Here is a 52,415-nt window from a genome sequence, read left to right as displayed (position 1 = left end):
TAGCAAGGTGGTCCCACACCTTCCCATCCCGAACAGGACTGTGAAACGCCTTTGCGCCGATGATAGTGGACGGACGTCTGTGAAAGTAGGTCATCGTCAAGCTCTTATTCCTCAAAACCCCCGCAAGTATCCCTTGCGGGGGTTTTGTTTTAGGCGGCGACAAAAGCGCAGGCTACCGGCCTGTCTCGGATTGCTCGAAGGCCTGACCCTGGACCGCCCGGTTCAGGTGTGCCGCCACCCCTCCTGGCCCGTTCCGGGCTGCGTGTATTCCGTGTTCTTACCGACGCCGATTGGCCTAAGCCTAGTAGGTCGGTTCTGCCATCTTGCCCCTGCACAAGAAAATTGACGTTCAATCCGTCGCTGCTTACCTGTAGGCTGGTCGGTCGTTCTACTCTTGCTGTACTGACGGTTTGTTGTTGAGACGTTGCGACAGACCACCTCTTCTTCTTCTTCTTCTTCTTCTTCTTCTTCTTCTTCTTCTTCTTCTTCTTCTGCTGCTGTTTATGCTGCCGATTGCCAGGGGTAGTGACTCTAATCGGCATGCGCGGTGCCTGCTCTATGACCGGCGCGCATAACGTTTATTGCTTCAGTAACTGCATAGAACGTGACTGGATCATAGAAGCGGCGTCTCACACGCCGCTTCTTCTGCCTGGATGGTGGTAGCTCTGCCACTGTCATACGGTTAATGCTCAAAGTATGGGTAAAATAGTTCGGTATAGTTATTGTTAATGCTTGTTTCAGGAGAACCGAATGAATCAGCCCATTAGCCCCGAGCTTGAACCAGGCTTGTCGCTGCGCAAGATTACGCACATCTGCTATGGCTTGTTTTCTTTGGCTATGATCAGTGCAGGTATCTTCGGTGCTGCAGCTGTAGCAGCTGTGATTCTGGCTTACGTCAAACGCGGTGATGCATCGGGCACTATTTATGCCAGCCATCTGGATTGGGTCATCAAGACTTTCTGGTGGGGACTGTTGTGGGTGGTGTTGAGCGCTTTGCTGACGACCATCTTTATTGGTTGGGTAACCGCTCTGGTAGCCATGGTATGGATCATCCACCGTCTGATTAAAGGCTGGTTGGCTTTGGCAGGTGGTCAGGCTCTGGGCCACGACTACTAACGCGATCCCATTTCAGTAGTGTTCTGGCGTAGCCCAGAAAGAAATATTTAAAAGGTGCTCATCTGAGCACCTTTTTTTATTTGATGTTGCTTTGCTTGGGCTTGCTCAGATTTGGCCAGCATCTGCTTGGCTATACACCCCGGTTCAGGCCCTTGGTCGGTGCGTTTCGCTTATCCCTGTTGAGGAAGACTTTAAGGGGCCAGCAAGTGAATCTGTTCGATATGCATATGGTGCAGGCACTCACGCAGCAGCAAGAGGTAAATACCCAGGTTTTGATTATTGACCAGCTGATGGATATTTTCCAAAGAGCCCGCGTTGATCATTTTCAGGCTGACCGCTCCTTGGCTGGCTGCTGCATACAGGGTGAACAGGTCGTCAATCATGTCCCGATTAAGAGTGTGCTGCTCGCTGCCTTGGGCTTCTGTGAGCCAGACGCCAAGCTCTTCAGCAAACTCCCCAGCGGCAAACACCATGAACTGACGCAGATCCAGGCTGGCTGGCATGATCGCGTCTTCCACGACCTCGATAGCATGTTCCAACTGCGCTGCGCGCGAGCTGGAGTCTGTGAAACAGCTTGCCAAGAGCTGGACCCCACTAAGTTCCGGGAAGTGCTCGGTATGAACAGGGACACCTTTATGAGCCATGCTTATTTCGGCGTGATCGGAGCCGAAATCAAGGATAGCCACTTGTGCTTGAGGATGAGCGGTTTGCAGGTTTTGCAGTAATACCGGGGTACTGGCTGGAGGTGGTGGTCGGGAGCTGTCTGACATAAATATCCTTAAGGTATTTCAATCCGTTTGCTCTTGCTCTCCTGCTTGCTTGAATAGCGCCAAAGCAAGATGCCGTTGTGTGTCGTGATCCACGATGGGGGCCGGGTAATCCTGTCCCAGCCTGAATTCGATAGGAAGCTGCTTGGCCTGCCAGGGGGCATGCACGGCCTGCTTGTCCAGGGACGCCAGCTCAGGGACATAGCGTCGTATGAATTGCCCCTCTGGATCAAATTTACGCGATTGGGTGATGGGATTAAAGATGCGAAAGTAAGGCTGCGCATCACATCCGGTAGAAGCGGCCCATTGCCAGCCTCCCACATTGGAAGCCATATCGTAATCAAGCAGCTTTTGAGCGAAATATTGTTCACCCCAACGCCAGTCTATCAGCAAGTCTTTCACCAGAAAGGAAGCGCTGATCATACGGAGCCGGTTGTGCATATAGCCTGACTGGTTCAATTGACGCATGGCGGCATCCACAATCGGGTAGCCGGTCTGGCCTTCTTTCCAGGCCTGGAACCAGTCTTCGCGGTTAGGGAAGGGCAGATCCTTGTAGGCGGGCTTGAAGCTCTCTGAGGCCGTTTCAGGGTGGTGCCACAGGAACTGCTGATAGAACTCTCGCCAGATCAATTCGCTCAGCCATGTTGCTGCGCCCTCGGAGTCGCTGGGCCAAGCTAAAGATACCGCCTGGCGGATAGAGAGGGTTCCAAAGCGTAGATGGGGGGCCAGATAGGACACCCCTCGTTTGGCTGGAAAGTCTCGGCGCTCCTGGTAAGCGTGGATTCTGGGTTCGAATTCTTCCAGCAAGGTTTGGGCGCCTTGCCAACCGGCGGGGTTCAGCAGTTTTGCGCGAGACTCGTCTTGAAAGCCTAATTGCTCCAAGCCAGGCAAGGCTTGCTCGGGCAGCGCGGCCCATTGGCCTTGCGAGCAGTCGTATGCTTGCACATTTTCAGATTGGATACGCGCCAGCCAATTGCGCTTGTAGGGCGTAAAAACCGTGTAGGGCTGCTTCTGTTGGGTCAGGATTTCATCCTGCGCAAAGATCACCTGGTCCTTGAATAGCTGCAGTTCCATGCCTTGTGAGGATAGAGCATGGCTGACAGCCCGATCCCGCGTGATGGCCGCAGGCTCGTAGTCCTCGTTTGTATAGACGGTTTTTGCATTCAGGCTGATCGCCAATTCTGGAATTTTCTGTACGGGGTCCCCATAAACCGTGATCAGTTCACTGCCATTTTGACGCAGCTGCTCCTGAACCTGTAGCAGGCTGTCGTAGATAAAAGCCAGTCGGACATCATTGGCGGGTAAGGATTGCAGGATGGTGCTGTCAAAGACAAACACACAGGCCACAGGCAAACCACTTTTCAAGGCATGGTGCAAGGCAGCATGATCGTGCAAACGTAGGTCACGGCGTAGCCAGCACAAGGCGCGTGGGATTTGAGCGGGTGGGGTAGAGAATGAAATCGACATGAAGACGAGAAAGCAGCGGACTTGATGCCGCCAAATGAAAAAAGGGCCGCGGCTGAAAGCTCAGCGGCGCGGCCCGATATTGCCAGAGGTGCCTGGGCACCCCGTGCTTATTTCAGGTGAGCGCTGACCAGCTTGGTCAGTTCAAACATGGAGACCTGGTCCTTGCCGAACAAGGGGCGCAGCTTGGCGTCGGCATTGATGTTGCGACGGTTCTTGGGATCCTGGAGATCGTGTTTCTTGATGTATTCCCAGATTTTCTTCGTAACTTCAGTACGCGGCAGCGCGCCAGAGCCAATCACCGCAGCCAGTGTTGGGCTAGGAGTGAGTGGTTTCATGAAGGCTGCATTGGGTTTGCGGGTAGCAGGCTTTTTTTCAGTGCTGGCCATGAACGGAACTCCTGAGAAACGAGTTGAAGGGGCGGGTTATGCGCTAGGGCACGACTTGTCTGTCAGCATACCGTGATACTCCCGATACGTCCAAGTCCTTTGTGAGCAAGAGCTTTGCGGGTCTGTAAGCAGATTTTCCAGTGTTTACAGGCTGCTGCAACGCACTATGGATTTGGGTTCGGGATTCCTGTGCCAATCATGCGCAGCACAGGTAGCTGTAGCATAATGATGGATTCGGCCTGCTGAAAGGCAATTGTGGCACCTGTTGCTTTATTGACGGTTCAAAGCACGGGCCTTTGTTTGATATTGAGTAAAGATATGAGCCCTACTGTGGATACCCTGGTCATTCGTCGTCCTGATGATTGGCATTTGCACCTGCGCGATGGCGCTGTGTTGGAATCGGTCTTGGGCCATACCGCGGCACAATTTGACCGGGCTATCGTCATGCCCAACCTGACGCCGCCCGTTACCGCAACGGCACAGGCTCTGGCCTACCGCGAGCGTATCCTGACCGCTTTGGCCAAAACTGAGTACGCTGGCAAGTTTGAGCCTTTGATGACCTTGTACCTGACCGACAATACTCAGCCGGAGGAAATTGTCCGCGCCAAGGAAAGCGGAGTTGTGCATGGCGTCAAGCTGTATCCTGCCGGTGCCACCACCAACTCCGACGCGGGCGTGACAGATTTGTTGAAGAACTGTTCCAAGGTGCTGGCCCAGATGCAGGAATCGGGTATGCCTTTGCTGATGCACGGAGAGGTCACAGACCCCAGCATCGACTTGTTCGACCGGGAAGCCGTATTCATCGAGCGTGTGATGATCCCCATGCGCAAGGCCTTCCCCGAACTGAAAGTGGTGTTTGAGCACCTGACCACGGCAGAGGGCGCTGCCTATGTGAGCCAGGCGGAAGGCCCGGTTGCCGCAACCATCACCGCCCATCACTTGCTCTATAACCGTAATGCTTTGTTCCAAGGCGGTTTGCAGCCACACTGGTACTGTTTGCCTGTCTTGAAGCGCGAGAAGCATCGCCAGGCCCTGGTTGATGCTGCCACCAGCGACAGCAATCGTTTCTTCCTGGGTACAGACAGTGCACCACACTCGCGTAGCCGCAAAGAACAAAGTTGTGGCTGTGCGGGCTGTTATACCGCACTGCACGCGATGGAGCTGTACGCATCGGCTTTTGACAAGGCTGGCCGTCTGGATCGCCTGGAAGCCTTTGCCAGCTTGAATGGCCCTGCTTTCTACGGCCTGCCCGTCAATGAAGGAACAATGACCTTGCAGCGCAGCCAGTTCACGATCCCCGAGTCTGTGGAGATGGCCGGTGAGCCATTGATTCCTCTGGCTGCCGGTCAAGCCCTGGACTGGAGTGTGGTGAGCTAAGGATGACAGAAGCCGCCTGACTCCAGCGTCTTTACTAGCGCTGAGTCAGGCTGCTCTGGATACCTGGTTTCACCGCGAGATACCGTCGTGGAAACTGCTTTTCTTGATGTGGCGTGGTCTGCCTTGGCAGTCCGCATGGCCGCCACCGCTTTGGTTGTTGTTCTGGTGTCGTGGTCAGTGGGCGCATTTGGCCCATTGATTGGTGGTGCTCTGGCGGGTTTGCCCATGGTGTTGGGCCCCGGCTTCTATTTTCTGTCCCAGCAGTTCCCCGCCGATTATGTGCAGCAGGCGGCAACCTATGCCGTGTATTCGCTTAGTGCGACTCAGCTGTTTTTGCTGCTCATCATTCTTTGTGCTCCCACCTTGTCGCCTTGGCGCACCTTATTGTGTGCGGTCGCTGGTTGGGCGGTGGCCGCCTTGCTCTTGTCCTTCATGCCCGTGCAACCTGTGTTGGGGCTGGCTTTGTTTATTGCTGTGACTGCGTTCAGTTTGCGCGTGTCGCGTCGTCTGGCCGGCATGAAAGGGACCAGCAAAGCAAAAGCGGGCTGGGGCTTGCTGATATTCAGAGGGGCCTTGGCAGGACTTCTGGTTGCTATCGTGACCACCAGCAGCTCTTTGCTGGGGCCGAGCTTGTCGGGGCTGATCATGGCTTTCCCCATTGGCTATACCGTGGTCGCCGTGACCATTCACCAAACCTTGGGTGCAGCCAGCTTGGTCGCGACTTTGCGTTCGGCCTTGTGGGGAACAGGCAGTCTGGCGGGGTTTTGCACCACGCTGGCGTTGACCTTCACGCATTTACACTGGCTGACAGCCTTGCTGCTGGCTGCCGCCGTGTCGATTGCGTTTACCTTGCTGTTGGTGTTCCGCCCCTGGGCTCGCCGGGGCTAAGCGCTTATTCTGCGTCGAACAGATCCTGACCCTGCGTGTTGCGTGGCGGCGTGAGCCCCAGGTGACGCCAGGTGTTCAGGGTAGCAATGCGGCCTCTTGGGGTGCGTTGCAAAAAGCCATGCTGGATCAGATAGGGTTCGATCACATCTTCGATCGTGTCGCGTTCTTCACCAATGGCAGCCGCCAAGCTGTCTACCCCAACCGGGCCACCGTCGAATTTATGCACGATGGCCTCCAGCAATTTTCTGTCCATCAAATCCAGGCCTTGTGGGTCCACTTCCAGCATGGACAGGGCGGCCTGTGCGCATTCGGTATGGATGATGCCGCCGGTTTTGACTTCGGCGTAATCGCGTACTCGGCGCAGAAGTCGGTTGGCAATACGCGGGGTGCCACGCGAGCGGCGGGCAATTTCGTAGGTGCCTTCATCCGTCGTGCTGACATTCAGTAACCCGGCACTGCGCGCCACGATATGCGTCAGGTCTTTGACGTCATAAAACTCCAGACGGGACACAATGCCAAAACGGTCACGCAAGGGGTTGGTCAACATGCCGGCACGAGTCGTGGCACCGACCAGGGTGAAGGGCTGCAAATCCAGTTTGACGCTGCGTGCTGCCGGGCCTTCGCCAATCAGGATGTCAATTTGAAAGTCTTCCAGTGCCGGATACAGAATTTCTTCGACGACGGGAGACAGGCGATGGATCTCGTCAATAAACAGGACGTCGTTAGGTTCCAGGTTTGTCAGCAAGGCGGCCAGATCACCGGGGCGCTCCAGCACGGGGCCGGAAGTCTGGCGCAGGTTCACGCCCATTTCATGGGCAATGATGTGGGCCAGCGTGGTTTTACCCAAACCGGGAGGGCCAAACAGCAAGACGTGGTCCAGCGCTTCCTGGCGTTGGCGAGCAGCCGCAATAAAGATTTCCAGCTGTTCGCGCGCCCGAGCTTGCCCGACATAGTCCTCCAGCATCTTGGGTCGCAAGGCGCGTTCGATGGACTCTTCGTTGGGTGACAAGGGTTTGGGCGTAATGATGCGCTGTTCAGAAGGCAGGCTGGAGAGCGAATCGGAATGTATGGCCATGATGACTACGCTGATTGAATATACAGTATGGTACACCAAGCACCCACCGCCTGAGTATCAGGGCACATGGCAGTGTGCATGGAATGCGTGGGCAAATCGGTCATCCGTAGCAGCCAGGCTGGATTTGTCCGGCCAGCGCTAGGCTGCTTCGCACGGCATCGCGCATAATGTGGGTTGGAGTTTTTAATCGAGATTTTAGCCATGTCCCTGGAATTACCTGATTTTGCTGATGTTGTAGCCGCCGCTGAACGCTTGGCGCCTGTGGCACACCGCACACCGGTCTTGACTTCCGCAACCTTGAACGAGCGCCTGAATGGCGAAGTCTACTTCAAGTGCGAGAACTTTCAGCGTATTGGTGCTTTCAAGTTTCGCGGTGGGTTCAATGCGCTGGCGCAGTTGAACGAGCAGCAGAAAAAAGCAGGGGTCGTCGCTTTTTCCTCGGGCAATCATGCGCAAGCTGTGGCCCTGTCGGCCAAGCTCTTGGGGATACCGGCCACCATCATCATGAATTCGGATGCTCCGGCTGCCAAATTGGCGGCAACGCGTGGCTACGGTGCCAAAGTGATCGAGTACGATCGCTTGACCCAAGATCGTGCCCAAATTGCACAAGAGCTGGTCGAGCGTGAAGGGCTGACCTTGATTCCTCCCTTTGCGCATCCTGATGTGATCGCGGGGCAGGGGACGGCGGCACTGGAGCTGTTTCAGGACGTGCCGGACTTGCAGCAGTTCTATGTTCCATTAGGGGGCGGTGGCTTGCTGTCGGGCTGCTTGTTGGCCGCCAAGGCTATGGCACCGGCTTGTGAAGTCTTTGGTGTTGAGCCGCAGGCTGGGGATGATGCCCAGCAGTCCCTGCGTAGTGGAGAGATCGTCAAGATTGCCCCACCTGCATCGATTGCGGATGGGGCGCTGACCCAAGCTTTGGCACCGATGACATTTGAGTTGATTCGCAGCATGGTGACGGACATTTTGACGGTGCCTGATACCGAACTGGTTCAGGCCATGCGTTTCTTTGCGGAACGCATGAAGATGGTTGTGGAGCCTACAGGTTGCTTGGGTGCCGCGGCGGTAATGCGTCAGGGTGATTTGCAAGGCCGCAAGGTTGGCGTACTGATCAGTGGTGGGAATGTGGATGTATCCGCCTTGGGGCGTCTGCTTGCTTGATGAATTGAGTAGTTCGTAAACATAGGCATTTATCTTGCCTATGTTCCAAAGCGCAGGTCAAACTGGATTGGCAAACGAGCAAACGAGCAAACGAGCAAACGAGCAAACGAGCAAACGAGCAAACGAGCAAACGAGCAAACGAGCAAACCAGTAAGTCGGCAAATCATTGCATCAATAAGAAGCTCAGCCACCGCGCGGTTGCGCGAACAGAAAAAAGCCGGGCCGTTCATATGAACGGCCCGACTTTTTATACATAGCAGTGTCGTCTCAAGCGCGTGACAGCGATTTCAGCGCTTGCTTGATCCCTTCTGACACATCAATATCATCTGGCAAGGCTTTGACAGCAACACTGGCTTCCTTGTTGGAGTAGCCCAATGCTTCCAATGCGTGCAGCACATCATCACGGCTATTGGGAACGGCGCTGACTGTACCGCTGCTGCCCAGGTCTGCACCCAGCTTGCCACGCAGTTCCAGTAAAAGACGCTCGGCGGTTTTCTTGCCTATGCCTGGAATCTTCACTAGACGGGAAGTCTCCTGGCGGGTAATAGCATCGGCCAGTTCTTCAGCACTCATGCCCGAAAGCAAGGACAGGGCGGTGCGGGCACCAATGCCCGTGACTTTGATCAGGGCCTTGAAGGTGCTGCGCTCGTTCAGGCTGGAAAAGCCAAACAGCACGTGAGCATCTTCACGAATAGCCAGATGGGTGAACAGATTGACCTGTGCGCCCAGCTCTGGCATTTGGTAGAGCGTACTCATAGGTACATCGATTTCATAACCGACCCCCCCCACATCCACACAGATGGTAGGCGGCTGTTTTTCGATCAAGGTACCCCGGATGCGACCTATCATGACATTCCTTCTGGAGAGTTAACCCAAGATCCGGCCAGCGCGAATGCGACGGCGCGGCCCGGTGGTGATGGCTCCGCTTTTTTGCAGGCCGCCCACCACACTGCTGTGATGAGCATGACTGATGGCGCAGGCCAGAGCGTCGGCCGAGTCCGGTGCGGGCAGGCCGTTCAGCTGCAAGAGCCGCTGGACCATCAGCTGGATTTGTTCTTTGGCAGCGTGGCCGCTGCCGGTGACGGTTTTCTTGATCTGCAACGCTGTGTATTCATGTACATCCAGGCCGCCTACGGCCAACGCACACAAAGCGGCGCCCCGTGCCTGCCCCAGCAAAAGGGTAGAGGCAGGGTTGCTGTTTACAAAGACTTTTTCGATGGCAGAGGTATCGGGCTTGCTTTGCTCAATCACCTCGGTGATGTGAGTCAGAATCAGCTTTAGCCGCTCAGCAAGAGGCAGATCAGGCGGGACCACGATGGTCCCGCTGGCCACATAGCGCAAGCTGGGCCCCTGGGCGTCGATCACTCCGAAACCAGTGCGACGCAAGCCAGGGTCTATGCCCAGGATTCGCATATTAGTGACGGAAGTGGCGTGTGCCGGTCAAGACCATGGCAATACCACGCTCGTTGGCGGCGGCAATGACTTCGTCATCACGCACGCTGCCGCCGGGTTGAATCACGCAGGTGGCGCCTGCTTCGGCAACTACATCCAGACCATCACGGAAGGGGAAGAAAGCGTCGGACGCAACCGCCGAACCCTGCAGGGTCAAGCCAGCGTTTTCAGCCTTGATGGAGGCGATGCGGGCAGAGTCCACACGGCTCATCTGGCCAGCGCCTACACCCAGGGTCATGCCTTGACCGCAGAACACGATGGCGTTCGATTTCACGTACTTGGCCACGTTCCAGGCAAACAGCATGTCTTGCATTTGCTGGGCGGTGGGCTGTACTTGTGTCACGACCTTGAAGGCTTCGGTGTTGTCGCGGAAGGTGTCGGGCGTTTGCACCAACCAGCCGCCGCCGACACGTTTCACGTCGAAAGCGTTGTGAGCCTGACCGGGCTGAATGCTCAGCACGCGCACGTTCTTTTTCGCGGCAAACACGTCCAGAGCACCTTGCGTGTAGGATGGTGCCAGCAGCACTTCTACAAACTGGCTGCTGATCGCCTGGGCAGCGGCTTCGTCCACTTCACGGTTGAAGGCAATAATGCCGCCAAAGGCCGACGTTGGGTCAGTTTGGAACGCTTTGCGATAGGACTCCTCGGCGGTTTCGCCCAGAGCTACACCGCAAGGATTGGCGTGCTTGACGATGACGCAAGCGCCCGCGTCAAAGCTGCGTACACATTCCCACGCGGCATCGGCGTCAGCAATATTGTTGTAGGACAGTTCCTTGCCCTGCAGCTGCTTGTAGCGACCCAGCAGACCTTCGCCAATGGTGCCGTCTGTGTAGAAAGCCGCGCTTTGGTGCGGATTCTCGCCGTAGCGCAGAGTCTGTTCCTGTTTGAGCTGAATGGTCAGCACATTGGGCCAGGTGTTCACTTCGGGGGCGCTGTCCTGGGCAGGCTCGGCCTGAGCCAGGCTGGTGAGGTAAGCCGCAATAGCACCGTCGTAAGCGGCGGTGTGGGCGTAAACCTTGGCGGCCAGTTCCAGGCGCAGGCCGTAAGAAGGGTGGCCAGCAGGGCTATCCATATCAGCCAGCACGCGTTCGTAATCGACAGGGTCAATTACCACACAGGCGCCGCCTTCAGGCGTACCGTGGTTCTTGGCAGCAGCGCGCAACATGGCGGGGCCACCAATATCAATGTTCTCTACCGCATCGGCAAAGGTGCAACCCGGCTTGGCAATGGTTTCACGGAAAGGGTAGAGGTTGACGACCAGCAGATCGATACGGTCAATGCCGTGCTCTTCCAGAGTCTTCAAATGTTCGGCGCTGTCGCGACGCGCCAGCAGGCCACCGTGAATTTTTGGATGCAGTGTTTTGACACGGCCATCCAGAATTTCTGGCGAACCGGTGTGTTGGGCCACTTCGGTAACTGTCAGGCCAGCTTGGGCCAGCAGCTTGGCGGTGCCACCAGTGGATAAAAGCCGCACTCCGCGTTGGGCGAGTGCTTGGGCAAATTCGACAATACCGGTTTTGTCGGAGACAGAGAGAAGAGCTGTCTGGATTTTCATGGAAGGTGAGACGTGAGAGTTAGGAATCAGGGTTGCAGATTGTGGGCACTGAGCTTCTTGCGCAAAGTACTACGCGTGATGCCCAGCATTTCTGCGGCCTTGGATTGGTTGCCCGCGGATTTCTCCAGGGCAACTTGCAGGACAGGCCGTTCCACGCAGGAGATGACCATCGACAACAGATCGCGTGGCTCGGATTCGCCCAGATCGGCGAAGTAGCGTTCGAGGCGTTCACGTACGGACTGTTCTAGTGGGTTGGTCGTTGACATTTTTTTCTGAAGGTATACGTAGTACTTAAATACAAAAGAGCCACACAGCTGTCTGTTATTGCAGGTAGGGCTGGTCCAGGTCGCATTCTTGAAACCAGTGAGTAATGGCTTCTAATTGATCTGCACAGTTTTCGATACGATTAATCTGGTCCAGCCAGTGTCGGGAGTCCGGCATATCCGACAAATACCAGCCTATATGCTTGCGGGCAGTACGTACTCCAGTGTGCTGCCCATAGAAAGCGTAATGGTCTTGCAGGTGTTCGATCATGCAATCGCGCAGTTCGCCGAAGGTGGGGGCTGCACGATGTTCGCCATGTTCGAGGTAATGCAGGATTTCCCGGAAAATCCAGGGTCGTCCTTGCGCGGCTCGACCGATCATGACGGCATCCGCTCCGGTGTACTCTAGTACGAATTTTGCCTTTTCGGGACTATCGATATCCCCATTGGCGATGACCGGAATAGAGAGGCTGTTTTTGACTTCGCGTATGGTGTCGTATTCGGCGTGGCCCTGGTAGAAGTCGCAGCGGGTGCGGCCATGCAGAGTCAAAGCGGCGATGCCGATATCCTCGGCCAAGCGGGCAATACGAACAGCATTGCGCGATTGCGCATCCCAGCCGGTGCGGGTCTTGAGTGTAACCGGAACCTGGTAGGGAGTACATGCCTTGACAACGTGTTCAAGGATTTCAATGATGCGTGGCTCGTCACGCAAGAGGGCGGAGCCCGAGGCCACGTTACAGACTTTTTTGGCCGGGCAACCCATATTGATATCAATGATGCGAGCACCTTTGCCGATATTGAATACAGCGGCTTCGGCCATCATTTCAGGGTCTGAACCGGCAATCTGTACAGCCACCGGATCCGCTTCACCCTCGTGATTCAGACGTCGTGATGTTTTCACGCTGTCCCACAAGCGCTTGTTGCTGGCGGCCATTTCCGAGACGGCATAACCGGCGCCCAGCGTCTTGCACAGACGACGGTAAGGTCTGTCTGTGACTCCAGCCATGGGGGCAATGAAAATAGGGTTAGGAAGGGTCCAGGGGCCGATACGCATGGGGAAGATTTTAACCCTGCGACACGGGTTCGTGGGCAAGGACTTACAAGAAGAATAAGGGGTGGCCCCGCATCGGGGCCTGTAACGCAGGTGGGCCTAGGCGCGCATTCCTTGCAGCAGCTGCCGGGCAAATGGCTGCCGGGCGAAGGGCAGGGTGTCCATGGCCAACAGTCCCAGACCACATGCATGCTGGATCAATGGATTCCTGGTGGCGAACAGACGCGGCAAGGTGTCGGTGATGGCAGCGGTCAACCAGCGATCCGGGCGACGCAAACGGGCATAGCGGGCCAAAAAGGGATCGGGGTTCTGGCTGCAATCAGCTTGCCAGGCGGCCAGACACTGTGACAATTGTGCGACATCACGCAAGCCCAGGTTCAGACCCTGACCGGCAACCGGGTGTAAGGTCTGGGCGGCATTGCCTACTGCCAGCAGGCGTTCGGACAAGCGACTGGGGCCAGCATGAAAGGCAAGCGGGAAGATATGACGCTTGGACACCAGCTCCAGATGTCCCAGGCGCTCTCCAAAGGCTTGCAGCATGGCGGCCTGGAACTCTTGAACAGGCAGCTCGGCCAAGGATTGGCTGCGTTCCGGGCTATTGCACCAGACGATGGCATATAGATCGGGAGCGTCAGGGTGGGGCAGAGCTGCAAAGGGGCCGTGCTCGGTGAAGCGCTCGTAGGCCCAGCCGGTTTGAGGCTGGCTGGCGCGCACCGTCGTCAACAAGGCATGTTGACCATAATCGCGTCGCACGCCGGTAGGGCGGACGCCATCACACTGTACGGCAATCCAGGCTGTGGCCTGACCCGCATCGTGGTCGACCAGAATCTGTTTGGGGGCGGAGTGGGTGCGGGCTTGCTGAGCGGGCAGTAGCGTAACGCCGCTGTCCCGGAGCCGGGCGTGCAAGGTCCAGAGCAAATCATCGTAATGAACCACGGCGCCCAGGTCAGGTACGCCCAGTTCGGCGGCCTGAATCAGACAGCGACCCAGGCGTCCTTTTTGGGAAACATGCACGGTGCGCATCAGGGCGGCACGCTCGGGCCAGGCTTTGAGCTGATTCAGAATCAGACGACGGCTGCCGTGATTGAGGGCCAGCGTGCGTGGATCGCCCTGAGCATGTTCGGTGCTGGCCAGATCGAAGTTTTTCCCCAGAACGGCAATGCGTGACGGGCTTGGGTGCTGGGCAGCCAGCATTAGCGCCAAAGATGCGCCTACGGGACCGGCGCCACAAATGGCGATGTCGTAGTCGGTGGCATTCATGGGGGACCTCATGACGGCAAGGAAGTAATTCAGGTATTGTACGGGAAGGTGGCTGTCAAATTGGCTTTAAGCAAATGACAGCTGTGCGCAATGGCTGGCAGCACAAGCCCGGATTGGATGCCCTGCATGTCTCAGCAGACTTTGTCATTTGAACAGACCAAACCTTTTCGCCATAAAGTCACCGCCGCGTGGCTGTCTCTTTTATTAGGTATGGTGGGTGCGCACCATCGCTATCTGGGCAGACGCTTTTGGTATGTCCCTTTGGTGTTTACTGGCCTGGCCATTCTGGGAACGCTGGTGTTTCAGCAGGGGCTGGATTCGTTATTTCCCAATTTGCTGATCTTGCCAGTCAGTGCCGGGATTATCGAGGCCGTGATTCTGGCGCTGCGTAGCCCCGAAAAGTTTGACGTCCTCTACAACCCGCAAAGCGAGCAACATAATCAGCATGGCTGGCCCAGCGTCCTGACGGCGGTGGTCTCGACGGTTGCCTTTGCCAACATCAGCCTGTTCTGGCTGGTACATATCATCATGGCCTTTTATCGCTACATGGGCTGGCTGGATTTGTCTGTGTATTAAACACATCAAGTGCCTTGTAAAGTAAAGGTTTTTCACAGGGCTGCCCTTGTGGCGCTGCCTTGCGCACGTTACAATACGGGTTCTTTGGTTTTATAGGAGCTGTGTGGTGAATCCCGACCCCGGCGACAGTGCTAGTCGATCCATGTTCGACCTATCTATGTCCAGGCGCGTTCAGGCCCGCTGATTCCTTCACAGCTTGCCGCGTCCTGGAAGTTTCAGGGCGTGGTGTCTCAGGCGGCTGTTCTGCTGCCTTAAATTCCCCGCCATTTCATTCTCTAGAAAGCCTTTGGCTTTCCGAATCCTGATGTGTTGCAACTTTTATGTGCAATAGGGGGAATGTATGCGTATTTTTGATCTCTTTTTGCGCCGTGCCGGCATCCAGGCTTCTGCCCTGCGTGCTCGTGCCCCTTTGTCCGTCTCCCGTTTGACGGTTGTCTGCCCTCGTGGCGATCTGGCCCAGATCCGGCGTCGTATTTACTCGGACCTGAATACCGCAGGCATCCGCGTGGCCAATGTGCAGGTAGACCATTCCGATACGCACGATACCGCGTGCGTGACCTTGACTTGCCCGCCTGAACTGCGTGCAGAACTGATGCAGCGTGCCCGACTGATTCGGGATTATCCCGGTGTGCTGAATGTGAAGTGGGCAGGGCGGGAGCGTATTGCTATAAACTAAACCGCAACTGGATTTGTTGCGGATGGCGCTGCTATGTCCTTGCTCGACTGGCTGACACCTTGGGAGTTTTCTCCTGTTCTGCTTTTGACCTTCTTGCTGGTCATCGCTTTGTACGTCCGGGGGCGGCAAGTACACCGCCCCAATCTTTTGCGCCAGTCCTTCTTCTGGATTGGCCTGATTCTCCTCTACCTTTCCTTGCACACGCGCCTGGACTATTACGCCGAGCGCATGTTCTTCATCCATCGGGCCCAGCATTTGATCTTGCATCATCTGGGCCCCTTGTTCCTGATGGGTGCCTATCCCGGTCAAACCTTGCGTGCGGGGCTGCCGTTGAGCTGGCGGCGGGCTTTGGCTCAATGGTTGCGCCGACCCAGTGGCCGACGTGTTCAGGCTGTCCTGACCAACCCGATACTGGTCGCCTTTCTGTTTGTTTTCCTGGTCCTGATCTGGATGCTGCCTACGGTGCAGTTCTATTCCATGCTGGACTGGCGTTTGTACCGTTTGATGAACTGGTCTGTGGTCATCAGCGGGATCATGTACTGGAACCTGATTCTGGATCGTCGGCCTTCACCACCGGCCCGGCTGTCGGTGGGTGGGCGTATACTTTCGCCGGTTATTACGATGGTGCCACAGATGATTGTGGGCGCCATCATCACATTTACTGAATACGACCTTTATCCGATTTTCGATTTATGCGGTCGTGCCATTCCGGGTATGGATGCGCTGGCTGATCAGGTCATGGGTGGCCTGATTATGTGGGTGCTGGCCGGTCTGGTTGAAGTGTTTGGCCTTTTGTATGCCTTGGGCACCTTGATGCGCCTGTCAGCGCGTCACCGTTTGCCAGAATCTCGCAAGCGGACAAGCGCTATGATGGTCAGGGCCAATTGATTTTGTCGGGAGTATCCATGCAGTTTAAACCCGCCCGTTCCGCGCTTTCTCTATGTCTGGCTTTGTCGCTGGCTTTCGGTTCAGTGTTGCCTGTGCAGGCGCAGCCTGTGGGCATCCCTTCAATGGGAGCAGCTTCGGGTGCCGAGTTGTCTCCGGCTTTGGAGCGGACTTTGGGCAATGCCATCATGGAGCAGGGCAGGCGTTCACCCGACTATGTCTCGGACCCGGATATCAATCAGTATTTGACGGATATGGGCCGCAAGCTGGCCCAGTACGGTCCTGCCATGGCGCAGCCAGTGACGGTATTTGCCCTGCGTGATAGCAGCATCAACGCCTTCGCCTTGCCCGGTGGCTATATCGGTATTCATAGCGGGCTGTTCACGGCTTCACAGTCCGAGTCCGAATTGGCCTCGGTGCTGGCTCACGAAATTGCCCACGTAGCGCAACGTCACGTGGCTCGCGGTATTACCCAAAGTGCGCAAAGCAACCATTTGCTGATTGCTGCTCTGGCCGGAGCCTTGTTGGGGGCCCTGGCGGGCAGTGGTGATCTGGCTATGGGGGCGGCTGCTTTCGGACAAGCAGCGGCCGTGGATAGGCAGCTGGGTTTTTCTCGTCAGGCCGAGCAAGAAGCTGACCGCGTCGGTTTCGAGATGCTGCTCAAGGCTGGTTATGAGCCACAAGGCATGGTGCAGATGTTTCAGCGTCTGGCCGCGGCTTCGCGTCTGAATGAGCGCGCCACAGCCAATGAGTACGCCAGCACTCACCCCATGTCTCAGCAGCGTGAATCGGACATCAGTAACCGGGTGCGCGGTCTGCCAGCCAGTAATTATCAGGACACCCCTTCGTTCTGGTATATCCGTGCGAAGTTGATGGTGATGCAGGCTGGGGGTGGGCAGTCTTTGCGTGTTCTGGAACAGGCGCTGCAAAGTACGAACCAGTCACAAAGTGATCTGGAGCGCTCTGCGGCGCAGTACGGTCTGGCCTATATTGCGCAAGGCCGTCAGGATTATGAACAGGCTCGTGCGCATCTGACCGAAGCGCGGGGACAGGGCAAATTCCAGGCTCCGGAGCTGGATACCCTGGGTATACGCATTGCGATTGCCGATCGAGATGTGCAAGGTGCTTTGAATTTGGCCAAGCAGGCCTGGCAGCGTTGGCCCAAGAGCCAAGGGGTGGCTTTGGCTTATGTGCAGGTCTTGCAGCAATTGGGGCAAAACGATCAGGCGCAGGCTTTCTTGATGGAGCGTATCAAGCAATGGCCTGATGAACCCCAGCTGCATCAGTTGCTGGCACAAACCTATGATCGTTTGGGCGACGGTGTAAAGGCCCGACGTGCCATGGCTGAGTACTATGAATTAGTGGGGGCTCTGCCTACCGCTGTGGAGCAATTGCAGCAGGCGCGCAATTTGACCCAGGACTTCTATCAGCAATCCGAGCTGGATACGCAGATTCGTCAATTGCGTGAACGTGTGGAAAGTGAGCGTATCTTGCTGGAGCGTTTCCGCTCCTGATGAGCCCGCAGGCCCGCTTTAGCCGATCTTAGCTATTGGTTTCAAAGAAGCGGGCCAGTCTTGCGGGTAACCAACCCATATTGCCGGGGATGCTGCCCGTGATGAAACCGACGTGCCCGCCTTCGGCAGGTTGATGCAGCAGGATGGAGTCCGAGCAGTCCTGAGTTGTCGGCAAACTGGTGTGCGGCACGAAAGGATCGTTGCGAGCATTCAAAACCAGCGTAGGAATTTTGATATTGCGCAGCAAAGGCTTGCTGGATGCGCGCGTCCAGTAATCCAGCGCATGGCTGAAGCCGTGCATGGGCGCGGTATAAATGTCGTCGAAGTCGCGTATGGTGCGGGCCTGATTCAAGCGGGCAGTATCGACCATGCCTGGAAAACGGTGGGCCTTGTCCTGCAGCTTGCTGCGCATGCTTTTCAGAAAATAGGGCGAGTAAAACCAGCGGCCCATTCGGGATTCGGACAGATAGCGGCCGCAAGCGACCAGATCCAGTGGTACCGAAATGGATGCACATGCCTGCAACCAGGACACTTCATCACCCGCTTCACCCAAATATTTGAGCATGGCATTGCCGCCCAGCGAAGTGCCGGCTACGTGCCAGCGCACATTGGGCAGATGGCCTCGAACCGTATTCAGGATAAAGCTGATTTCTTCCGAGTCACCCGAGTAATAGGCGCGTGCCATGCGATTCGGGAAGCCTGAGCAGCCCCGGAAATGGGCGACCACCACAATCCAGCCACGGGCGCGGAAGTACTGGGCGATTGCCTGGATGTAATGGCTGCGGCTGCTGCCTTCCAGCCCATGAAACAGAACCAGGGCATGGGTATCGGCCGTGCTGGGCAGGCTGACCCAATCCTGAGGCTGCATCCAGCGACGGGCGGCGGTGCGGGATAAGTGGGCGTCTGGTTGGGCGGTGGCACCGTTGGCCAGCTTGTCGGCAAACAGACCAGGCCCGGTCCAGTCCAGGTCCAGGAAGTCGCCATCGGGTGTATCAATCCTTTGACGGACAAAGGCGATATGGTGATGGCGGGCAAAAAATGCCCCGTGAATGGTCTGTATGTGTCCGCCAGGCAACCAGGCGGGCAGGGGGCAGGCGCTGGAATCCAGACGGGCAACCGTATCGGCATGACGCCAGGGTTGCGCGTCAGCTCCGGGCACAGGGCCCGGCTCTATCGCATTGCCAGAGGGGGGAGCAGTGGGGTCCAACGAAGCCAGATTCAGAAATTAATGACCGTGAACCTTCTCGCCTTCTTTCAGGCGGTAGCGGGCACCACAGTAAGGGCAAGCGGCTTCGCCGGTCTTGCTGATATCGATATACACGCGGGGGTGCATGTTCCACAGTGTGCCACCTGGACGGGGGCAGTGCACGGGCAGATCGTCGGCTCCGACCATAATCAGTTCGTGATCTGCTTTTTTAGGTTCGATAGCGGCGCTCATAAGGTTCCTGATAACAATGAGAGAGGTAAGAATACCGTGCACGCAACGGCGGTGCCGAACTTTACGTGCGTAGACTAGCGATTGTAGCAAGACCCGGCCTGTTTTTTCTTGACCTTATCAACAGAGCAAGATGTTCGTGCCTCGGTTTTGCTTCTAGAATAAGAAAAATCATAAGCAAAGCTGCCGCCGCTGTTTACAGCTTGCGGGCAGCACATCTCAGGAGACGGCGTGTCAGCCATCACAAGATTATCGGCCTTGTTGCCTAGTGCACAGGATCGTGTACACATGCGCGCCGGTTTCATCGACTTCATTCCCGCCTTGATTGCCACTGTGGTCTGGGGCTTTGTAACGGGCGTGGCCATGGTCAAGTCCGGCTTGAGCGGGTTTGAAGCCACCTTGATGACCTTGTTTGTGTATGCGGGCTCGGCCCAGCTGACGGCTTTGCCGCTGATCGAGTCCCACGCGCCCTTGTGGTTGATTTTCACTGCCGGGTTCATCGTCAATATTCGCTTCATTATTTTTGGAGCGGCCTTGCAGCCTTTTTTTCGTCATCTGAGCTGGAAGAAACGCCTGGGCCTGGGCTATATCACCAGTGACATGGTGTTTGTGCTGTTCATGTCCAAGTATGGCGACTCCAAAGAGCGCGGCTCGCGCGAGCATCTTTGGTATTACCTGGGAATCATCCTGCCTGGTTGGCTAAGCTGGCAGATTGCCTCCTTGTCGGGCATTGTGCTCAGTGCCTATGTGCCGCCTTCCTGGTCGCTGGAGTTTGCGGCCATTCTGGCCCTGCTGGCGCTCCTGATTCCCTTGGTCAATAACCGTGCCATGTGGGCCTGTTTGATTACGGCCAGCGTGATTGCATGGGTCGGACAGGCGCTGCCCCTGCGTTTGGGGCTGGTGGCAGCGGTGCTTGGCGGAGTGCTGGCTGGCGTGGCGGCAGAACAACTGCAACGGCATAGGGATGCACGGTGATGAGCGATTGGCAGTATGATTGGTACGTTTTGGGTGCAATCGCCCTGTTGGTGTTGTGCAGCTTGCTCACCCGCTCCGGCTATTTCATGTTTGGTGATTTGCTGCCCCTGACCGAACGTATGCGGCGCGCCTTGCGCTTTGCTCCGGTAGCTGCTCTGGCGGCAATCATTATCCCGGAACTTTTGCCTTGGGCTTACGGCGACACCCCCCGATTGGATATTAAAGCTCTGGCCAGCCTGGTGGCTGTGCTGGTGTTCATCCGTACCCGTAACGCTGTTTGGGTAATCGTGGCCGGGATGGTGGCGTTCTGGCTGATACGTGCCGTGATGCCATAAAATCCTGACCCGAGTACTGACATGCCCGTGACTGCTGTGAGGCAGGCGGGCATAAGTTAAAATAGGATTGTTACAAATGCTTGCCACTGATGGCAAGCCGACTTTTTGCGTACATGACAGATAAAACTCCTTCGACCCCCAATGACCTTACGTTTGCTGATTTCGGTCTGCACCCTGGAATATTAAGCGCCGTTACCGAGGCGGGATATTCCAAGCCTACGCCTATTCAGGCCGAGGCGATTCCCGTGGTGCTGGCCGGCCGTGATGTCATGGGGGCAGCACAGACGGGTACAGGTAAGACGGCAGCCTTTTCCTTGCCTATCCTGAATCGTCTGATGGCGCACGCCACGACCAGCGCTTCGCCCGCCCGCCACCCGGTGCGGGCTTTGGTATTGACACCAACACGCGAGCTGGCCGACCAGGTGGCCGAGAGCATTGCGCTCTACAGCAAATCGGTCCCCTTGCGCTCGACGGTAGTGTTCGGTGGTGTGGATATTGGTCCGCAAAAAGAGGCCCTGCGCCGTGGTGTTGAAATTGTCATCGCCACCCCAGGCCGTCTGCTTGATCACATTGATCAGCGCACGATCAACTTGAGCCAGGTCAGCATTCTGGTGCTGGATGAAGCTGATCGCATGCTGGATATGGGCTTCCTGCCCGATCTGGACCGTATTGTGTCCTTGCTGCCCAAGAATCGTCAGGGCCTGTTGTTCTCGGCGACGTTCAGCAAGGAAATCCGCAAGCTGGCCCGCAACTTTCTGAATGATCCGGTCGAGATCGAAGTGGCTGCCCGTAACGCGACCGCATCGACAGTCACCCAGGTGGTGTACCCCATGTCGGCGGACGAGAAGCGTCGTGCCGTGGCGCATCTGATCAAGACCAAGAAGCTGACCCAGACTATCGTCTTTTCCAATACCAAGATTGGTGCTGGTCAACTGGCCCGCTATCTGGAGCGTGAAGGCATCAAGGCGGAATCCATCCACGGCAATAAAAGCCAGCTGGAGCGCATGAAGGTATTGGACGCCTTCAAGAGCGGCAGTGTGGATGTATTGGTGGCAACCGATGTGGCCGCCCGCGGTCTGGACGTGGCCGGTATGCCCTGCGTGATCAACGTGGACTTGCCGTACAACGCTGAAGATTATGTGCACCGTATTGGCCGTACTGGTCGTGCTGGCGCCTCGGGTGAAGCCATTGCCCTGATGGCTCCTGATGAAGAGCATTTGTTGCAAGAAATTGAGAAGCTGATTGGCACGGCTGTGCCACGTCTGAAGCTGGATCTGCCAGCGGCTGCCTCCTCGTCCCGTTCCGGTTCCAACCGTCACGAGCGTGGCGAGCGTCGTTCGTATCAGTCGAACACGCCACCCGTGGATGAATTTTTCCTCAAGCCTTACGAGCCATCGACCGCTGCTGCGCCCAAGCCAGCGGTGACGACTCCTTCCAATACAACGCGCAAGCGTTCGGTGGGTGTGCTGTTAGGCGGCGGCCGCTACTAAGGCGCGCAAATCCCCAGGCCCGGCATCAACGACCGGGCTGCGTTCGGAGATGCTGTGCACCAGACGCTCCAGATGTTCGATATGAGGCAGCATGGGACCGTAGAAAACGGTCCCATTTTCGTTCTGGATCAGCAGCGTGGGGAAATCTTCAATATCTTCATCGCCCACTAGCTCGGGCTGCTCTTCAATATCAATCCAGATCAGGCAAGCCTGGGGAAACTGTGTGGCCAAAGCCTCAAAAGCGGGTTGATACTGCTGACAGGTTTTGCACCATTCGGCGCAGAAACAGGCAATCAACAAAGCATCGGGTTCGGCTTGCAGGTGGGCCGCCAGGGCGGTCAGATCGTGTTGGGCGTTGAACAAGGCCATAATTTCATACAGACAAAAAGAAGCGACTGTGTCTATGATACTCGGGTAATCGATTTTGCTTAGCAGGAGCAGTATGTCCGTATCTTCGTCTGCCCCATCGCGATCGGGCCCTGCTGGCGGTTGGGCCAGCATCTCCATCGCCTTCAAGCGTTCTTTGGTGTCGCAATTTCAGCCACGCATGCTGGTGGCCCTGGTCATGCCTTTCCTGATCATGTTTGTGGGCCTGATTTTACTGAGCTGGCTATTGTGGACCCCCATTCAGACCTGGTTGCTGGAGCTGCTGGGGGGCTGGAATGCCTTTGAATCCGTGGATCAGTGGTTGGTGGGCTTGGGCCTGTTCTCGCTGAAAGTGTATCTGGCGCCCTTGTTGGCTTTAGGCATCTTGTTGCCTCTGGCCGGTGTGTTGGGCCTGATTATTGCCGCTGTGCTGGTCATGCCTTTGGTCCTGGGCCATTTGCAGCAGAAAGACTATCCCGATCTGATCAAGCAAGGCCACAATGCCACGGTCTACAGCGTCTGGAACGCGGTGTGGGTGGGAACCTTGTTTGTAGTGGGTTGGCTGGTCACCTTGCCGTTATGGATTTTTCCTCCTTTTGCGCTGATTTTGCCCGTGCTGTGGTGGGTTTTTGCCCTGACGCGCATGTTGCGGGTGGATTCCCTGGTTGAGCACGCGAATGTGCAAGAGCGCAAATATCTGTGGTCCCGTCTGAATAGCCAGTACTGGTTGATCGGTCTGATCTTTGCCCTCTTGAATCTGATTCCACCGGCCTGGCTGGTCTTGCCTGTGTTCTCGGCTCTGGTATTTGCCCACTTCTCTTTGGAAAATCTTCGTCGCCTGCGCCAGCACGAGGCAGCAGCGGCTTCTACTACGCTTATTGACCATGACAACTAAGGATCAAGCCATTATTCGTCTGATTATTATTGGCGACGAAATCCTGTCGGGACGTCGCTACGATAAACACTTTTCAAAACTGATCGAGCTGCTGGGGGCCAGGGGCTTGCAACTGGGGGGCGCCCAGATTATCCCTGATGATCTGGATACGATTGCCGCCACCCTGGAGCGCAGTTTTGCGACGCCGGATATTGTGTTTTGCTGTGGTGGGATTGGTGCGACACCAGATGATCAGACCCGCCAGGCGGCGGCCAAGGCTTTGGGTGTGGAGCTGAAGCTGCATCCCGAGGCCGCAGCCTTGATTGCTGAGCGCTGTGCTGAAAATGAGCGTAATGGCGTGGGTAGTGCGGATATGTCCTTGCCCGAGAACCAGCAGCGCTTGCAGATGGGGGTGTTTCCGGTGGGTGCTGAAATTGTGCCCAATGTCTACAACAAGATTCCCGGTTTTTTCATTCGCAATCACACCTTCATGCCGGGTTTTCCTGTGATGGCCTGGCCCATGATGGAGTGGACGCTGGATACTCGCTATCGGGAACTGCACCATCTGGCTCATCGAGTCGAACACTCTTTCCTGGCCTTTAACTTGCCAGAGTCGCGTATTACGCCGGCCATGGAGCATGTAGAGCTGAATTGGCCAGGTGTGAAAGCGTTTAGCCTGCCCAGCGTGGGGGAAGCGGGCGGACAGCCACATATTGATCTGGGCGTTAAAGGGGAGCCGGAACCGGCGGCAGAGGCCTTGGCCTATTTGCGCCAGCAGGTGCTGGACTTGGGCGGGAGCTTGAGCCCTGCGCTAAAATAGCGCTTGCCAAGCGCGCGACCATTTCATATTATGGAATTTGTTGCGTTGCATCATAATTCTCCTAATAATGACAACAAATTCCTTTACGCCCTCAGGCGCGTCGTCAAACAATGGTGGTCAGATGTCGATCCAGGTTCTGGAACGCGCCATGATTCTATTGGACGAACTGGCCAAGCAATCTGAGCCAGTGGCATTGAAGAATCTGGCGGCTGCAACTGGCCTGCATACCTCAACCACTCACCGTATCCTGAACGATCTGGTGGTGGGACGTTATGTGGAGCGCGTGGACAGCGGTTTATACCGACTGGGCATGCGTTTGCTGGAGCTGGGCTCCCTGGTTAAAGGCCGTCTGAATGTGCGTGCGGCTTCCCTGGCCCCCATGCGCGAGCTGCACAAGTACACCGGACAAACGGTGAATCTGTCCTTGCAGCAGGGCGATGAAATTGTCTATGTGGAACGTTCCTGGAGCGAGAGCTCGGGTATGCAGGTGGTGCGCGCCATTGGTGGCCATGCACCTTTGCATTTGACCTCGACCGGCAAGCTGTTTCTGGCTTCCTGGGAACCGCGTCAGGTGCGGGCCTACGTCATGCGTACTGGCCTGGCCGGTGCGACTCGTAACAGCATTACTCAACTGGAATTGCTGGAGCGCGAATTGGCGCAAGTTCGTCGTCTGGGCTATGCCCGCGATAACGAGGAGCTGGAGATGGGTGTGCGCTGTATTGCGGCTGGTGTGTATGACGACACCGGCAAGCTTTTGGCCGGTCTGTCTTTATCTGCTCCGGCCGAGCGTTTGCACGACGACTGGATTCCCGTTTTGCTGAATACCGCCGCTAAAATTTCCGAAACGCTGGGATACGACAAACAGCGTTAAGTCTGTGTTTTAGTGTTGTTTTTCCAGTCTTGATTACAAGTCCATGACGGTTTTGTTGCAGCGCAACAAATTACGTTGACTTTGTTTTGGATAGCGCTTAAAGTTGAATTGTTGCGGTGCAACATAGAAGGTTTGCCTTGCGTAGTTGCGAATGGGCCGGGCCTTCTTCAGACCCTTGTCTAGTAACACTGACACTAATTTCACGCTGGCTTGACCCAGGCCACGTATCTCCAAGGAAAACATCATGAGTGCTATTCCACAAAACGTACTGGAATCCCAACAAGCTACTTTGAACAACCTGTTCGCTGCTCAAGGTCAATTGCTGCAAGGCTTTGAAAAGCTGGTTGGTCTGAACCTGAATCTGCTGCGCAGCTCGCTGGAACAAGCGGCTGGCCAATCCCAGCAAGTTATCAACGCCAAAGACGTGCAAGACGTTGTGGCCCTGTCGCAAAGCGTGGCCAAGCCTAATGCTGCCCAGGCTCTGGAATACGGCAAAAGCGTTTACGACATCTTCTCCGATCTGCAACTGAACCTGTCGCGCATCGCTGAAGCTCAACTGGCTCAAGGTCAACAGCACGCTGCTGACGCTATCGACCAGCTGGCCAAAAACGCACCTACCGGTACCGAAAGCGCTGTTGCTTTGCTGAAGTCTTCCTTCGCCACGGCTTCCAACGCGGCTGAAACCGTTGTCAAGGCTGCTCGCCAAGCTGCTGATGCTGCTGAAAGCAACATCCAGGCTGCTACCAACGCCAGCCTGAAAGCTGCTGCTCAAGTCACCGAAGCCAGCAATAAAACCGTTGAAGCGGCTGCCGCTGCGGCAACGGCTGCTACCAGCAAGAAGTAAGTCTTTGCTGGTCTGATTTAATCAGGCGCTAAAGAAAAAGCCAGCTCATCGAGCTGGCTTTTTTCTTGCTTGCCGTGCCAGTAGTGAACTTGCTTCAGGATGCTAGTGCCCGCGTCACGCGGGCACGTTGCGTTTTACAGGGCGCGAATGCACTCGGAGATCAGGGCGGGGCCTTTGTAAATCAAGCCAGTATATAGCTGTACTGCTTGGGCTCCGGCTTGGATCTTTTCCTGAGCCTGACGGCCAGATTCAATACCACCCACACCAATAATCGGGAAGTCGGGGCCTAGTTGCTCGCGCAGACGACGAATGACGTTCAAGGATAATTCGTGCACGGGTGGGCCGGACAAGCCGCCTTGCTCCTGAGCGTGACGCAAACCCTGTACGGCATCGCGCGACAAGGTGGTATTGGTGGCAATAATGCCGTCCAGACCTTGCGAGGGAACCGTGTCCGCAATGGCATCAATTTGCGATTGATCCAGGTCAGGAGCGATTTTCACCACGATAGGCACATAGCGTTGGTGCTCTTGTGCCAATTCCGTACGTAGCGCTTGCAAGGAACCGAGCAGACGGGCCAGTTCATCCTGAGCCTGCAAGGCACGCAGGTTTTGCGTGTTGGGTGAGGAGATATTCACAGTAACGTAATCAGCGTGGGGGTAGACCGCACGCAGACACGTCAGATAGTCCTGATCGGCCTGCTCAATGGGGGTAGTCGCGTTTTTGCCAATGTTCAGACCCAGAATGCCGCCTTGCGAGCGGAACTGGCTTTTGCGCACATTTTCAATGAAGGTATCCAGGCCGTGGTTGTTAAAGCCGAAGCGATTGATCAGGCTATTGGCTTCAGGCAGGCGGAACAGGCGTGGCTTGGGATTGCCGGGCTGCGCTTTTGGAGTCACGGTGCCAACTTCGACAAAACCAAAACCCAGGGCGCCCAAGGCATCGATATGTGCGCCATTTTTATCCAGGCCAGCGGCCAGACCCACAGGGTTGCGCAGCTTCAGGCCCATCAGTTCCAGAGGTTTGCTGGGCAGGTCTTTCAGCAAACTACCTAAAAGAGGGGTTTGGTGAGCGCAATGCAGGGATTTCAGAGTCAGTTCGTGAGCGTGTTCAGCATCCAGACTGAACAGCACCCGGCGAGCCAAGGGATAAAGGCTGAATAGGGCAGACATGGGGATCGATAAAAGAGGACGTTAAGCCAGCCATTCCCAACGACCTTTTATCAGGAGCTGGTAGGGGCGAAAGCGGGTTTTGTAGGCCATTTTACGGCTTTCTTCGATCCAGTAGCCTAAATAGAGCCAGGGCAGGGATTGTTGACGGCAATAGTCCAACTGCCAGAGCACGGCGTAGGTGCCCAGACTGCCGGTGTCGTCGGGATCAAAAAAGGTATAAACAGCGGAAAGCCCGTCTTGCAGCACGTCGATGACGGCCACAATTTTCAAGGTACCGTCGGGCTCACGAAACTCCAGCAGACGCGAAGTGACATGGCTGGCCAGCAGAAACTGGGCGTACTGGGACTGATCGTCCTCGTCCATGCCGGCGCCGGGGTGTCGACTGGCCTGGTAACGGCGGTACAGCTCGTAGTGTTCGGCATTCCAGTGCAGGGGCAGATCTTGTACGACCAGATTGCCGTGGCGTTTTTTGGCACGGCGCTGGGCTCGGTCGGGCTGAAAATGCAGGGTGTCACAACGCAGGGGCAGGCAAGCGCGGCACTGGTCGCAATAGGGGCGATAGGTGAAGGTGCCGCTGCGTCGAAAGCCTTGCTGGACCAGCTTGGAGTAAACCGTGTCGTTAATCAGGTGAGCAGGAGCGGCAACCAGCGAGCGTGCCTGTTGTTCTGGCAGGTAACTGCAACGATAGCTGGCCGTGGAATAGAATTGCAGCGTTTGGGGACTGGGTGCTTTGGGATAATTCATGCGACTCTGCCAAGCGTGATAGAGCCATTATGGGATGCTCGCGCCAGCCTAGCAAGTTGGGGGCAGGCCTAGTTGCAATGCCCCGCGCGGCCAGACCGGGCTGGGTTGATCTTTGGCCCAGCTCAGGGCAGCCATAAAGTCTTTCCGGGGGATGGGGCTGGCACCCAGACTGGCCAGATGCGATGTCTCTTGCTGGCAGTCTATATACGGGATGCCCGCGAACTTCAGAAACTCCACCAGATGGGCCAGGGCGATCTTGCTGGCATCGGTTTGCAAGGCAAACATGGATTCGCCAAAGAAAAAGCGGCCCAGATTCACCCCATACAAACCGCCGACCAGCTTGCCGTCCATCCAGGTTTCTACGCTGTGGGCGTAGCCACTGTGGTGCAAAGCTGTATAGACCTGCTCAATATCCGGGCTGATCCAGGTGCCGGTCGCACTACGTTGGGCGGCGCATTGGCCTATGACTTGCTCAAAGGCCAGATCGCAGGTGACTCGGATAGGGGCGTCGTCCTGATCTTGCTGCCGTGCAATCTGGCGCAGTTTTTTGCCCAGGGAGCGGGAAATCTTGAATTGATCGACCTCCAGCACCATGCGCGGATCAGGAGACCACCACAGAACCGGGTCGCCAGGGCTGTACCAGGGAAACATGCCCTGGCTATAGGCTTCCAGGAGGCGTGGAACGCTTAAATCCAGACCGGCAGCCACCAGCCCTTCGGGGCTGGCGTGTTCAGGGCTGGGCAGGGCCTGATCAGGAGCGACCCATACAAGCGACATGATCAGCCGTGGTCGCGGGGGGCGATATCAAATTCGTGAATCTGGAAGCGGCCTGCCTTGTGGTCTTCGACGTAACGCTCCAGGGTGGCGGTTACGGTGCGAAAAGCCAGGTTGTCCCAAGGGATGTCGTCCAGGTGGAAGAAACGGGCTTCCAGGGACTCCGGACCGGGGTCCAGCACGTCGCTGATGACTTTGGCCAGGTAGTACACGTGAACTTGTTCAGCGTAAGGCACGCTGATAACGGTAAAGAGCGGGCCGGGTTCGACTTGCGCACCCGCTTCCTCGCCCATTTCACGCAAGGCGCCTTGCCCCAGCGTTTCGCCCAGCTCCATGAAACCGGCGGGCAAGGTCCAGGTGTTGTAGCGCGGCTCGATGGCGCGACGGCACAGCAAGACCTGATCGTCCTTCCACATGGGCACAATACCGACCACATTGCGGGGATTCTGGTAGTGCACCGCGCCGCAATTTTCGCAGACATCACGCATGCGGTTATCGTCCGGGGGCACCAGGCGTGTCAATTTGCTGCCACATTGATTGCAGAAGTTTTGCGTGCGTGGGGCGGGGAAATAGAAAGAGGCGGATGGCTGGGTCATGCAGATTCTGTGATGGCGGTTCAATTGGGATCGGGTTCTGGCAAAACAATATACGCCAATTCCTCGGCGGGCGACACGCAGGACGACCAGACTGTCAGGGAACAGGCTTGTGGGTACGCGGGCAAGGACCAGCCTTCGCTGCGCTGGGCTTGCTCCAGATCCAGACTCTCCAGGCCGTGTTGATCTGTGCGTAACTGATCCAGCAGGGCAGGAACATCACGGCCCGCTAACAAGGCCGGGCCTGCGGAGCTGCGCAAATAGAGCCTGCCCTCAGCGCTGATGTACCAGGCCTGAATAGTTTCAACGGGACGGCCAGTATGGTCTTGCAAATGGGCTTGATCCTGGGCCAGGGAAACAATCAGTGGGGCCGCGTCCAGACGGACATAAACACGTTGCGGACCATTCTGGATAAACCAGCGGCCTTGTTCATCCGCCTGATAATTACGGTTGAAAAATGCCAACAAACCCTGGTGAGCAATGCGCTCGCCCACTTGCCCTGGGTGCTGGTTAGCATCGCCAGCCGGGTGATGACGCCAATGACCAGACTGATCTAAAGAGATATACCCGCTGACAGCGGGCACATTGGGCCATTTTTTCATGGCATCCATAACAGCAGCATCCATAAGTTTCAGCCTTGCAGGGACGAAAACAAAGGGTGGCACCGATACGGTTGCCACCCTTGACGGTGTAGGGTCGACGACAAGGTCGACCCTGGGGCAAGGCGAGTATGTGCCTTAAGCCATATAACTGCGCTGCATGGTTCCGGGGATGGTGTGCGAAAGAGGCTTTTCAACTTTGATTTCCGGTGTGTCGTTGCCTTGCAGGGCTTTGGATAACAAATTGGACAAGCGTTCGCGCACGTCTTGGGGAACATGACTAAATACGCCCGATAGCCACTCGATGTAATAGGGCAGCAGGTGCTCGCACAACTCTTGTCCGGCCTCGGTGAGTTTAACAGTGAGCACGCGGCGGTCCGAGGTATTGTTCTGGCGTACCAGCAATTGCTGCTGTTCCAGCCCGTCGAGCAGGCCGGTGATGGTGGCGCGGGTCACGCCAGCTTGTTCTGCCAATAGCGCGGGGCTCAGGCCAGAAGGTTGGCGGCTAAGCAAGAACAGCAGAACCAGACGTCCTTCGGACAGACCAAATTCGTTCAGAACAGAGCTGGAAGCGCGATTAATGCTGGAGGCCAGCGACAGAACGCGTAAACACAGTTCGATATCCTCGGTTTTAGGGTGGGCCTGGCGTTGGGATTCGCTCAGGATAGTTTGATATTTCAGATCGAGTAATTTCATAGTGCTGTGCCGTTAAGGAGTGCGCGGCAAAGAGCAGTAGTTATTTAGAAAGAATCAATAAAACCCAATAAAAAACGGGTTTGCTTTCTTTTATTACTGAGCCGCTGCTTTTAATGTGGAAATTTATCTTATTTTTTAATTCCATTTTTACTGATTTAAACATCTTTTATTGATTAGGAATTTTCATTTAGTAAAATAAGACCAGTTTTTTTCAGTATAAGCGGCTATGGGTTTACAGAATAGTCGTAAAGCCTGTGTATACTCTTTTGCCTTCCTTTTTTTCTCAAACTGCAAGGTTTCCGGACTTCCTATCCGGGCAGCATGGGATGATTTTTGATCCTGTGTTGTGAGTCTTATGGCTTGAACGCATCAAAATGATGCAAGCGCGCAACGCTCGTGTCCAAAGCGCCAGACTCTTGTTACAGACATGATGAGCGAGCTATATCGGAGATACACCGCTAAATTAAGCGAGTTTTCAACTGTCAGTCAGGAAGAGAAGGCGGCCCAACTCAAGAAAAACCGCAAAACGACGTGCATGTGAGCGCTCGGCGTTTACAATGTTCAAAGCGCTTCCCGAGCTCGACGATGCCTTCAAAAAAGGCGGTTGGATCATTCACCCCGCTTGGCGGATTGCAATAGAGGCCCGTTTTTTACGGGCCTTTGCTTTCCGGAATTGGATACAAGCATTATCCAAAGCTTATTAGCGGTATTTGCCAGCATGTCCCCGAGCCCCTGCCAAGTTCGCAAGAAATGGTAGGGCTTTGTTCCGTTTGTAGTCCGGGATTGAGTATGAGGCGTATCAAAAAAGTCTTGCTATCGTTATTAAGGAAACGAAGGAATTATGAGTCAGTTCCGTATCGAACATGATTTGCTGGGAGACCGCCAAGTCCCCGATGAAGTCTATTATGGTGTTCATACCTTGCGTGCCAAGGAGAATTTCCACATTACCGGTACGCCTATTTCAACTTACCCGGAACTGATTAATGCTCTGGCGCTGGTCAAGCAGGCAGCTGCTCAGGCCAATTTCAAACTGGGTTTGCTGGAGCAGGATAAGCACGACGCCATTGTGGCTGCATGTCAGGCCGTACAAGCGGGCAAGTGCCATGAGCATTTCGTGGTAGACATGATTCAAGGCGGCGCAGGTACCTCGACCAATATGAATGCCAACGAGGTTATCTGTAACCTGGCCTTGGAACATATGGGTCACAAGCGCGGCGAGTACCAGTATCTTCACCCCAATGAAGATGTGAACATGGCCCAAAGCACCAACGATGTCTATCCAACGGCTTTGCACCTGGCTGCCTACCGTTCGCTGGACCCGCTGTTTGCCGCCATGGAACGTCTGCGCGACGCCTTCCTGAAAAAGTCCGAGGAATTCTCCTCGTACATGAAGATTGGCCGCACTCAGTTGCAAGATGCTGTGCCCATGACCCTGGGTCAGGAGTTCAACGCCTTTGCCACCATGATCAACGAAGACATCGTGCGTCTGAAAGAATCGCGCAAGCTGATGTGTGACGTGAATCTGGGCGGTACGGCTATTGGTACCGGCATTACGGCTCACCCTGAGTATGCTCAGCTGGCTGTGGCTGCCTTGTCCGATCTGTCCGGTGTTCAACTGCGTGTCTCTGACGATTTGATCGAAGCCACTCAGGATTGCGGCGGTTTCCTGCACCTGTCGGGTGTGTTGAAGCGCGCTGCCGTCAAGCTGTCCAAGCTGTCCAACGACTTGCGTCTGCTCTCCAGCGGTCCTCGTGCTGGTATGGGTGAAATTTGTCTGCCTGCCGTGCAAGCTGGTTCGTCCATCATGCCCGGTAAAGTCAACCCCGTGATCCCTGAAGTGGTCAACCAGGTTGCCTTTGAAGTGATTGGTGCCGACATGACCGTGACCATGGCTGCTGAAGCCGGTCAGTTGCAGCTGAACGCGTTTGAGCCTGTGATTATTCACTCCCTGCTGCGTAGCATGGCTTTGTTGAGCAATGCTTGCGACACGCTGACCCAGTTCTGCGTGGTAGGTATCACTGCCAACCGTGAATGCCTGGAAAGCAATATCGAGCGTTCCATTTCCCTGGTCACCGCCTTGAACCCGTTCATCGGTTACAAAGCGGCTACCTCGGTTGCCGCCGAAGCCTTCCAGACAGGTACCAATATTCGTGACGTGGTTCTCAAGCGTGGTTTGATGGATGCCGAGACCCTGAATGACGTGTTGCGTGCCGAATCGCTGATCCAACCTCGTGATCTGCGTGCTGCTGACCCAGCCTGAACCAATCTGAACCAGGCCTGATTGGCCAGTCTTGGCCGACGCCGGTAACAGTTTGGGAAGCCTCCATTGTGGAGGCTTTTTTCTGCCCGCTCGATTCGTAAAGAGAGATACTGTCGCTTGTCTACAGGCAAGGAGCAGCGGGGGATGATGGAGTCGGTTTACTGGGCGGTGGCTGTTGGCGCCATTGTGGCGGGTTTCGTGCAGGGTTTGTCGGGCTTTGCCTTTGGCCTGGTGGCCATGTCCTGCTGGGCCTGGTTTCTGGAGCCTCAACTGGCGGCGGTGCTGGCGGTATGCGGTGCCTGGACAGGGCAGATGATTGCCGCCTTCACCCGGCGGCGTACCTCTTATTGGCAGATCCTGTTGCCGTTTCTGGCCGGCGGCCTGATTGGTGTGCCTTTGGGGACCTATTTGCTGCCTTTCCTGGATGCAGCCGTATTCAAGGCGTTTTTAGGAACCTTGATGGTGATCTGGTGCCCGATCATGCTGATGTCCAGCCGTTTGGGCCATGTGAGGGTGCGTAGCCGCCTGGCCAATGCCGTGTCGGGTTTGATAGGCGGCATCATGGGCGGGCTCGGTGGTATGACGGGGGTGATTCCTACCTTGTGGACCACCATGACCGGGCTGCCCAAAGATGAGCAGCGCGCCGTTATACAAAACTTCAATCTGGCGACCTTGTCGGTAACTTTGCTGGCCTATATTGCTTCCGGTTCTATTCTGCTGTCCATGTTGCCGTCTATAGGACTGGTGATGCTGGCTGTGCTGATCCCTGTGCTGGCGGGCGCGCGCCTGTATGTGGGCATTAGCCAAAGCACGTTTCGAGCCCTTGTTTTAAGTCTGCTGACCCTGTCCGGCATTGCGATGCTGGTCTCTTCGGTACCCCAGCTGCTGGCGCGCTAGAGCAGGTGATTGAAGCCTCTAGGGTAATGCTCTATATCGAAAAAAGGCCTGTTTACCTGATAATAAATGTCGGCGATGGGAATGCATTTCGGCTTCCCGCCCACTGGAGCAGAGCCTGTGAGGTTTCTGGGATTTCAATTGTTGTTTGGTGATCACTTGGCACGCAGTGTGCGTGGGGTATCCTGCGCGCCCCCCTGCAAGGCTTGAGCCCAAGTTTCAAGGCGTTTTTACGCCATCTTTGATTACCTGATTGCAACTGGAGTCTGCTATGACTGACTTGTTTGAAAATCCAATGGGCCTGATGGGCTTTGAGTTCATCGAATTTGCCGCTCCCCAGCCTGGCGTGATGGAACCTGTCTTCGAGATGATGGGGTTCACCAAAGTGGCGGTACACCGCTCCAAGAAAGTGTCCCTGTATCGCCAGGGCGAGATCAACCTGATCCTGAATGAAGAGCCCAAGAGCCACGCGGCTTACTTCGCCGCCGAGCATGGCCCTTCGGCCTGCGGCATGGCGTTCCGGGTGCGCGATGCGCAAAAGGCCTACGAGCGCGCGCTGGAACTGGGTGCCCAGCCTGTCGATATTCCTACCGGACCGATGGAACTGCGTCTGCCTGCCATCAAGGGTATTGGTGGTGCCCCTCTGTACCTGATCGACCGCTTTGGTGAAGGCAACTCCATCTACGACATTGACTTCGTTTACCTGGACGGCGTGGATCGTCATCCCGTGGGCGCGGGCCTGAAAGAGATCGATCACCTGACCCATAACGTGTATCGCGGCCGCATGGCTTACTGGGCCCAGTTCTATGAGCACCTGTTCAACTTCCGCGAGATTCGCTATTTCGACATCAAGGGCGAATATACCGGCCTGACGTCCAAGGCCATGACCGCCCCCGATGGCAAAATCCGCATTCCCCTGAACGAGGAATCTGCCAAGGGCTCGGGCCAGATCGAAGAATTCCTGATGCAGTTCAATGGTGAAGGCATTCAGCACGTGGCTTTCCTGACCGACGATCTGATCGCCTCCTGGGACAAGCTCAAGGCCATGGGCATGCGCTTTATGACCGCACCGCCACAAACCTATTACGAGATGCTGGAAGGCCGCCTGCCTGCACACGGTGAACCCACCGCAGAACTGCAAAGCCGTGGCATTTTGCTGGACGGAACATCGGAAGGTGGCCACCGCCGTCTCTTGCTGCAGATTTTCTCTGAAACCTTGATGGGCCCCGTGTTTTTCGAGTTCATTCAGCGCAAGGGCGATGATGGTTTTGGTGAAGGCAACTTCAAGGCCTTGTTTGAATCCATCGAGCGCGATCAGTTGCGCCGGGGGGTCTTGCAGGCCGAGTAACAAGGTTCTGCGCCTGTGCTAGACGCACGGGTGCTGATCTGTCCCCACTGTTTGGCGATGGCAAGCAGTGGGGATTTTTTTGGGCTGAATCTTTATATTCAGTCCTGCTTGCCGCGTGGGGGCTGCAGGATTCTGAACAGCTCCAGCATCAGATCAGATTGGGTAATCATGCCTACCAACTCTTTATGATCATTGACCACAGGCATGTGACGGTGGCGGCCCTGGCTGAACAAGGGAATCAGCTCTGCCACCGACCAGTTTGCGTTGGCGGTGACGGCAGGCGCAGTCATGATCTCGGCCACTGTGGGGGCTGCACGCTGTCGGGGACTCAAGAAGCGCTTGAGTCGCTGGCGCAGATTATCCGGCTGATCCAGTCCGGCGCGTTGCAAGAAGTCCGACAGGGCCAGGATGCCAATCACGTGCTTGTTCTGATCCAGCACGGGCAAGGCCTTGATCTTGCGCTCGCGCATCATGTCCCAGGCTTGCTGCAAGGGCGTACTGACCAGGCAGGACAGAGGCGCATCATTCATCAGGGTGGAGCAGCGGCGTGTGCCCAGATTGCGTCGGAAGGCAGACTGGTGCACATAGCTGACCAGCTTTTCCAGATCATCGTGGCTGATGTTCAGCGTCTGGTTGTAGTGGCTTAAAGCCGCATCGTAATCCTGGTCCGTAAAGCGGGCTGGCGTGGCGGCTGGGCGTGTTGCGGGTTTATGTACCGGCGGATAAGCCACGCCGGTCAGGCGGTTGTACAGCATGCCCAGAAGGATCAGCACGCAGGAGTCAAACAGCACCGGAAACAGGACGAAGTCGTAGTTCTGAATACCATTCAGAGCGGGAAAGACCGCCATTGCCAGACTGGGCGGATGCACGCAGCGCAGGGCCAGCATGATGGGCATGGCAACGCAGACGGCCATCGTAATGGCAGCAATCGGATGAGGGAGCAGCACCGCGCAGGTAATGCCTGTGAGTGCGCCCACCAGATTGCCCAGCAATATGTTCCAGGGCTGTGCCAACGGGCTGCTTGGCACCAGAAAAATCAGCAAGGCGCTGGCAGCCAGGGACGCCACCAACCAATGATGCGTATGTGCAAAATCCGACAGGTACAGGCTAAGAGAGGAAACCAACAACACGCTAAGCGTGGCGCCTAGCGTGGCACGCAGCATTTCAGGGCGTGCAATGGCCAGCGACTTGGGGCGCAGGCTGTCAAACCAGTGACGAAGTAAAGCAGGCATACCCACCAGGGTGAAGAAGAAAGACAGCTTTAAATCATACTGCTAACTCTTCAATTCAGGGCTTAGCCCCTTGCTGGATACCGGGAATGATGGCGGGGCCTTTGCGCTCGGTGGCGATTTGTTGAGGCACGGCATCTACCGTAATCACAATGTGTTCGCGTTGCAGCGAATCCAGCAGCACACCCGGTGCCAGCTCCTGGCCAGGGCGATACGCACGTACCGGCTGTTGATTGATGCTGAGCAGGGCTGCCCCCGACTGGCCGCTTACGATCATGCCATGCAAACGCAACTCGGGCAGCGCGGTGCTGCCTCCAAACCACTGCGCAATTTGCTGCGTGCTGATCTGTTCGCGGTGGTCTTCTTCCAGTACTGGCGCAATGGTCCCATCCGAGGGCAGGAACAGGTTGATCAGCAAATTGATCAGGGCCAGAGCGATACCGGCCTGACACAGACGCAACCAAAGATGTGACGGAAATATGGCGGAAATAATACCCATTTAGACTGCATCGCATAGTGCTTTGGCAGACGGCCGAGATGGCTGTCTTAAGGGCTCTTAGTGTGCGTGTGCTGCATGAAGCCCGTATGACAAGAGCTTGGGTTTTTTTGGGTAGCTTATTTCCTTCATGTCTCGATCTACTTTATCTCGCTGTCCGGCACGCCGTTTGGCCGGCTCTGTTCAGTCCCGCGCTCAACAAGGTTTTTCTCTGATTGAGGTCATGGTGGTGGTGGTCATCATGGGCATTATGGCGGCCCTGGTTGTCCCCAGTCTGATGGACCGTCCCGATCAGGCACGTGCCGTCGCCGCTCGTCAGGATATTGCTGCCCTGACACAGGCCCTGAAGCTGTACCGTCTGGATAACGGCCGTTACCCCAGTACCGCTCAAGGTTTGGCGGCACTGCATCAGCGTCCCACCCAGCCTCCCGAGCCACGCAACTGGCGTCCTTATATGGACCGCCTGCCCAACGACCCTTGGGGCAATCCGTACCAGTATCTGCAACCCGGCGTTCATGGCGAGATTGATGTGTTCTCGCTGGGGGCGGATGGGCAGGCCGGTGGGTCGGGCAGTGATGCCGACATAGGCAATTGGGACTGATGTGGCTCAGCGGGGCTTTTCCTTGATCGAGACCTTGGTGGTCTTGCTGATCGTGGGCATTGTCAGCAGCGCCGGTTTAAGCGTGCTGGTGCTGGACCGGGATCAGGGGATACAGCGAGAAGCCCGTCAACTGGCTCTGCGTCTGGCCGAACTGCAAAGCTACGTGCGTGAAAGCGGGCGTAGCGTCGCCTGGAGTGCGGATCAGCAGGGCTATCGCTTCAGCTTGATCCCGGACGCTACGGATGGTGCCAGCCCCACACCGGGCTGGCTGCGCGATCAGGCCCGCTTTGCCCAGTTGTTTCCTCAACGATCCTGGACTTTGGAATCAGTGCGTGTGCGCCTGGAGCCGGCGGGACCGTGGGTTTTTGTGAATGAATGGTTGTCCGCGCCGCGTCAGCTGGAGCTGGATGATGGTCACGAAGTCCTGCATTTACGCAGCGATCCGACGGGCCGTTTTGATGTGCAGTCATGACAGAGCGTGGCATGAGTTTGATTGAAGTATTGATTGCGCTGGCGATCGTCTCGGTGGCCTTGACCGCCGGATTGCGCGCACTGGGCCTTAGCGCCTCTGGTAGCCAGGCCATGCATGAGCGCAGCCTGGCCTTGCTGGCCGTTGATGGCGTGGTGGCCGAGATGCGCTTGCGCCGCCTGTTTCCCGAACCGGGTGAAACCGTGGTGCCGTGTCGCCAGGGGCCTCTTAATTTGCAGTGCAAGCAAACCGTGCAAGCCACGGCCAATCGTTTCTTTCGTCAGGTAACGGTCCAGGCTTCCATGCCCAAAGGCCCCGTGCTGGCCGAGTTGCACGCGACCTTGGCGTCCTTGCCATGACAGACGCGAGCCAGGAAGGCTTCACTTTGGTGGAAATGTTGGTGGCCCTGACCATCATGGCCTTGATCAGCCTGATGTCCTGGCGTGGCCTGGATGCGGTCTTGCACGCGGATGAGCAGCTTGGCCGACAGGCGCGCCAGACCCAGGCCTTGTTCAATGTCTTGTCCCAAATGGGCCGGGATCTGGAGTTGCATCTGCCCACCGCGCCAGGTCCTGCGGACCCGACGGGGGCGATGGCGGTGTTGCCCGCCAGTATTCGCTGGCAAGCCAAGGGTGAAGGCCCGGCCATTCTGATGATTGAACGTCGCGCCGAAGCCGGAGCGGGAACCCAGCAGATTCAATGGCGTTTGCAGCAAGGCGTGTTGCAACGGGCTATTGCCCAGGCAGGAACGGTTTACCCCTTGCCCGAGTTGGGCCCCTTGCAAGATGTGCTGGAGCAGGTCACCGCCTGGAACTTGCGTATCTGGATTCCGGCGCGTGGCTGGCAAAGCTGGCCGTGGCCCGATCAAGCCGGGGCAGCCGCTACAGGCATAGAACTGACAGTGCAGTTGGAAGGGCAGGAGCAACCGTATCGCAAAGTGGTGATGCTGCTATGAAACGGGCATCTCAACAAGGCATGGCGGTGATCAATGCGCTGGTGGTCGTGATGGCAGTGTCCATTGCCACCATGGGCATCGTCCAGCGTCAAAGTGGGCTGGCAACCCAGTTGGCCAGCGAGCGCGATTACATGCAGGCCAACTGGTTGCTGCGCGGCGCGCTGGATTGGGCTGTGCTGGTCTTGCGTCTGGACTCGCAGCGCTCCGCTGTGACGCACAAAGGTGGACTGTGGGCGCAGGCCCTGAGCGAGCTGAAGATAGAGACTCCGGACAAGACCCGTGCGGCTTACTTCTCCGGCTATATCCAGGATGAGCAGGGCAAATTCAATCTGGCTTTATTGCTGCGCGATGGCCGCATTCAGGCCCGCTATGTGCAGGCATTGGAGCAATTGCTGGGCAGTGTGCAGCAGGAACCCTCTTTGGCTTTGGAGCTGGCCCAGCGATTGGAGCGGGCACAGGCCGGGCAAGCGCCTTGGCCCTCTCATTTGCAGGATTTCTTTCCCAATGCAGAGCAACAGGCCAAGCAGCTGGAGCCATATCTGAGCTATTTGCCGCAAGCCAAATCCGTGAACGTGAATACCGCCAGTGCCCAGGTGCTGGCGGCCGTGCAGCCTTCCGTCAGCCTGGTGGAATGGCGTGGCCTCTTGGAGCAGCGCGACCGGGGCCAGTGGTTTCGGGATCAGGCCGATGTGCAGGCCCGCCTCCAACGTCAGGAGGCGCTGGAGGGGCAAACGCTGAGCGTGCGCAGTGAATGGTTTTTATTAAGTGGCGAGTTACGACTTGACCATAGCCGGGTGGCAACCCAGGCCCTGATCAACAGGGCTGCGGACCGCAGCCGGATTGTCTGGATTCGTTGAAGTGATGAGCAAAGTGCTGCGTATTTATTTGGACTCTCCGCCAAGGCTGGATCAGCCGGTGGACTTTGTGCTGCGGGACAAGCGCGCCAGGGTATTGCGCCGTGGGCGGGGAGAGGTGCAGGAGTTCAAGGGCCTGGCCCGCTCTTTGGAGCTGGTCCTGCCTGCAGGGATGGCGACGGTGACGGAAGCGCGTATTCCCTCGGTCAGCGCCTCGCGGCGGCAGGCTGTGGCGTGTAGTGCGGTCGAGCCTATGTGCTTGAGTCCTATCGAACAGGTGTGGGTGGCCTGTTCGGCACCGGGGCCGTCCGGGATGAGTCAATTGGCCTGGACGGAGCGCCAGCCTTTGCTGGCTTTGGGGGAGCAGGCGCGTCAGTTGGGACTGCCTTTGAGCGGGGTTTACGCCTGGTCCGATGGCCATGAACAAGACAGGCAGGGCCAGGGCCAAAACTTGACGGTGCCGGCCTGCTCCTTGCTGATGCCAGAGATGGCGTCGAATGGTGGTAGCAGCGTGCTACGACAAAGCCTGTGGTGGACTTTGGCCGCTGTGTTGAGCTGGACCCTGGTCTTGCAGCAGCAGGCGCAATCGTTGCGATCCCAGATGAAACAGGTACAGACTCAGATGGAGCAGGCGGTTCGGCAAGCCTTGCCACACCTGCCCGTTATCGTTGCACCCTTGACGCAGGCCAGACAGCATCGTGATGGTTTGCTGACCGAGAAAAGCCCGGCCTCGGCTCCCTTTGATCGTTTATTGATGGCCAGCGCCGTGCAGTGGCCTGCTTTGCAAGGACAGGTGCGGGCATTGAATTTCAAAGATCAGCAATTGCATTTGACGCTGGCCAGCGAACTGGCCGCGCAGCCTTTGCCGGCTGAATCGGATCTGGAGTGGAAGCAGGGCGAGTCTGCCCGCCAATGGGAAATTGGTTTCAGCAAAGCAGCGCAAGCAGCCAGCCAGCAGGGGGCGCCGCAATGAGCAAATTCACCGCACTCCAGCCTGTATGGCTGACCGTACAAAGCAAGCTCGCCCTGGCAAGACAGTACTGGCAAGCCTTGGGCCGTCGGGATCAATTGGCCTTGTCGGTCCTGGGTGCTTTGCTGGTGTTGATGTTGCTGTGGTTGCTGCTGCTACGTCCCGCCGTTCGTGATCTGGCTCTGGCAAAACAGGAGCTGCCTCGTCTGCAGTACGAGATGGCGCAACTGCAAACCGTGCTGGCGCAGATTCAGGTGCTGGATAAAGAGCTGGTAGCGCCTGTGGACGCGCAAGGACAAGACAAGGCCTTGCAGCGCAGCTTGCAGACCTTGGGTACCCAGTGTCAGACAGAGCAGTCACAGGCCGAGCAACGTGTTCTGGTCTGCCAGGCTGTGGCCGCTCCCGCCTTGATGGATTGGCTGATGCACGCCCCCCGCTTGCTGGGCTTTGCCGTGCAGGAAGTCAGCATGAGTCGCTCTGTGGTCGATAGCCGTGAACGCGCCGGTCTGCTGGATGGCCGCATTGTGCTGCGTGCAGGAGAGCCTTCATGAAAAAGCTGGCCAAGATCATGGGGTGGGTTTTGCTGGCGCTGTGTCTGCTGCTGGCCGCCGTGCCCTTTCTGCCTGCCCGCATGATGCTGGCCTGGCAGCCCGAGCAGTTGCCGCTACGGCTGGAAACCGCCCATGGCAGCCTGGCATCCGGTCAAGGCTTGCTGGTAGTGGGTTCGGGTCTGTTGGCCCGCACTGTTCCCGGTCCTGTCAGCTGGCGTTGGCGTTTGGCACCCTGGCCGCAAATGGAGTTGAGCCATGGCTGGCTGGATCAGCCTGTGCGCCTGCAAGCCAGCCTGCAAGGTTGGCGTATTTCGGGCCAAAGCCTGACCGCTCCCGCCGCGCTGTTAGGACGTTTGCATCCGTTGTTGCAGACCGTGCAACCGCAAGGGCAATTGCAGCTGCGCTGGCCCAGTCAGGCTCTGGCCGCTGAAAACGGGCCGTTGCTGGAACTGGATTGGCGTAATGCACGCTCCGCGCTGGCGGCCCAGGCCGAGTTGGGTGATTACCAATTGGCAGTCAGCCGCAAGGGTCAGGGCGTGCAGTTAAGCCTGCGTACCTTGGCGGGGGATTTGACCTTGGCAGGTCAAGGTCAGTGGGGGCCGGATGGCGGGCTGTTTGAAGGACGCGCCCAAGCCAGACAAGCCGACGATCAACGATTCAAAGAGTTACTGGAGGCCTTGGGGCCTCAGCGTCAGGGTGTGACCCAATGGCGAATAGCCACAACGACTAGCAAGCAGGAATAACGATATTTTGACTATGAGTACCTTGACTAAACGACTTCCTGGGCTGCGGCCTCGCTTCCTTTTAAGCCTGGGTGCAGCCGTGCTGTTGAGCGCCTGTGCGAGCAATGGTCAGAAACCTGAACCCGGCCCCGATCCTTCTTCGTTTTTTGCCTCGGTAGGCAAGACGCCTGTTCGTAGCACTCAGGCTGACCCGCGCTTTGCCAATAGCAATACCTCGCCTCCGGCCGTGACACGTCGGGTTCCACAACGTGTCGGGGGCAGTGCCGCCCCGATCGACTTGCCCGACCCGGCCGAGTTCCCGCAAGGCAACGACATCACGCTGAATTTTGTGGATGCCGAGCTGGATGGGGTTGTGGCTGCCTTGGCCCGTTTTACCGGCCAGAACTTCATCGTGGACCCTCGCGTAAAAGGACAACTGACTTTGGTGTCCGAAGTACCGGTCGATGCCCGTACCGCCTACGAGATGCTGTTGTCTGCCCTGCGCATGCAAGGGTTTGCCGTGTTGCGTAATGGCAAGGTCAGCCGCGTGGTGCCCGAAGCCGAAGCGCGTCAACAAGGTGGCGCGGTGCGTGCCGCCGGTGCCGGGGCCAGCGGTAGCGGCGAGCTGGAAACCCGTGTGTTCACCCTGCGTTATGAAAACGCTACCGCTCTGGTGCCTGTGTTGCGGCCCATGATTTCGCCCAACAATCCTATCAACGCCTACCCGTCCAATAACACTCTGGTCGTGACGGACTATGGCGACAATCTGGACCGTATTGCCCAGGTGATTGCCGGGATTGATACCCCCGCAGGCTTGAATACCGACATCATCCCGATTGATTACGGAGTAGCTCTGGACGTGGCGGCACTGGCTTCGCAAATGTTGGACACGCCCGGCAACGATGTGGCGCAGCGCATTACCGTGGTGGCTGATCCGCGCAGTAATTCCGTGCTGGTGCGGGCAGGCAGTCCGGCCCGTCTGGATCTGGCGCGCGATCTGATACGCCGTATCGACAGCCCGGAAAGCAATAAGGGCAATTTGCATGTGGTCTATTTGCGTAATGCCCAGGCGGTGCAGCTGGCTGAAGTGCTGCGGGGGGCCTTGACTGGGCAAGCGCCTTCGGGGAACGCGAGTACCGGGAATCAACAGGCGAACAGCAATAGCCTGGCACCCGCCGCCAACGCCAGCACCACCGGCGGTGCCAAAGCCATGGACACGTCGGCCACCGCCAAGCAGCAGCCTCAGGCCGAGATGGGTTTGAGCGCCGCAAACAATGCCAGCGGCACCGTGGCCTTTAACGCTGGCGGTGCCACTGTGCAGGCTGATCCATCCACGAATACGCTGATCATTTCGGCCCCTGATCCGGTTTACCGCAGCTTGCGTGAAGTGATCGATCAACTGGATCAACGTCGCGCTCAAGTGCTGGTCGAGAGCCTGATTGTGGAGGTGAATGCGGAGAATGCGGCCGAGTTTGGCATCCAGTGGATGACAGGCGGTGGCAATATTGCCGATGGAGGTTCAGGTTTTGTCGGGGGCGCCAATCTGGGCGGCAGCGGGATTAACAAGGCCGGGGTGACCACGCTGGATTCTTTGGCGGCGGGTTTAAGTCTGGGCGTGGTCAAAGGCACGGTGAACGTGCTGGGCCAGCAGATTGTCAATCTGGGCGTCCTGGCCCGGGCGATGGAGCGCCAGGGCGGCATCAATATTCTGTCCACGCCCAACCTGATGACGCTCGATAACGAAGAAGCCAGCATCATGGTGGGCCGTACCGTGCCCTTTGTGACGGGGCAGTACACGACCACGGGTGATGGGGCCAGTAATCCCTTTCAGACCATTCAGCGCGAGGATGTGGGCCTGACCCTGAAAGTGCGTCCGCAGATTTCCGAAGGTGGGACCGTCAAGATGGCTCTGTACCAGGAGGTCAGCAGCCTGGATCCTACTATGTCGGTATCGCCCAGCGCGCCTGTCACGCGTAAACGTGCCCTTAGTACCAATGTCCTGGTCGATGATGGGCAGATTATTGTGCTGGGCGGCTTATTGGAAGACTCGATTGAGGATGGTCAGCAATCGGTTCCCTTGCTGGGCGATATTCCGTTGGTGGGCAACCTCTTCAAATACGAGAAACGCAAGCGCTCCAAAACCAATTTGATGGTGTTCCTGCGCCCTCATATTGTGCGTAATGCCCAAGATAGCCAAAGCCTGTCTTTGGACCGCTACAACTATATGCGTGCCGTGCAGACAGGCTTGCCGGATCGCTCCACCTGGTTCCACCCGGATGCGGGACACATGGTCTTGCCGCAGGCCGCAGGCTCGTCCGGAACTGTGGACTTGCGAGAGACCTTATGACCCGCCTGCCGTACTCCTGGGCACGTCAGCACCGTGCGGTGCTGACGCAGCAGCAAGGTGTGGGTACGCTGGTCATTAGCGAACGCACACCGGATTGGGCCTTGGTGGAATTGCGGCGACGCTACCCCGAGCTGGACGAGCGCCAAGTGCCTGATGCGGAACTGGATACCTTGATTGATGCCAGTTACGCACAGGGCGACGATGCCGCCAGCGTGGTGGATGCGGCCGCCAACGAGGTAGACCTGGATCGTCTGATGCAGGAACTGCCTGCTGTCACCGACTTGCTGGAAAACCAGGACGATGCGCCGGTCATCCGCATGATCAACGCCTTGTTCACCCAGGCGGTGCGGGACGGTGCCAGTGATATACACCTGGAGCCTTATGAAACCCATTCGGTCGTGCGTTACCGGGTGGATGGCCGTTTGCGCGATATCGTCAGCCCGCGTCGAGCCTTGCATGGTGCTTTAGTGTCCCGTATCAAGATTATGGCCAGCCTGGATATTGCCGAAAAACGCCTGCCCCAGGATGGTCGTATTGCCCTGAAAGTGGGGGGCAGGGCCTTGGACCTGCGTGTCTCGATTCTGCCTACCGGACATGGCGAACGCGCCGTGATGCGTTTGCTGGACAAGTCCGCCGGGCAACTGGAGCTGGAGCGTCTGGGCATGGCCCCGGACATCCTGGCTCAGCTCGATGAGCTGATTCATCAACCACACGGCATTGTGCTGGTTACCGGGCCTACCGGCAGCGGTAAAACCACCACCTTGTATGCCGCTCTGGGCCGCGTCGATACAGCCCGCAGCAATGTGCTGACGGTGGAAGATCCGATTGAATATGACTTGCCCGGCGTAGGCCAGACGCAGGTCAATCCCCGTATTGAGTTGAGCTTTGCACGTGCCTTGCGTGCCATATTGCGACAGGACCCGGACATCATCATGATCGGTGAAATTCGGGACCTGGAAACCGCACAGATTGCGGTGCAGGCTTCTCTGACAGGCCACCTGGTTCTGGCCACCTTGCACACCAACGATGCCGTGTCCGCCGCGACTCGCTTGGTCGATATGGGTGTGGAACCTTTCTTGCTGGCGTCTACCTTGCGTGGTGTGCTGGCCCAGCGGCTGATACGCAAGCTATGCCGACATTGTCGTCAGCCTGCCGAGCACGGGCAGTATCGGGCTAGTCCTGATGGTTGCGAGCATTGCGCTCACACGGGTTATCAAGGCCGTACCGGGATTCACGAGCTGTATCGCATCGATGAACGTGCCCAGCACTTGTTGAATGCTGCCGGAGCCGAACCTGCCTTGCGTCAGGCCGCGCGTGAATCGGGCATGCGCAGTTTGCGCGAGGACGCCCAGCGTTGGGTAGAGCAGGGCATCAGTACCCCTGAAGAAGTATTGCGCGTCACGCGCGAGCTATAAGGGGGGCGAAAGAGTATGGGTACTTATCACTATGAGGCGGTGGACCAGGCCGGACGCAGCGAGCGGGGTGTGCTGGAGGCCGAGAGTGAACGGCTGGCGCGTCAGCAATTACTGTCCCGAGGTCTGCTGACGGTTTCCTTGAAGGCTGGCCGTAGCCGAGCCGCTGCCCGTGCTCGCAGTGCGGGTCTGCGTCGTACCGAGTTATCCTGGCTGACTCGTCAGTTAGCCAGTCTGGTGGCGGCGGGTTTGTCTCTGGAGGCCAGCCTGGGCGTGGTGATTGAGCAGGCGACGCGTCGGCCTCTGGTGCAACTGCTGGCAGCCCTGCGTGCGGATATTCGGGCAGGGCAAAGCTTGAGTGATGCCTTGGCCAATCACCCGCGTGACTTCCCGGAAATCTATCGGGCATTGGTACGAGCAGGGGAGCAGTCGGGCGAGCTGGAGCAAGTGCTGGATCGTTTGGCCAGCTTTATCGAGGATAGCGGCGCCCTTCGTGGCAAGGTGCTGACGGCCTTTATTTACCCTGCCATTGTCAGTCTGATTTCGGTGGCGATGGTGGTGTTTTTGCTGAGCTACGTCGTCCCGCAAGTGGTAGGGGCCTTCACCCAAGCCAAACAGCAATTGCCCATGCTGACTCGGGTCATGATCAGCGCCAGTGATCTGCTGCGTGAATGGGGCCTGGTGTTATTTGTTGTGTTCTTACTGGCGGCTGGCCTGGTGGCTTTTTTGCTGCGACAGCCGACCTTGAAGCTGGCCTTTCATCGGCGTCTGTTAAGCGTACCCGTTCTGGGGGGCTACTTGCTGGGTGTGGATACCGCTCGCTTCGCCGCCACGCTGGCCATTCTGGCTGGCAGCAATGTGGCCTTGCTAACGGCATTGGAAGCGGCCGGGCGTACTGTGTCCAATCTGGCCTTGCGCGATGCCGTGAATCAGGCCGCTATTCATGTGCGCGAGGGTCTGCCTTTGGCGACCGCTTTGCAGCGCAGTGCCTTGTTCCCGCCGCTATTAGTCCAACTGATTGCCAGCGGTGAAAAAACCGGCGAACTGGCACCCATGCTGGATCGGGCCGCGACGACCTTATCAACCGAGCTGGAGCGCAAAGCCCTGACCATGACCGCCTTGCTGGAACCTTTGATGATTTTGCTGATGGGTGGTTTGGTGCTGTTGATTGTTCTGGCCGTGATGCTGCCAATTATCGAGATGAATCAGCTGGTGCAGTAAAAGGCGGTAGGGTGCTTGCCCTGTTCCCCTACAGATCATTGCCGCCACCTAGTTGTCTGGCGGCAATGCTGACTAATAAAGTCACTTGCGTTGAGCCCGCTATGTCGAGGCCATGGCCTTGATGCGGCGTATCGTCCTGGGATGCACGTCATATTTTTTGGCAACGATGTCCAGCGGAACTTGATTGGTCAACGCAATAAGGGCTTCTTTATGTTGGGCGGGTGATAAGGCTGGACGTCTGCCTAGAGGTCTGCCATTGGCACGCGCTGCTGCCATTCCTGCGCGAGTGCGTTCGCTAATCAGCGAGCGTTCAAACTCAGCCAGGGCGGCCATCATATGAAACAGCAATCTACCACCCGATGTTGTCGTGTCTATATTTTCCGTCAAGGAAATGAAATGGATATTCTCTTTGCCTAAACGATCGATCGTGTCGACCAAATAGCGTAGTGATCGGCCCAGCCTATCCAGACGCCAGACAATAAGCGTGTCACCCGATTTCAGTTTTCGCTGCAGATGATTCAATCCTGGACGTGTTGCTTTAGCCCCGGATATCCCTCTATCCGTATAGATATGATCACAATTCACCTTTTTTAAAGCCGCGATCTGTAGGTCCAGGTTTTGATCCTGTGTTGAAACGCGTGCATATCCATATTTCTTACTCATAGTACCCATCTTCCTAGCGCAAAGCGCAGCCTCCCCCCTCCCACTCGACTACATCTCAGTGCAATCGATGTTAGTAAACCCAAGATGGTCCAGTGGAATGTTGGCCACGCGATGTCAAGTTTTACTAACCGCATGCAAACCTGCTGCCACGTAAACGGCGATTGAGGTAGCTCGTACTGCAATAAAAACTATTACGTAATTTTTTATTAACGCTGTGTTTCAGATGCAGATACTGATTAAGTGTTAGCGGCGGCCACATGTGTGTCAACACGAAGCAGGTCTGGCCGATGCACTTTCTGAAGAACGTTGCAGCCAGCCATAGGCAAGCGTCAACAATGGTTAAGAAAAGGCGTAAATAGGCTTGCGATTTTGACAAGAAGCCTCCTTTTAGTCCCAACCGAATAGCGCATCGAAATGATCCTTTTCAGCGTAATTTTCACGTACAAACGTGTCTATTTGTTATGGAATGGATGTTGACATAAAGGAGGCTTTTTGACCGCTGCCAGGTTGAAAGCCAGACGCTGATTCACGCTCAGCGTCCACAGTGCCAACTGACAATGCGGGGCGCGTAATGGGCGTCCAGTCGCTAGAGTCATTGTCCTGCTGGTTGCAGCAAGTTACTCCTTCAAGCAGCTATTTGCTTTTAGGCTTGCGAAGATTGGCAACGCTTGCCCAGGCCTATGATGCGCGCCTGTTCCAGCAAGCCTTTTTGTCCGCCATTTCGGCGCGCCTGCGTCCCTACGGCATAGCACGCAGCGACATCCTGGTGCTTGATCAAGTGGTGTTGATTGGCTTGACGAATTGTCGTCTGCCCACCCAGTTTGACAAGGACTTGTTTCTGGAACGAGTCAAAGCGGCGCTGTGCTACGAGCCCGTTCGCTGCGGCTCGGACCGTATCCTGGTCAATGTTGTTCCGGCCTGGGTTGAAGCATCGGGCGACCGTCCGGTTTGCCTGTCTCATTTGCAGTCTCTGGCCAGCACTATTGCCTTCTCCGAGCTTGAGCCTCCTGTTTGCGAGCAGACTCGGCGCGACATGGCTCTGGCGACTCGTTTCTTTGCAGATATGCGGGACGAGAAGGTTGCCCTGTCATTTCAGCCTGTGGTCTTTGTGCAGGATCGCGAGCAGGTTCTGTACTACGAAGTGCTGTTGCGCTGGGATGATGCGCAGAACAGTACTGAGCCCGTTTCTTGTGCGCAGGTTGTTCAGGCCATAGAGCGCTTGCATGTGACCGAACGCCTGGATGCCAGCGTTCTGTGGTCGGTGGTACAGGTGCTGGAGCGTTATCCGGACGTTCACCTTGCCTGCAATATTTCCCCCTTGTCTTTGCAGCAGGCGCCGTGGTGGCGCTTGCTGATTGCGGTGCTGCGCGATGCGCCACAGTTGGCCAGTCGGTTGACCCTGGAAATTACCGAAACGGCTTCTGTCTTTGATGAGAAAGCCGCCATTAGCCTGCTGCGCACCTTGCGCGGCCTGGGCTGCAAAGTTGCCATTGATGATATTGGGACGGGATTCAATACCTTGGATCTGGCTCGGCAGATCCGTCCCCAGGTCATAAAAATTGATAAGTCCCTGGTGCATCAGGCACGGGACAGGGACGGCATTGCTGCCCTTCATTCTTGGGTTCATGCCTCGCGTGGCATCAGCCAATACGTCATCGCCGAAGGAATTGAGACTGCCCTGGATTTCCAGTTGAGCGTCGATGCCGGCGTGCACGCCCTCCAAGGCTACTTCATAGAACCTCCCTGCCTACTGCCCCCCTGGGAGGGGGCGGAGCCTTTGTGCGTTCGAGACAGTTTCAACCCTACTCACACACACGTAGCACTCAACACGTATTCCTTAAAGGATCAGGAACAGAGATGAATCACGTCTACAAAACCATCTGGAATGAGCAAACGGGAACATTTGTTGCCGTTTCTGAGCATAAAAAAGCGAAAGGCAAGCGCAGTTCCTCGTGCGTAAAAGGAGGAAAGCGTGCGTCTTTTTCCGCACGCATGGGATGGGGCGCCTTGTTGACAGCAAGCGCATTGGCGATGAGCAATGCCTGGGCCGCGGTCGAGATTCCTGGCGATGGTCAGAACAACCTCATTGACTTCACCAGCCCAGGCGGCACCATCCGGTTTACGGGTGGTGGCAGCATCGTGGGGTTGAGTAGCCTGACGATCTCCGGCGCCTTGAGTGCCGATCAGATTACGGTGGGTGGTGAGTCTGTGGCGACCCAGGCGCAGCTCAATGCTACGTCCGCTGAGGTGCAGACCAATACCGGCAAGATTGATGGGCTGGAAGGGCGGGTCACGAGCAATGAGTCCACTCTGACGGATCATGGGACTCGCATTACGGACAATGAAACGGCCATTACGGGTCATGACACCCGGATTACGGATAATGAAACGGCCATTACGGCCCATGACACCCGAATCTCGGACAATGAAACGGTTATTGCTGATCATGGCAGCCGCATTGGAACGGCTGAAGCAGGGTTGGTGACGATCAACGATCGTCTGACCGCCTTGGGTGTGGATGATACCAATCCTGGTGTGAAGTATTTCCGTGCCAATTCAGAGCAGCCTGATGCAGAGGCGAACGGCGAAGAATCCATTGCAATTGGCCCTGAGTCCAAGGCAGAGGGTGATCGCAGTATCGCTGCAGGGCAGGGCGCTTTGGCCGATGCCCAGAGCGCGATTGCATTGGGTGACGGTGCCAGTGTCGCCAGCGCAGACAGTCGACCCAAACCGGAGGCGGCCATTGCGATTGGCAAGGATAGTCAGAGCAGCGGTCTGGCCAGCGTTGCGGTAGGCCGCGAAGCAGCGGCGAGTGGAAATAATGCGCTTGCCTTGGGTATGCAGGCACAGGCCAGCGGGGCTAACGGGATCGCCTTGGGTCTGGATGCTCAGGCTGATGCAGAAAACAATATCTCTATCGGTAATGGTGCTGGCCGGGCGACTGGCAATCATCTGCCGGGTGATCGTTCGCACAATATAGCCATCGGTCAGGCCAGTGGTCAGAACGTCAAAGGTCAGTTCAATGTGGCGCTAGGTGATGGCACCGGCAATGGCGTGGATGGCAACGAGAACGTGGCACTTGGCCGAGATGCTGGCCAGAATATCATTGGCGATAGCAATGTCAGCCTGGGCAAGAATGCGAATCGGGGGCTGTCATCAAACCGTGCGATCGGTATTGGTGAGGACTCCGGCGCTGAAACAGAAGGCGTGGCGATTGGGTACAAGGCGATTGCCGGTAATACCGGGGTTGCGGTGGGCCGTCAGACAACGGCATTGGGAACGGGTACAGCCATTGGTCCTAATGCACATGCAGACAGCAATTTTGTAGCCCTGGGGTTGAACTCTCATGCCGCGCAAAACGATGTGTCTGGCTTGAGCAAGTTCACCAATAGAGGCTTCAATGGCAGTGCCGTTTCCGTTGGTAGCAGCCAGTCGGGCAGCGAGTTCACACGTCGTATTGTGAACGTGGAAGACGGTGCCAATGATACGGATGCAGTGAACGTGCGCCAGCTGCAATCGGCAGTAGATCAGGTGACGCTGGGCGCGACAGTCGACTATGAAAAGCTGGCCGAGAAGGTCGGTGAGGACTGGGGGCAGCAGATTGCCGACAGCAAGCCTCGTTACTTCAGTGTCAATGATGGTGGTGTGGACAAGGGTAACAAGAATAATAATGGCGCTGCTGCTACTGCTATTGATTCGATTGCCATCGGCCCTGATGCGACTGCCAAGGAAAAGGACTCGGTTGCTATTGGACATATGGCAGGGGCAGAGGGAGCGTCATCTGTTGTGCTGGGACACAACATCAAGGGCTTGGGGCTGAATTCCACGACTATCGGTAACTCCCAATCTGAAGCGCGGGACGAGAGCGGCGTGGCAATTGGTACGCACGTTGTCAGCCGTGACAAGAACTCCATTGTCATTGGCCGGGATTCTTACACAGATCGTCAGGCAAACGGTCCCTCGGTCGAGAACTCGATTGTGATCGGTACAGAATCCAGTTCCACAGCCGTGGAAGGGATTGTGATCGGTAAAAATTCGGTGGTGAATGCGGCTCGCGGTATCGCTCAGGGTAGCAACGCGACGGCAACGGCTAATGACGCCATGGCGTTTGGTACTCGGTCACAGGCAACAGCCGGTAACTCCCAAGCCAGCGGTACGGATGCCAAAGCCTTTGCGGCGCGCGGTATTGCAATGGGTACTAACGCTCGCTCCGGCCAATCTAATCCTGATGTCGAAAATCAGGACAAGAACCGCGATTCGATTGCGCTGGGAACGGACTCCATTGCCCAGTTCAATAGCAGCATCGCGGTAGGTCGTGAAGCTCAGGCCACCGCTGATTATTCACTGGCACAGGGCAAGGGCGCTCATGCCTTTGGCGAGGCATCGATTGCACAAGGCCGTGACGCTTGGGCTCTTGAGCGGCAGGCGATCGCGCTGGGTGACGGTTCCCGCAGCACGGCCGACCGTGCCGTCGCTATTGGTCAGGGCGCACGTGCAGGCAATGCGCGTTCGGTAGCGCTGGGCGATGGTGCAGAGACAGCAGGCGCGGTTGGCACCTTGAATGCCTCTTTGAACGGGCTGAACTACGGTAGCTTTGCCGGGGATCGTCCTGTTGCTACCGTCAGCGTGGGTACGGACGAGGAAAAACGTACAGTGACGAATGTGGCCGCAGGCCGGATCAGCGCGAGCAGCACGGATGCGATCAATGGCAGCCAGTTGTATGCCACGAATTCGGTGCTGGGCAATGTAGCCAACACCACGAAAAAAATCCTGGGTGGCAATGCCACACTGGCCCCCAACGGCACGCTGAGCATGAGCAATATCGGTGATACCGGTGAAAACACGGTGCACGATGCGATCAAATACGCTGCTCAGGGCTGGCATGTGAGCGCCAATGGCGCCGCCACGGAGAACGTCAAACCCGGTGGCTCGGTAGACTTTAGCAATGACGATGGCAACATCACCGTCACGCGCACCGGCACCGATCTGGCCTTCAATCTGGCCGATGATCTGACCATCGGCAACAGCATTACGGTGGGCGACACCATCGTCAATGGCGATAGTGTCACGACCACGAACCTGACTGTTGAGGGTGCCACCCGCTTGGGCGACAACTTCGAGGTCAATAACGCGGGCGATGTTATCTACAAGGGTAGCGAAGTAGCGACCCAGACCGATGGCTTGAGTTTTGCGGGTAACACCGGCGGCACCATTGCCAAGGCGCTGGGCGATGACACACCGCTGACCATTTCGGGTGAACTGGCCGAAGGCGCAGAGTCCACGGGTGCGAACTTGCGTGTCGATAGTGACGGCAACAAGTTGAACCTGGTGATGGCTCAAAACCTGACAGACATCAACAGCATCACCAT

Annotated in this window: 53 protein-coding genes and 1 rRNA gene; 32 read left to right on the top strand and 22 right to left on the bottom strand. The window is 56.7% G+C overall.

Annotated features, from left to right (window positions below; translation table 11 throughout):
* Positions 1 to 102: ribosomal RNA gene (gene rrf / locus M2Q46_RS18660) — 5S ribosomal RNA — on the top strand; the annotation flags it as partial.
* A 648-nt stretch (positions 103 to 750) separates the two neighbouring features.
* Positions 751 to 1,116 (top strand): hypothetical protein, encoded by a 366-nt coding sequence (locus M2Q46_RS18655; protein ID WP_009459779.1) that lies wholly within the window; start codon positions 751 to 753, stop codon positions 1,114 to 1,116.
* Positions 1,117 to 1,307: 191 nt separating this feature from the next.
* Here the strand turns inward: M2Q46_RS18655 and M2Q46_RS18650 are convergent, their stop codons facing one another.
* The 3 genes from M2Q46_RS18650 to M2Q46_RS18640 form a co-directional block, all read right to left on the bottom strand.
* Positions 1,308 to 1,886 (bottom strand): hypothetical protein, encoded by a 579-nt coding sequence (locus M2Q46_RS18650; protein ID WP_302357871.1) that lies wholly within the window; start codon positions 1,884 to 1,886, stop codon positions 1,308 to 1,310.
* An 18-nt stretch (positions 1,887 to 1,904) separates the two neighbouring features.
* Complete coding sequence (locus tag M2Q46_RS18645; RefSeq protein WP_302357870.1) at positions 1,905 to 3,350, bottom strand: deoxyribodipyrimidine photo-lyase; 1,446 nt, start codon at positions 3,348 to 3,350, stop codon at positions 1,905 to 1,907.
* Between the two features lie 107 nt (positions 3,351 to 3,457).
* The gene (locus M2Q46_RS18640; RefSeq protein WP_009459783.1) at positions 3,458 to 3,736 is read right to left on the bottom strand and encodes an SWIB/MDM2 domain-containing protein; all 279 of its coding nucleotides are present in this window, start codon (positions 3,734 to 3,736) and stop codon (positions 3,458 to 3,460) included.
* A gap of 318 nt (positions 3,737 to 4,054) precedes the next feature.
* Between M2Q46_RS18640 and pyrC the strand changes: the two genes are divergently transcribed.
* The gene (gene pyrC / locus M2Q46_RS18635) at positions 4,055 to 5,113 is read left to right on the top strand and encodes a dihydroorotase (RefSeq protein ID WP_035271903.1); all 1,059 of its coding nucleotides are present in this window, start codon (positions 4,055 to 4,057) and stop codon (positions 5,111 to 5,113) included.
* Between the two features lie 87 nt (positions 5,114 to 5,200).
* Positions 5,201 to 6,001, top strand: a complete 801-nt coding sequence (locus tag M2Q46_RS18630) for a hypothetical protein (RefSeq protein WP_302357869.1) — start codon at positions 5,201 to 5,203, stop codon at positions 5,999 to 6,001.
* Between the two features lie 4 nt (positions 6,002 to 6,005).
* On the opposite strand, the gene ruvB is transcribed toward M2Q46_RS18630, so the two are convergent.
* Complete coding sequence (gene ruvB / locus M2Q46_RS18625; protein ID WP_003803078.1) at positions 6,006 to 7,076, bottom strand: Holliday junction branch migration DNA helicase RuvB; 1,071 nt, start codon at positions 7,074 to 7,076, stop codon at positions 6,006 to 6,008.
* Positions 7,077 to 7,277: 201 nt separating this feature from the next.
* On the opposite strand from ruvB, the gene M2Q46_RS18620 reads away from it, so the two are divergent.
* Positions 7,278 to 8,237: a threo-3-hydroxy-L-aspartate ammonia-lyase gene (locus tag M2Q46_RS18620; protein ID WP_268378453.1), complete on the top strand. Its 960-nt coding sequence runs from the start codon at positions 7,278 to 7,280 to the stop codon at positions 8,235 to 8,237.
* Between the two features lie 267 nt (positions 8,238 to 8,504).
* Here M2Q46_RS18620 and ruvA read toward each other — a convergent pair whose 3' ends face one another.
* From ruvA to M2Q46_RS18590, 6 genes are all read right to left on the bottom strand, one after another.
* A complete protein-coding gene (gene ruvA / locus M2Q46_RS18615; RefSeq protein WP_083053148.1) occupies positions 8,505 to 9,086 on the bottom strand; it encodes a Holliday junction branch migration protein RuvA in 582 nt (193 codons plus the stop codon).
* 18 nt (positions 9,087 to 9,104) lie between these two features.
* Positions 9,105 to 9,650, bottom strand: coding sequence for a crossover junction endodeoxyribonuclease RuvC (gene ruvC / locus M2Q46_RS18610; protein WP_003803085.1), 546 nt, complete (start codon positions 9,648 to 9,650; stop codon positions 9,105 to 9,107).
* 1 nt (position 9,651) lies between these two features.
* Positions 9,652 to 11,244, bottom strand: a complete 1,593-nt coding sequence (gene purH / locus M2Q46_RS18605) for a bifunctional phosphoribosylaminoimidazolecarboxamide formyltransferase/IMP cyclohydrolase (protein WP_035271910.1) — start codon at positions 11,242 to 11,244, stop codon at positions 9,652 to 9,654.
* A 26-nt stretch (positions 11,245 to 11,270) separates the two neighbouring features.
* Positions 11,271 to 11,510 (bottom strand): helix-turn-helix domain-containing protein, encoded by a 240-nt coding sequence (locus M2Q46_RS18600; RefSeq protein WP_003803089.1) that lies wholly within the window; start codon positions 11,508 to 11,510, stop codon positions 11,271 to 11,273.
* Between the two features lie 55 nt (positions 11,511 to 11,565).
* A complete protein-coding gene (gene dusB / locus M2Q46_RS18595; protein ID WP_035271912.1) occupies positions 11,566 to 12,561 on the bottom strand; it encodes a tRNA dihydrouridine synthase DusB in 996 nt (331 codons plus the stop codon).
* A 96-nt stretch (positions 12,562 to 12,657) separates the two neighbouring features.
* Positions 12,658 to 13,818 carry an FAD-dependent monooxygenase gene (locus tag M2Q46_RS18590; RefSeq protein ID WP_115634019.1) on the bottom strand — a complete coding sequence of 387 codons (1,161 nt, stop codon included), beginning with the start codon at positions 13,816 to 13,818 and terminating at the stop codon, positions 12,658 to 12,660.
* Between the two features lie 126 nt (positions 13,819 to 13,944).
* Between M2Q46_RS18590 and M2Q46_RS18585 the strand changes: the two genes are divergently transcribed.
* The 4 genes from M2Q46_RS18585 to M2Q46_RS18570 all read left to right on the top strand — a co-directional run bounded on the left by M2Q46_RS18585 (position 13,945) and on the right by M2Q46_RS18570 (position 17,469).
* On the top strand, positions 13,945 to 14,394 hold the full coding sequence (locus M2Q46_RS18585) for a hypothetical protein (RefSeq protein WP_258866198.1): 450 nt from the start codon (positions 13,945 to 13,947) through the stop codon (positions 14,392 to 14,394).
* A gap of 340 nt (positions 14,395 to 14,734) precedes the next feature.
* Complete coding sequence (locus tag M2Q46_RS18580; RefSeq protein WP_003803097.1) at positions 14,735 to 15,070, top strand: hypothetical protein; 336 nt, start codon at positions 14,735 to 14,737, stop codon at positions 15,068 to 15,070.
* Between the two features lie 33 nt (positions 15,071 to 15,103).
* On the top strand, positions 15,104 to 15,958 hold the full coding sequence (locus M2Q46_RS18575) for a cytochrome c oxidase assembly protein (RefSeq protein WP_009460099.1): 855 nt from the start codon (positions 15,104 to 15,106) through the stop codon (positions 15,956 to 15,958).
* Between the two features lie 17 nt (positions 15,959 to 15,975).
* Positions 15,976 to 17,469 (top strand): M48 family metalloprotease, encoded by a 1,494-nt coding sequence (locus M2Q46_RS18570; RefSeq protein WP_035271918.1) that lies wholly within the window; start codon positions 15,976 to 15,978, stop codon positions 17,467 to 17,469.
* Positions 17,470 to 17,497: 28 nt separating this feature from the next.
* Here the strand turns inward: M2Q46_RS18570 and M2Q46_RS18565 are convergent, their stop codons facing one another.
* Both M2Q46_RS18565 and M2Q46_RS18560 read right to left on the bottom strand, forming a co-directional pair.
* Entirely contained in the window at positions 17,498 to 18,628 is a 1,131-nt protein-coding gene (locus M2Q46_RS18565; protein WP_115634017.1) for a YheT family hydrolase, read from the bottom strand.
* 66 nt (positions 18,629 to 18,694) lie between these two features.
* Positions 18,695 to 18,907: a zinc-finger domain-containing protein gene (locus M2Q46_RS18560; protein WP_021446957.1), complete on the bottom strand. Its 213-nt coding sequence runs from the start codon at positions 18,905 to 18,907 to the stop codon at positions 18,695 to 18,697.
* A gap of 285 nt (positions 18,908 to 19,192) precedes the next feature.
* On the opposite strand from M2Q46_RS18560, the gene M2Q46_RS18555 reads away from it, so the two are divergent.
* From M2Q46_RS18555 to M2Q46_RS18545, 3 genes are all read left to right on the top strand, one after another.
* Positions 19,193 to 19,879 (top strand): AzlC family ABC transporter permease, encoded by a 687-nt coding sequence (locus tag M2Q46_RS18555; RefSeq protein ID WP_009460096.1) that lies wholly within the window; start codon positions 19,193 to 19,195, stop codon positions 19,877 to 19,879.
* The gene (locus M2Q46_RS18550) at positions 19,879 to 20,214 is read left to right on the top strand and encodes an AzlD domain-containing protein (protein ID WP_009460095.1); all 336 of its coding nucleotides are present in this window, start codon (positions 19,879 to 19,881) and stop codon (positions 20,212 to 20,214) included. The genes M2Q46_RS18555 and M2Q46_RS18550 overlap by 1 nt, the downstream gene beginning before the upstream one ends.
* A 113-nt stretch (positions 20,215 to 20,327) precedes the next feature.
* Positions 20,328 to 21,704: a DEAD/DEAH box helicase gene (locus M2Q46_RS18545; RefSeq protein WP_080748056.1), complete on the top strand. Its 1,377-nt coding sequence runs from the start codon at positions 20,328 to 20,330 to the stop codon at positions 21,702 to 21,704.
* On the opposite strand, the gene M2Q46_RS18540 is transcribed toward M2Q46_RS18545, so the two are convergent.
* Positions 21,684 to 22,073: a thioredoxin family protein gene (locus M2Q46_RS18540; protein ID WP_009460093.1), complete on the bottom strand. Its 390-nt coding sequence runs from the start codon at positions 22,071 to 22,073 to the stop codon at positions 21,684 to 21,686. The genes M2Q46_RS18545 and M2Q46_RS18540 overlap by 21 nt on opposite strands.
* A gap of 73 nt (positions 22,074 to 22,146) precedes the next feature.
* On the opposite strand from M2Q46_RS18540, the gene M2Q46_RS18535 reads away from it, so the two are divergent.
* The 4 genes from M2Q46_RS18535 to phaP all read left to right on the top strand — a co-directional run bounded on the left by M2Q46_RS18535 (position 22,147) and on the right by phaP (position 25,479).
* Positions 22,147 to 22,965: an EI24 domain-containing protein gene (locus M2Q46_RS18535; protein WP_035271921.1), complete on the top strand. Its 819-nt coding sequence runs from the start codon at positions 22,147 to 22,149 to the stop codon at positions 22,963 to 22,965.
* Positions 22,955 to 23,764, top strand: a complete 810-nt coding sequence (locus tag M2Q46_RS18530) for a molybdopterin-binding protein (protein ID WP_083053154.1) — start codon at positions 22,955 to 22,957, stop codon at positions 23,762 to 23,764. The genes M2Q46_RS18535 and M2Q46_RS18530 overlap by 11 nt, the downstream gene beginning before the upstream one ends.
* A gap of 121 nt (positions 23,765 to 23,885) precedes the next feature.
* Positions 23,886 to 24,635 (top strand): IclR family transcriptional regulator, encoded by a 750-nt coding sequence (locus tag M2Q46_RS18525; RefSeq protein WP_035271925.1) that lies wholly within the window; start codon positions 23,886 to 23,888, stop codon positions 24,633 to 24,635.
* A gap of 244 nt (positions 24,636 to 24,879) precedes the next feature.
* The gene (gene phaP / locus M2Q46_RS18520) at positions 24,880 to 25,479 is read left to right on the top strand and encodes a TIGR01841 family phasin (protein ID WP_009460089.1); all 600 of its coding nucleotides are present in this window, start codon (positions 24,880 to 24,882) and stop codon (positions 25,477 to 25,479) included.
* A 134-nt stretch (positions 25,480 to 25,613) separates the two neighbouring features.
* Here the strand turns inward: phaP and M2Q46_RS18515 are convergent, their stop codons facing one another.
* The 6 genes from M2Q46_RS18515 to M2Q46_RS18490 all read right to left on the bottom strand — a co-directional run bounded on the left by M2Q46_RS18515 (position 25,614) and on the right by M2Q46_RS18490 (position 30,054).
* Entirely contained in the window at positions 25,614 to 26,648 is a 1,035-nt protein-coding gene (locus tag M2Q46_RS18515) for a quinone-dependent dihydroorotate dehydrogenase (protein WP_302357859.1), read from the bottom strand.
* Positions 26,649 to 26,669: 21 nt separating this feature from the next.
* Positions 26,670 to 27,392 carry an arginyltransferase gene (locus tag M2Q46_RS18510; RefSeq protein ID WP_060186979.1) on the bottom strand — a complete coding sequence of 241 codons (723 nt, stop codon included), beginning with the start codon at positions 27,390 to 27,392 and terminating at the stop codon, positions 26,670 to 26,672.
* 48 nt (positions 27,393 to 27,440) lie between these two features.
* Positions 27,441 to 28,169, bottom strand: coding sequence for a leucyl/phenylalanyl-tRNA--protein transferase (aat, locus tag M2Q46_RS18505; protein ID WP_035271930.1), 729 nt, complete (start codon positions 28,167 to 28,169; stop codon positions 27,441 to 27,443).
* A 2-nt stretch (positions 28,170 to 28,171) separates the two neighbouring features.
* Complete coding sequence (locus M2Q46_RS18500) at positions 28,172 to 28,762, bottom strand: NUDIX hydrolase (protein ID WP_009460085.1); 591 nt, start codon at positions 28,760 to 28,762, stop codon at positions 28,172 to 28,174.
* Positions 28,763 to 28,782: 20 nt separating this feature from the next.
* A complete protein-coding gene (locus M2Q46_RS18495; RefSeq protein ID WP_254002187.1) occupies positions 28,783 to 29,385 on the bottom strand; it encodes a DUF2946 family protein in 603 nt (200 codons plus the stop codon).
* A 111-nt stretch (positions 29,386 to 29,496) separates the two neighbouring features.
* Positions 29,497 to 30,054 (bottom strand): MarR family winged helix-turn-helix transcriptional regulator, encoded by a 558-nt coding sequence (locus M2Q46_RS18490; protein ID WP_021446953.1) that lies wholly within the window; start codon positions 30,052 to 30,054, stop codon positions 29,497 to 29,499.
* Between the two features lie 841 nt (positions 30,055 to 30,895).
* Here M2Q46_RS18490 and aspA point away from each other — a divergent pair.
* The 3 genes from aspA (at position 30,896) to hppD (ending at position 34,556) form a co-directional block, all read left to right on the top strand.
* The gene (aspA, locus tag M2Q46_RS18485) at positions 30,896 to 32,314 is read left to right on the top strand and encodes an aspartate ammonia-lyase (protein ID WP_009460082.1); all 1,419 of its coding nucleotides are present in this window, start codon (positions 30,896 to 30,898) and stop codon (positions 32,312 to 32,314) included.
* 147 nt (positions 32,315 to 32,461) lie between these two features.
* Entirely contained in the window at positions 32,462 to 33,211 is a 750-nt protein-coding gene (locus tag M2Q46_RS18480) for a sulfite exporter TauE/SafE family protein (protein ID WP_302357873.1), read from the top strand.
* A 268-nt stretch (positions 33,212 to 33,479) separates the two neighbouring features.
* Positions 33,480 to 34,556, top strand: a complete 1,077-nt coding sequence (gene hppD, locus M2Q46_RS18475; protein WP_026484753.1) for a 4-hydroxyphenylpyruvate dioxygenase — start codon at positions 33,480 to 33,482, stop codon at positions 34,554 to 34,556.
* A gap of 98 nt (positions 34,557 to 34,654) precedes the next feature.
* Here hppD and M2Q46_RS18470 read toward each other — a convergent pair whose 3' ends face one another.
* On the bottom strand, positions 34,655 to 35,788 hold the full coding sequence (locus tag M2Q46_RS18470) for an HPP family protein (protein WP_009460080.1): 1,134 nt from the start codon (positions 35,786 to 35,788) through the stop codon (positions 34,655 to 34,657).
* Positions 35,789 to 35,843: 55 nt separating this feature from the next.
* Positions 35,844 to 36,284, bottom strand: coding sequence for a hypothetical protein (locus M2Q46_RS18465; protein WP_009460079.1), 441 nt, complete (start codon positions 36,282 to 36,284; stop codon positions 35,844 to 35,846).
* Between the two features lie 127 nt (positions 36,285 to 36,411).
* Here M2Q46_RS18465 and gspG point away from each other — a divergent pair, with 127 nt between their 5' ends.
* Genes gspG through gspF form a run of 11 tightly spaced genes read left to right on the top strand, consistent with a single transcriptional unit; the run spans position 36,412 to position 46,383 of the window.
* Positions 36,412 to 36,882: a type II secretion system major pseudopilin GspG gene (gene gspG / locus M2Q46_RS18460; RefSeq protein WP_203145521.1), complete on the top strand. Its 471-nt coding sequence runs from the start codon at positions 36,412 to 36,414 to the stop codon at positions 36,880 to 36,882.
* Between the two features lies 1 nt (position 36,883).
* Complete coding sequence (locus M2Q46_RS18455) at positions 36,884 to 37,354, top strand: prepilin-type N-terminal cleavage/methylation domain-containing protein (protein WP_026484756.1); 471 nt, start codon at positions 36,884 to 36,886, stop codon at positions 37,352 to 37,354.
* A complete protein-coding gene (gene gspI, locus M2Q46_RS18450) occupies positions 37,351 to 37,710 on the top strand; it encodes a type II secretion system minor pseudopilin GspI (protein WP_009460075.1) in 360 nt (119 codons plus the stop codon). The genes M2Q46_RS18455 and gspI overlap by 4 nt, the downstream gene beginning before the upstream one ends.
* The gene (locus M2Q46_RS18445; RefSeq protein WP_115634012.1) at positions 37,707 to 38,306 is read left to right on the top strand and encodes a type II secretion system protein J; all 600 of its coding nucleotides are present in this window, start codon (positions 37,707 to 37,709) and stop codon (positions 38,304 to 38,306) included. Before gspI ends, M2Q46_RS18445 begins: the two co-directional genes overlap by 4 nt.
* Complete coding sequence (gene gspK / locus M2Q46_RS18440) at positions 38,303 to 39,163, top strand: type II secretion system minor pseudopilin GspK (RefSeq protein ID WP_035271940.1); 861 nt, start codon at positions 38,303 to 38,305, stop codon at positions 39,161 to 39,163. The genes M2Q46_RS18445 and gspK overlap by 4 nt, the downstream gene beginning before the upstream one ends.
* 4 nt (positions 39,164 to 39,167) lie before the next feature.
* Entirely contained in the window at positions 39,168 to 40,133 is a 966-nt protein-coding gene (locus M2Q46_RS18435) for a GspL/Epsl periplasmic domain-containing protein (protein ID WP_115634011.1), read from the top strand.
* The gene (gene gspM / locus M2Q46_RS18430) at positions 40,130 to 40,681 is read left to right on the top strand and encodes a type II secretion system protein GspM (RefSeq protein ID WP_181900175.1); all 552 of its coding nucleotides are present in this window, start codon (positions 40,130 to 40,132) and stop codon (positions 40,679 to 40,681) included. The genes M2Q46_RS18435 and gspM overlap by 4 nt, the downstream gene beginning before the upstream one ends.
* The gene (gene gspN / locus M2Q46_RS18425) at positions 40,678 to 41,424 is read left to right on the top strand and encodes a type II secretion system protein N (RefSeq protein ID WP_115634009.1); all 747 of its coding nucleotides are present in this window, start codon (positions 40,678 to 40,680) and stop codon (positions 41,422 to 41,424) included. The genes gspM and gspN overlap by 4 nt, the downstream gene beginning before the upstream one ends.
* 13 nt (positions 41,425 to 41,437) lie before the next feature.
* Entirely contained in the window at positions 41,438 to 43,750 is a 2,313-nt protein-coding gene (gene gspD, locus M2Q46_RS18420) for a type II secretion system secretin GspD (RefSeq protein WP_115634008.1), read from the top strand.
* The gene (gspE, locus tag M2Q46_RS18415; protein ID WP_042487051.1) at positions 43,747 to 45,165 is read left to right on the top strand and encodes a type II secretion system ATPase GspE; all 1,419 of its coding nucleotides are present in this window, start codon (positions 43,747 to 43,749) and stop codon (positions 45,163 to 45,165) included. The genes gspD and gspE overlap by 4 nt, the downstream gene beginning before the upstream one ends.
* A 15-nt stretch (positions 45,166 to 45,180) precedes the next feature.
* On the top strand, positions 45,181 to 46,383 hold the full coding sequence (gene gspF / locus M2Q46_RS18410; protein WP_060186972.1) for a type II secretion system inner membrane protein GspF: 1,203 nt from the start codon (positions 45,181 to 45,183) through the stop codon (positions 46,381 to 46,383).
* A gap of 99 nt (positions 46,384 to 46,482) precedes the next feature.
* On the opposite strand, the gene M2Q46_RS18405 is transcribed toward gspF, so the two are convergent.
* Positions 46,483 to 47,046, bottom strand: a complete 564-nt coding sequence (locus tag M2Q46_RS18405) for a recombinase family protein (protein WP_035271953.1) — start codon at positions 47,044 to 47,046, stop codon at positions 46,483 to 46,485.
* A gap of 658 nt (positions 47,047 to 47,704) precedes the next feature.
* On the opposite strand from M2Q46_RS18405, the gene M2Q46_RS18400 reads away from it, so the two are divergent.
* Both M2Q46_RS18400 and M2Q46_RS18395 read left to right on the top strand, forming a co-directional pair.
* On the top strand, positions 47,705 to 48,907 hold the full coding sequence (locus M2Q46_RS18400) for an EAL domain-containing protein (RefSeq protein ID WP_266109077.1): 1,203 nt from the start codon (positions 47,705 to 47,707) through the stop codon (positions 48,905 to 48,907).
* Positions 48,904 to 52,415 (top strand): ESPR-type extended signal peptide-containing protein (locus M2Q46_RS18395; RefSeq protein ID WP_302357853.1); only part of this gene is annotated, 3,512 nt, incomplete at its 3' end. The genes M2Q46_RS18400 and M2Q46_RS18395, both read left to right, overlap by 4 nt.

Source organism: Alcaligenes sp. YSL9 (assembly GCF_030515105.1).
In the GTDB taxonomy this organism is placed as follows: Bacteria; Pseudomonadota; Gammaproteobacteria; order Burkholderiales; family Burkholderiaceae_B; genus Alcaligenes; species Alcaligenes phenolicus.
This window is presented reverse-complemented; position numbering and strand designations above follow the sequence as displayed.

Excerpts from the sequence above, each read along its gene's own strand:
- phaP (WP_009460089.1), top strand. The coding sequence starts at position 24,880 with ATGAGTGCTATTCCACAAAACGTACTGGAATCCCAACAAGCTACTTTG.
- M2Q46_RS18575 (WP_009460099.1), top strand. The coding sequence starts at position 15,104 with ATGTCCTTGCTCGACTGGCTGACACCTTGGGAGTTTTCTCCTGTTCTG.
- M2Q46_RS18510 (WP_060186979.1), bottom strand. The coding sequence starts at position 27,392 with ATGAATTATCCCAAAGCACCCAGTCCCCAAACGCTGCAATTCTATTCC.
- M2Q46_RS18515 (WP_302357859.1), bottom strand. The coding sequence starts at position 26,648 with ATGTCTGCCCTATTCAGCCTTTATCCCTTGGCTCGCCGGGTGCTGTTC.
- M2Q46_RS18525 (WP_035271925.1), top strand. The coding sequence starts at position 23,886 with ATGTCGATCCAGGTTCTGGAACGCGCCATGATTCTATTGGACGAACTG.
- M2Q46_RS18530 (WP_083053154.1), top strand. The coding sequence starts at position 22,955 with ATGACAACTAAGGATCAAGCCATTATTCGTCTGATTATTATTGGCGAC.
- M2Q46_RS18640 (WP_009459783.1), bottom strand. The coding sequence starts at position 3,736 with ATGGCCAGCACTGAAAAAAAGCCTGCTACCCGCAAACCCAATGCAGCC.
- M2Q46_RS18470 (WP_009460080.1), bottom strand. The coding sequence starts at position 35,788 with ATGCCTGCTTTACTTCGTCACTGGTTTGACAGCCTGCGCCCCAAGTCG.
- gspD (WP_115634008.1), top strand. The coding sequence starts at position 41,438 with ATGAGTACCTTGACTAAACGACTTCCTGGGCTGCGGCCTCGCTTCCTT.
- M2Q46_RS18490 (WP_021446953.1), bottom strand. The coding sequence starts at position 30,054 with ATGAAATTACTCGATCTGAAATATCAAACTATCCTGAGCGAATCCCAA.
- M2Q46_RS18555 (WP_009460096.1), top strand. The coding sequence starts at position 19,193 with ATGCGCGCCGGTTTCATCGACTTCATTCCCGCCTTGATTGCCACTGTG.
- M2Q46_RS18550 (WP_009460095.1), top strand. The coding sequence starts at position 19,879 with ATGAGCGATTGGCAGTATGATTGGTACGTTTTGGGTGCAATCGCCCTG.
- M2Q46_RS18495 (WP_254002187.1), bottom strand. The coding sequence starts at position 29,385 with ATGGATGCTGCTGTTATGGATGCCATGAAAAAATGGCCCAATGTGCCC.
- M2Q46_RS18585 (WP_258866198.1), top strand. The coding sequence starts at position 13,945 with ATGTCTCAGCAGACTTTGTCATTTGAACAGACCAAACCTTTTCGCCAT.
- purH (WP_035271910.1), bottom strand. The coding sequence starts at position 11,244 with ATGAAAATCCAGACAGCTCTTCTCTCTGTCTCCGACAAAACCGGTATT.
- M2Q46_RS18620 (WP_268378453.1), top strand. The coding sequence starts at position 7,278 with ATGTCCCTGGAATTACCTGATTTTGCTGATGTTGTAGCCGCCGCTGAA.
- M2Q46_RS18645 (WP_302357870.1), bottom strand. The coding sequence starts at position 3,350 with ATGTCGATTTCATTCTCTACCCCACCCGCTCAAATCCCACGCGCCTTG.
- gspI (WP_009460075.1), top strand. The coding sequence starts at position 37,351 with ATGACAGAGCGTGGCATGAGTTTGATTGAAGTATTGATTGCGCTGGCG.
- M2Q46_RS18655 (WP_009459779.1), top strand. The coding sequence starts at position 751 with ATGAATCAGCCCATTAGCCCCGAGCTTGAACCAGGCTTGTCGCTGCGC.
- dusB (WP_035271912.1), bottom strand. The coding sequence starts at position 12,561 with ATGCGTATCGGCCCCTGGACCCTTCCTAACCCTATTTTCATTGCCCCC.
- M2Q46_RS18545 (WP_080748056.1), top strand. The coding sequence starts at position 20,328 with ATGACAGATAAAACTCCTTCGACCCCCAATGACCTTACGTTTGCTGAT.
- M2Q46_RS18650 (WP_302357871.1), bottom strand. The coding sequence starts at position 1,886 with ATGTCAGACAGCTCCCGACCACCACCTCCAGCCAGTACCCCGGTATTA.
- gspM (WP_181900175.1), top strand. The coding sequence starts at position 40,130 with ATGAGCAAATTCACCGCACTCCAGCCTGTATGGCTGACCGTACAAAGC.
- M2Q46_RS18435 (WP_115634011.1), top strand. The coding sequence starts at position 39,168 with ATGAGCAAAGTGCTGCGTATTTATTTGGACTCTCCGCCAAGGCTGGAT.
- M2Q46_RS18445 (WP_115634012.1), top strand. The coding sequence starts at position 37,707 with ATGACAGACGCGAGCCAGGAAGGCTTCACTTTGGTGGAAATGTTGGTG.
- aspA (WP_009460082.1), top strand. The coding sequence starts at position 30,896 with ATGAGTCAGTTCCGTATCGAACATGATTTGCTGGGAGACCGCCAAGTC.
- gspK (WP_035271940.1), top strand. The coding sequence starts at position 38,303 with ATGAAACGGGCATCTCAACAAGGCATGGCGGTGATCAATGCGCTGGTG.
- ruvC (WP_003803085.1), bottom strand. The coding sequence starts at position 9,650 with ATGCGAATCCTGGGCATAGACCCTGGCTTGCGTCGCACTGGTTTCGGA.
- M2Q46_RS18405 (WP_035271953.1), bottom strand. The coding sequence starts at position 47,046 with ATGAGTAAGAAATATGGATATGCACGCGTTTCAACACAGGATCAAAAC.
- ruvA (WP_083053148.1), bottom strand. The coding sequence starts at position 9,086 with ATGATAGGTCGCATCCGGGGTACCTTGATCGAAAAACAGCCGCCTACC.
- M2Q46_RS18540 (WP_009460093.1), bottom strand. The coding sequence starts at position 22,073 with ATGGCCTTGTTCAACGCCCAACACGATCTGACCGCCCTGGCGGCCCAC.
- gspN (WP_115634009.1), top strand. The coding sequence starts at position 40,678 with ATGAAAAAGCTGGCCAAGATCATGGGGTGGGTTTTGCTGGCGCTGTGT.
- M2Q46_RS18480 (WP_302357873.1), top strand. The coding sequence starts at position 32,462 with ATGGAGTCGGTTTACTGGGCGGTGGCTGTTGGCGCCATTGTGGCGGGT.
- M2Q46_RS18590 (WP_115634019.1), bottom strand. The coding sequence starts at position 13,818 with ATGAATGCCACCGACTACGACATCGCCATTTGTGGCGCCGGTCCCGTA.
- aat (WP_035271930.1), bottom strand. The coding sequence starts at position 28,169 with ATGTCGCTTGTATGGGTCGCTCCTGATCAGGCCCTGCCCAGCCCTGAA.
- M2Q46_RS18580 (WP_003803097.1), top strand. The coding sequence starts at position 14,735 with ATGCGTATTTTTGATCTCTTTTTGCGCCGTGCCGGCATCCAGGCTTCT.
- M2Q46_RS18570 (WP_035271918.1), top strand. The coding sequence starts at position 15,976 with ATGCAGTTTAAACCCGCCCGTTCCGCGCTTTCTCTATGTCTGGCTTTG.
- M2Q46_RS18600 (WP_003803089.1), bottom strand. The coding sequence starts at position 11,510 with ATGTCAACGACCAACCCACTAGAACAGTCCGTACGTGAACGCCTCGAA.
- M2Q46_RS18465 (WP_009460079.1), bottom strand. The coding sequence starts at position 36,284 with ATGGGTATTATTTCCGCCATATTTCCGTCACATCTTTGGTTGCGTCTG.
- gspF (WP_060186972.1), top strand. The coding sequence starts at position 45,181 with ATGGGTACTTATCACTATGAGGCGGTGGACCAGGCCGGACGCAGCGAG.
- gspG (WP_203145521.1), top strand. The coding sequence starts at position 36,412 with ATGTCTCGATCTACTTTATCTCGCTGTCCGGCACGCCGTTTGGCCGGC.
- M2Q46_RS18535 (WP_035271921.1), top strand. The coding sequence starts at position 22,147 with ATGTCCGTATCTTCGTCTGCCCCATCGCGATCGGGCCCTGCTGGCGGT.
- hppD (WP_026484753.1), top strand. The coding sequence starts at position 33,480 with ATGACTGACTTGTTTGAAAATCCAATGGGCCTGATGGGCTTTGAGTTC.
- gspE (WP_042487051.1), top strand. The coding sequence starts at position 43,747 with ATGACCCGCCTGCCGTACTCCTGGGCACGTCAGCACCGTGCGGTGCTG.
- M2Q46_RS18560 (WP_021446957.1), bottom strand. The coding sequence starts at position 18,907 with ATGAGCGCCGCTATCGAACCTAAAAAAGCAGATCACGAACTGATTATG.
- M2Q46_RS18500 (WP_009460085.1), bottom strand. The coding sequence starts at position 28,762 with ATGACCCAGCCATCCGCCTCTTTCTATTTCCCCGCCCCACGCACGCAA.
- ruvB (WP_003803078.1), bottom strand. The coding sequence starts at position 7,076 with ATGGCCATACATTCCGATTCGCTCTCCAGCCTGCCTTCTGAACAGCGC.
- pyrC (WP_035271903.1), top strand. The coding sequence starts at position 4,055 with ATGAGCCCTACTGTGGATACCCTGGTCATTCGTCGTCCTGATGATTGG.